Origin of the sequence: Flavobacterium sp. LC2016-01 (assembly GCF_009711135.1) — a bacterium.
In the GTDB taxonomy this organism is placed as follows: domain Bacteria; phylum Bacteroidota; class Bacteroidia; order Flavobacteriales; family Flavobacteriaceae; genus Flavobacterium.
This window is the reverse complement of record NZ_WMIC01000001.1, coordinates 807,402-865,072: the sequence shown is the minus strand read 5'-3', so window position 1 is coordinate 865,072 and position 57,671 is coordinate 807,402. Positions and strand designations below refer to the sequence as shown.

Below are 57,671 nucleotides of genomic sequence, written 5' to 3'. Positions count from 1 at the left end.
ATGCTTTTTTAAAAGTCAATGTATTTTCAAACAACAAAGTTTCTGATCTTCCTTTGTTTTGATCTGTATAGGATTGATCTATTGGCTGATTTAAAGACCAGTTTCCAATTTTTCTCATGAATTTATAAGAGTCGAAACTAGTTTCATATCCAAAATTGAAACGGTATTTCAACCAAGGCGCAAATTTTAATTCAGACCAAATATTTCCTCTAATTCTGAAATTCTCGTTCATTGTATTTGCAAAATCAGCTATCGCTAAAGGATTTGTTCCAAAAGTATCTGCCACACCTTGTTTTCCATAACCGTATCCACCTGGATTTGCAGCATCATACAACGGAATTGTTGGCGTCATTCTGTACACATCAATAATTGGGTTACCAGACATTTCATCTGTTTTAGAATTACTGATGGCCAAGTTTTCTCCAATACTGAAAATTCCTTTTGTGCCGCTTGAGTTTACACGGAAGGAAATCCTGTCGAAATCAGTTCCGATAACGGTACCTTCATTTCCAAAATAATTTGCTGACATAAAGAATGTTGAATTTTCATTTCCTCCAGAAAAACTTGCGTTATAATCCTGAATCATTCCGGTTTTGAAAACAGCATCCTGCCAGTCTGTATTAACAGCCATATTCAAGTTTTGTCTTGTAAATCCAGCATTGTCATACGCCATGTTGTTGTATTTTGCAAACTCTTCAGTTCCCATCAAATCATAGCGAGGCATAACCTGAAAGCTGGTTTTTGCAGAAACTTCAACCTGAAGCGGTCCTTTTTTACCTTTTTTTGTGGTAATGATGATTACACCATTTGCAGCGCGTGAACCATAAATCGCAGCAGCCGATGCATCTTTTAAAACCTGAATGCTTTCAATGTCATTCGGATTAAAATCTCTGTTTGCAGAGGTTACTAAACCGTCAATAACATAAAGCGGATTTGTATTTTGAAGATTCTTCAAACCACGAATCTCAACGCTGGCTTCCTGTCCAGGACGCCCGCCACCACGAACTTTTACTCCTGTAACTAAACCTTGAAGTCCGTCGGCAACTGTTGTAATTTGCCTTTTCTGAATTTCGTCTGGCTTAACCAGCGAAACTGCTCCAGTAAGATCTTTTTTCTGCTGTGAGCCATAACCCACAACAACTATCTCATCTAGTTTCATGGCATCTTCTTCCAGCTTTACATCGATAGAAGTTCTATTGTTGATCGCTACTTCTGTGGTTTTATAACCTTGGGAACTAAAAATTAATGTCTGATTTCCGCTCGCACTAATTTTATATGTTCCATCAAAATCGGTAACAGCACCATTTGTCGTGCCTTTAATTAAAACGTTTGCAAACGGAACTGGTTCTCCCGTAGCGGCCAAAACTTTACCACTAATTGTGATTTGCTGCTGCGCATACGTTTGCTGTAATAATAAACTAAAGAAAAACAAGAGGTAATATCTCTGCTTTAAAATTTGAGTGAACTTTGTTTTCATTGATTTTTCATTTTAGATAGTTTTCATTTTTTGGTTGGTTTTACAATAAATTAGTTAGTTTTCTAATCATCTCTGATTCGAGCAAAACAATTATTGATTTTGCTCATTGACAATAATGTGTTCATTTGGTTTCAAAATTGTGATTGATTCTGTTTTTCAAATATTTTTTTATTGATACTATATTTTTTCAGCCTAAAAATTATCAATATGGTTTATTTGAAAATTCAAAGTAGATGATTTTAATTCAAAATAAAATGCTTCATTTGTGTCAATATCTCTCTCAAATGATTCAAATTGTATAAAAATGATCTTTAAAACATAGGCTTGCAACATTTGGTAGAATATTGAGACGATTTGAAGAAATTTATTTTTTTATAAAAACACACAGCAATGCGTAAATTCTTTCTTTTTACATTTTTATTTCTTTTTTCTGGAAATTTTATTCAGGCTCAGGAATATTATTTCAAACATTTTCAGGTTGAAGAAGGACTTTCTAACAACACCGTTATCACTTCAACTCAAGATGAAGATGGCTTTATGTGGTTTGGAACAAAAGATGGACTGAATAGATTTGATGGTTATCGTTTTAAAACCTACAGAAGCCAGTCTGACCCAATTAACAGCCTCGGAAGCAACTATATACAGTCAATTCATGCTTTTAACGGAATTATTTGGGTAGGAACTGATAAAGGTTTGTACCAATACAATAAAAAAACAGATCAATTTACCGTATTGAACGAAGCCATAAACGACAGAATCAACGATATTAATCATGATAAAAAAGGCAATATTTGGTTTGTTTCTGGAAATATTCTTTACAAATATTCACCTTCAAAAAAAGAAACCAAAACTTTTAATCCAAATAAATATTTTGTTACAACCTCGATCTCACGAGATGAAAACGGCGAAATTTGGGCTTCTTCCTTAAATAAATTATATCATTATTCTGAGGAAAATCTTTCGTTTGAAAGTATGAATATCAATCCGCCGGCAAATAAAGTCAATTTTAGGATTACAGTTGTTTATGCATTAAATAAAAACAACATTCTCATTGGCACACAGGATCATGGCGTTTTGGTTTATAATATTAAGGACAAAACAACATCAGTTTTAGAGTTTTCAGGTAAAGAACCCGTTTTTGTGCGCCAATTTAAAAAGCGAGGAAACAACGAAATCTGGATTGCCAGCGAATCTGGCGTTTATGTTTACAATTTGAAAACAAAAACAAGCATCAATCTGAAAAAAAATTACAATGATCCGTATGCGATTTCAGACAACGCAGCCTACTCGATTACGATTGATAAAGAAAACGGAATCTGGATTGGAACTTATTTTGGTGGAATTAATTACCATCAAAAACAATACACACAGTTTAAAAAGTATTTCCCTCAGAAAAATCAGAATTCCATCAGCGGAAGCGCCGTCCGAGAAATTCATAAAGATGATCACGGCGATTTATGGATTGGAACTGAGGATGCTGGAGTTAATCGTTTCAATCCTAAAACACAGCAATTTACTTCTTATCCTGTTTCGTATTACAATATTCACGCTTTAATGCCCAGAAAAGACAAAATTTGGGTAGGAACTTTTGAGCATGGTTTAGATGTTTTGGATCGAAATTCTGGCAATGTTATAAAACATTACAGCGCCAATAATCCCGCTTCTGGACTGCACAGCAATTTTATTTTTTCTTTTTATGAAACCAAAAAAAACGAACTGATTGTCATTACCACAATGGGAATATATCGTTATGATGAACTTAAAGATACTTTTGATATTCTGAAAAATTTCCCTGAAACTACGCATTATACAACTTATAAAGAAGATCATGATGGAAATTGCTGGGCGGGAAGTTATCGTGATGGTCTTTTTTATTACAACCCGAAAACTCGAAAAAAGGAAGTTTTCACTTATGATTATAAAAATCCAAACGGAATCAGCAATAACTCCATAAACTATATTTTTGAAGACAGCTCAAAAAACCTATGGTTTGCAACTGAAAACGGCCTGAATCTATTTGATAAAAAGAGTCGAACTTTCAAGAAATTCACAACCAAAAACGGATTCCCGAGTAATGTTGTTTATTCTATTTTAGAAGATAAAAGCAGAAATTTATGGCTTACGACTTCAAAAGGTCTGGTAAAATTTGGTCCAGATCATAAAAGCATTAAAATTTACACCACAGCAAACGGATTACTGAGCGATCAGTTTAATTATGCGTCGGCTTTTATGGATACAAATGGCGATATGTATTTTGGAAATTTAAACGGAATGATCAGTTTCAACCCGAAAAACTTTACCAAAAACAAATACACGCCTTCTATCTTTATTACCAATCTGCAAATCAATAATAAAGATATCGATGCCAATGAAAATGATTCGCCAATAAAACAATCTATTTCGCATTTAGACGAATTGGAATTGAATAACGATCAATCGTCATTTAATTTGGAATTCGCGTCTTTAAATTACACCGCACCAGAACTTACCGAATATTGGTACAAGCTGGAAAACGTCAATAATGACTGGGTTTATTTGGAACGAAACAACAAAGTTTTCTTTACAGAATTGGCGCCTGGCGATTATATTTTTAAAGTGAAATCGCTCAACAGTTTTGGTGTTTGGAGCAAAGAAGTAGAATTAAAAATCAGGATTTTGCCTCCATTTTGGGCGAGTTCTTATGCGTATTTTTTCTATTTTCTACTAATTTGCGGTTCGTTTTACTACATCATTCGTTATTCTCAAAACTTGACGCAGATTAAGCATAACCGAAAAATAAAACATCTGAACGACGAAAAAGAAAAAGAAATCTATCAGGCTAAAATTGATTTTTTTACCAATGTTGCACATGAAATCAGAACGCCTTTAACGTTGATTAAAGGACCTTTAGAAAAACTGCTGATCATGGAACATCAATCGCCGGAAGTTCCTCAAAATCTTTCTATAATGAAGAAAAATACGTCGCGTTTATTAAAATTGGTAAACGAATTACTCGATTTTAGAAAATCTGAAATTGGCGGATTGAAACTCACTTTTGTAGAAGCAAATATTTCATCAATTATAAGAAATCTGCATTTAAGATTTACGCCATTGATTGAAGAACGCGGTATTGATTTTGAACTGGAGTTAGGCGAAAAAGACATTTTTGCATTTGTTGATAAGGAAGCTTTCAAGAAAATATTAAGCAATTTGATTAGTAATGCGATCAAATACTCAAAAGACAAGGTTTCGATTTCACTTTTCAGAGATGACAAAAAACTGATCTTAATTGTCAAAAATGATGGAAATTTGATTCCGTTTCAGCTGAAAGACAAGATTTTTGAGCCATTTTTCAGAGTGGATAATATGGATACTACATCGGGAACCGGAATTGGGCTTTCGCTTGCACATTCGCTTGCACAGCTTCATAACGGAAATCTGCAATTAATTTCTGATCCTAAATTAAACATTTTCGAACTTGCTGTTCCATTGCATCAGGAAGAAGAATTTATGCTTTATGCTGATTCTGAAAAAGAAACGAGCGAATCAGAATTAGAAAAAACAGAACTGGAAACAAAACTAGAGAAACCTCAAATTTTAATTGTTGAAGATAATCTGGACCTTTTAAATTTTATTACTTCAGAACTCGCTTCTACATACACAATTTTAAAAGCCGAAGATGGAGAAAAGGCGCTGAAAATAATTCATAATCAAAACATTCAGCTTGTGATAAGCGATGTTTCGATGCCAAATATGGACGGAATTACGATGTGCAAAGAGATTAAAACGAATCTGGAAACAAGTCATATTCCGGTTATTTTATTAACTGCAAAAAACTCTTTAAAATCGCAGATTGATGGTCTAGAAGTTGGTGCAGATGCTTATGTAGCAAAACCTTTTTCGATGGATTATTTAAAAGTTCAAGCCAATAATCTAATCGAAAACAGAAAACAGATTATGAATTATTATGCGAGTTCACCTCTTTCTCATATCAAGAGCATCGCACACAACAAAACAGACGAAAAATTCCTCAAAAAACTAGACGATGAAATCCTTAAAAACATTACAGATCCCGATTTAAGCGTAGAATCGCTGGCCGAAATCATGAACATGAGCCGTTCTACTTTGTATCGAAAAATCAAAGACTTATCTAATTTGAGTCCGAATGAATTGATTAATCTTGTTCGTCTAAAACGCGCCGCAGAATTGCTTTTAAATGAGAATTACAAAATGTATGAAATTGCTGAAATGGTGGGTTATAAATCACAGACAAGCTTTGGAAGAAACTTTCAAAAGCATTTTTCAATGTCGCCTTCGGATTATATTTCGATGAATAAATAGAATTTGATAATGTGGCAATTAGAGAATTAGATAATTTATGATTTTTATACTTTTCTAATTGACACATTTTCTGATTAACACATTTTCTGATTAACACATTTTCTGATTGATACATTTTCTAATTGACACATTTTCTAATTATCTAATTATCACATTTTCTCCTTATCTTTAATCTGGAAAACTGAAACAAAATCCAGATATGAACAATACCACAACGATTAGAAAAGTTGCCATTGTTGGCTATAACCGAATTCCGTTTGCACGTGCAAATACAGCGTATTCAAATGTTGGGAATCAAGAAATGATGACAGCTGCCTTAAACGGACTTATAGACAAATACAATTTAAAAGGAAAATTACTGGGCGAAGTAGGCGGCGGCGCGGTAATTAAACATTCTTATGATATGAATTTGATCAGAGAATGCGTTATGAAAACGTCTTTAGATCCTGCAACTCCTGCCTGCGACTTACAGCAAGCCTGCGACACCGGAATTGAAAGTGCTGTTTATATTGCCAATAAAATTGCCCTCGGCCAGATTGATTCTGGAATTGCTGGTGGTGTAGATTCCATCAGTGATATTCCGATGGCATTCAGCGAAAAACTTCGAAAAATTCTATTGGAAGCACGACAAGCAAAATCGTTTGGCGGAAAAATTAAATCTTTTTTGAAAATTCGTCCGAAAGATTTATCACCATTAGTTCCTCGAAACGAAGAATCACAAACTGGACTTTCGATGGGCGGACATACTGAAATTACTGCAAAATATTATAAAATACCCCGAGAAGATCAAGACCAATTAGCGCTTAAAAGTCATTTAAAGATGGCAAAAGCCTATGAAGAAGGTTTCTTTGATGATATGATTACACCTTTTAACGGACTTGAAAAAGACAATAATTTAAGAAAAGACAGTTCGATTGAAAAATTAGCCAAACTAAATCCCGCATTTGACAAAGCAAACGGAACGCTGACTGCAGGAAATTCAACACCGCTTACTGACGGTGCGTCCTGTATTCTTTTGGCAAGTGAGGAATGGGCAAAAGAACAAGGGTTGCCAATTTTGGCTTATATCACATTTGCCGAGATTGCTGCAATTGAATACGTCAAAAACCAGCACAATCTTTTATTGGCGCCTTTATTTGCTGCATCTCGAATGCTCGAAAAAGCCAATTTAAATTTACAAGATTTTGATTATTATGAAATTCATGAAGCTTTTGCTGCACAAGTTTTGGCTACTTTAAAAATTTGGGAAAGCCCAGAATTGAGCGCCGAAATAGGATTGAAAAAACCTCTTGGTGCGATCGACAGAGAAAAACTGAATGTAAAAGGAAGCAGTCTTGCTGCAGCGCATCCTTTTGCTGCAACGGGTGGCCGAATCATTGGCGTAATGGCGAAACTTTTAAATGAAAAAGGTTCGGGAAGAGGCTTTGTTTCAATTTGTGCCGCTGGTGGACAAGGCGTTACAATGATTATTGAGAAATAATATTTAAAATATTCTTGAGTTTCACTATAAAAATCTGCTAAATCTGCGGGACTAATTTTTTCACGCAGATTTGGCAGATTTTTTTTGATTTTCTTAAAAAGCAAATTCTTCTACAGAAGATAAGGCTTTAGGCAATGCATTTGCAGCAAAATCAGGAATTGCAGTTCCTTCAACGCGGAAAGTAGTGATATCAGTTATTCCTAAAAAACCAAATACGGTTCGCAAATACGATTCTGAAAAATCATAACTTTTATAAGGTCCTTCTGAAAATATCGCACCAGATGCAATTGATAAAAAGACTTTCTTATCTGTCAATAATCCTTTTGGACCACTCTCACTGTAACTAAAGGTCTTCCCTGCTCTAGCAATTTGGTCAATCCATCCTTTTAAAACTGCTGGAATTCCGAAATTGTATAAGGGCACACCAATCACAATCACATCCGATTCCATCAAAGTTTTTATCGCTTCATCAGAATATTTAAGTGCTTCAGCCTGCTCAGGCGTGTGGCTTTCTGCAGGTGCATAAACAGCACTTATATGCGAATTTGTCAAATATGGAAGCGGGGTTTTAGAAAGATCCAGTGTCTGTACTTCAGTTTCAGGATTTGATGCAGTTAATTTTTCAATAACAGCTTTAGATAATTGATTACTAAACGAAGTATCTCCGTTGGTACTAGTAATTATGCGTAGAATTTTTTGGCTCATAATTTATATTGTTTGTTTTACAATACAAACTTATCTACATTTACTATCTCTTTTATAGTACTATCCTCGAGGATAGCGCTATCATTGAGGATAGTAAAGCAATATGTATGAAAACAAAAAACGAAATTAAAAAAGAAATGGGCTGTGAACCAGAAGCCTGTCTGGCTGCATTGCTACCTGTGAGAGATGCTTTAGAAGTTTTAAGTGGCAGATGGAAGCTGCCAATTTTAATTGCATTATCAAACAGGCCAAAACGATTCAAAGAGATTTCTAAAGATATAAACGGAATTACAGACAAAATGCTTTCTAAAGAACTGAAAGATCTGGAAATGAACAAACTGGTTACCAGAACGGTTTATGATACTTTTCCTCCTACCGTTGAATATGCAAGAACTGAACATAGCCATACTTTGTATAATGTTATTGGAGCTCTAAACGAATGGGGAACTTTGCACCGAAAAGAAATTATTGGCAAATAAGTAATTGTTAGATAAGTAATTAAGAGGAAAAAGATTAAATTTGGTTACCCAAATTTATTAATCCTATTAAATACTTATGAAAAAAAACTTACAGGTCCAAATTAAAAAAAGGCGACAATTACTGCATTTATTTTGTGTTTTCATTTTATTGATAACCTCAAAATCCTACAGTCAGTACATTACACAAAATCTTGCTCCTACAGCAGTTATCAAAGAAGGACTTTCGCTGGAACAATCTTTTGACGGAAGAATTTTTATAGCAGAAAGAGGCGGTATTGTAAAAGTTTTTCAGAACAATGCTGTTGCTACCGTTTTTACTGTAAATACCGTTACAGACAATGAACAAGGTCTACTTGGTTTGACTTTGCATCCAGATTTCGCCACAAACGGTTATATTTATGTTTTCTATTCAATCAACGACGGAACGGTAATCAGACATCGTATTGAAAGAATTAAAATCGATAATGCCAATCAGGTAGTCAACAGACAGGAAATTTTACTTTTAGAACCTATTGGCGGTGGTTTTCATAACGGAGGTGATTTAAAATTCTTTAACGGTTTTCTTTATGTAACTGTTGGTGACAGCCAGCAAAATACCAATTCTCAGGATTTGGACACATACAAAGGAAAAATCCTCAGACTTACAGAAAATGGACTGCCTGCACCAGGAAATCCATTTTATGGAAGCGGTTCTTTACAAAGACAAAGCATCTGGGTATATGGTTTTAGAAATCCATGGAGACTGGTTCCGAACATAAAAGCCAATAAATTATTTGTTTTGGACGTGGGAACTTCTTGGGAAGAAATAAACGAAATCAGCAATCCGGCCATTCGTAATTATGCCTGGGGACATCCACAAGGAGGTGACGGAAAACAGACAGAAACCAATTTATTTACCAATCCGATATTTACCTACGGAACAGGAACTATTGGCAATGCGTTGACCAATGGTGTATTATATAATCCGGATACGCCACGCTATCCTAATCTTGAGGGCAAATTTATTATCAAGGATTTTGTTCGAAATGCCATACGCTCTTTTGACCCAAATATTGCTGATCCCGTTTCTACTGAATTTTATTCGGCTCCACAACAGCAGGCTCTCGGAATGATGCTGGGAAATGACGGCTATATTTATTATTGCGCATACGGAAACAATGGTGCGCTTATTAAACTTGATTACATTGCAACTGCTGCTCCTACTATTGTAAATCATCCACTTTCTCAATCCATAATGGAAACAAAACCTGTAACATTTACAGTTTCGGCCAGTGGTGTTGGACTTACTTATCAATGGCAGTATAACAATGCGAATATTAACGGTGCAACTGCCGCTAGTTATACAATTCCAAATGTGACCGCTGCAAATGCAGGAAATTATCGAGTTGTTGTGACAAATACAGCCGGAAATGTAACCAGCAATAATGCAGTTTTGACAGTAACACCTTTTACGAATGCACCAACAGTTTCTATAGTTTCTCCTTTGCCTTCTTTAAAATGGAATGCAGAAGATATTGTCTATTTTGAAGCAACGGCATCAGATATTGAAGACGGCACATTACCTGCAAGTGCTTTTTCATGGAGTATGGATCTTTTTCACGAAGATATTCCGGGAGCCGGACATTCGCACCCCGGCGCAAGTCCTCAAGGCGTAAAATCAGGAAATTTTACAGCATCAAATCAAGGCGAAAAAACACCAAATGTATGGTATCGTTTTACGGTAAAAGTAACAGATAGCAATGGTTTAACAGCTACTGCTTTTGTTGATATCAAACCTAATCTGGTTGATGTTACAGCAGCAGCTTCGCCTGTACCGCTTAATTTAGAATTTAATCAAAAAACAGTTACAGCGCCTTCAACAAAACAAGTTGTAGCAAACGCGGCTTTACAGACTTTAAATGCACCAACTCCGCAATATGTTGGAAATATCCGTTATGACTTTGATCACTGGAGCCAGGGCGGAACAGCCAATCAAACTTTTAAAGCTCCAGCAACAGGGACAATAACTTATACAGCTTCTTATACAGCAACTACGCTTCAAAATGCACCTTATCAGGGATTAGTGGCTCAGATTCCTGGAATTATTGAAGCCGAAAATTATGATGTCGGTCCAAGTGCTTTTCTGGATAAAAATGGCGGTGGAGATACTGCATACAGAGCTGGCGACGGCGTTGGAACAGAAGTTTGTAATGAAGGCGGATTTAATCTGTCTTACGTCGCAAAAGATGAATGGCTGAAATATACCGCAAAAGTAAACACTACCGGAACTTATACTATTAATTTAAGAATCTCAACACCTTACAATACCCGAAAATTACATTTGGAAGTTGATGGTACAAATGTAACGGGTGTTGTGAACATTCCAAATACGGGAGGTTTTCAGGCTTGGCAGACTGTCGCTATTCCAAATATTACGTTAACGCAGGGCAATCACGTTATTACTTTGTATTTTGATGAAAACGACATCAACTTCAATAAAATGGAATTTATTCTCACAGCAGGCACTGCAGCTCCTATTGCAGATTTTGAGTTTACGCCTCAAATGGGCTGTACAAATACTGCTGTCACTTTTACTTCTGTTTCTGTTGGTACTGTAGATACTTATACATGGAATTTTGGCGTAAATGCACAGCCTGCGACAGCAACAGGAGCTGGTCCGCATGCTGTTATTTACAGTACAGAAGGTGATAAAGAAGTTTCTTTGACTGTAACTAATTCTGGCGGAAGCAATACTAAAGATATTTCTTACATGGTTCATGATTGCCATCTTGGTGTAGAAAATCCGGATGAAGCATCCAATAAAATCATCGTTTTTCCAAATCCGTCTAAAGGAATTTTCCATTTATCTAAAGAAGTAGAATGGACGGTATTTTCTCCTTTGGGAACCAAAATCAAACAAGGCAAAGGAAATCTGATTTCGATCTATGAACATGCTGCAGGAGTTTATTTCATCAAAACAAATGAAACCGGCAAAGCGATACCAATCAGCAAGCAATAAATTTTAGAAAACAATTATAAACCCGCATAACCAAAAAAAAGAATGGTTTTGCGGGTTTCATTTTTTGTTCCAATCATAAAAAACACTTTATAAAATGAAGTTTAAATTTTGACAAATTATTCGTAATTAAATAATTTATAGTAAATTAGAGTGCCCTTACAATTTCGATTTCTTAAAATTTGTCTCAACTATTTTAAACAGCTGAAAAGAATGGAATCAAAAATACCCCAAGGACCGCTTGCCGAAAAATGGAACAATTATAAAGCCAAAGCCAAACTGGTAAATCCGGCGAACCGAAAAAAACTTACCGTTATTGTTGTAGGAACTGGACTTGCAGGCGCTTCATGTGCAGCTTCTTTGGCAGAACAAGGCTATAATATAAAATCTTTCTGTTTTCAGGATTCGGCTCGAAGAGCACATTCCGTTGCGGCACAAGGCGGTGTTAATGCTGCTAAAAACTACAAAAATGACGGCGACAGCACTTTCAGAATGTTTTATGATACCATAAAAGGCGGTGATTTTAGATCTCGAGAGGCAAATGTGTATCGCTTAGCCGAATGCTCCGCCGCTTTAATAGATCATGCAGTAGCACAAGGTGTTCCTTTTGCCAGAGAATATGCGGGATATTTAAACAACAGATCTTTTGGCGGTGTTCAGGTTTCGCGCACTTTCTACGCTCGCGGACAAACTGGACAACAGCTTTTGCTTGGCGCTTATCAAGGTTTGCTGCGACAAGTTTCATTAGGAAAAGTAGATTTACACACACGTCATGAAATGCTTGAATTAGTAGTGATTGACGGAAAAGCAAAAGGAATTATTGCCCGAAATCTTGAAACCGGAGCCTTAGAACGCCACAATGCAGATGCAGTTGTTTTAGCTTCTGGAGGGTATGGAAAAGTATATTATCTGTCCACATTGGCAATGGGCTGTAATAGTTCGGCTATTTGGAGGGCGCATAAAAAGGGTGCTTACATGGCTGGAGTAAGCTGGATTCAGTTTCACCCTACTTCCCTGCCACAACATGGTGAAAACCAGTCTAAATTGACCTTAATGTCAGAATCACTGCGAAATGATGGCCGAATCTGGGTTCCAAAAAAAGCCGCTGACAGCAGAAATCCAAATACAATTCCAGAAGAAGAACGTGATTATTATTTGGAACGAAAATATCCTTCTTTTGGAAATCTTGCCCCCAGAGACATTTCTTCAAGAGCTGCAAAAGAGCAAATCGATGCCGGACATGGCGTCGGACCAATGAAAAATGCCATTTATCTTGATTTTTCTGATGCAATAAAATCACAAGGAAAAGATAAAATTGAAACTAAATACAGTAACCTTTTTGCGATGTATGAAAAAATTACTGGCATCAATGCTTATAAAGAACCTATGCTGATTTCGCCTTCTGCGCATTTTACTATGGGAGGACTTTGGGTTGATTATGAATTAATGACTACAATTCCAGGTTTATTCGCGCTCGGAGAAGCTAATTTCTCTGACCATGGCGCCAATCGTCTTGGTGCTAATTCGCTTCTTCAGGCTTGTGTAGACGGCTATTTTATAGCACCCTATACAATTCCGAATTATTTGTCCGGCGAATTGAATTCAGCCAAAATTGACATCAATCATCCCGCTTTTGAAGAAGCCGAAAATGCCGTTAGAGCGCAATTAGATAAATTTTTAAGCAATAAAGGAACTTTAAGCGCCGATTATTTTCATAAAACAATTGGCCGTCTTCTTTATGAAAAATGTGGACTTTCGAGAAGCAAAAAAAGTTTGGAAGAAGCTATTGAAGGCATCAAAGATTTAAAGAAATCTTTTGAAAACGATCTATTAATTACAGGCGATGATACCTTAAACAGCGAGTTAGAAAAAGCCGGACGAATTGCTGATTATCTTGAATTAGCCGAATTAATGTGCCATGATGCCCTGCAGCGCGAAGAATCCTGCGGTGCTCATTTTAGAGAAGAATACCAGACTGCTGATGGTGAAGCCGTTCGGAATGATGCCGATTTTTGTTACGTATCTGCTTGGGAATGGCAAGGAAAAGAAAAACCTCAAAAATTACATAAAGAACCGCTTGTTTTTGAAGCAGTTGAACTTACAGTTAGAAGTTATAAATAATTGTTGATTGTTAATTGTAAATTATTAATTAACAATCCATCAGACTCAATTTTACAACTTGCAAGCAATTCATAATTAACAATTTATAATTAATAATTAGCTATGAAACTATTTCTAAAAATATGGCGTCAGTTTGATACCTCTTCTAAAGGAGAAATTAAAGATTATGAAATAGACGGCGTATCTGAACATATGTCTTTTCTTGAAATGCTCGATCTCTTAAACGAATCTTTGATTCAGAAAAAAGAACGCGTAATTGAGTTTGATCACGACTGTAGAGAAGGAATCTGTGGTCAATGCGGCGTCATGATAAACGGAAGAGCGCACGGTCCTTTGAAAAATACTACAACCTGCCAGCTTCATATGCGAAGCTTTAAAGACGGCGAAACCATTTATATTGAACCTTTTAGAGCCAAAGCGTTTCCGGTTCTTAGAGATTTGAAAATTGACCGCTCTGCTTTTGATTCGATTATTGAATCAGGCGGATTTATTGGCGCAGCAACCGGTCAAGCGCCTGAAGCCAACAGTATTCCCATTTCATATGAAACTGCCGAAGCCTCTTTTGACGCTGCCGCCTGTATTGGCTGCGGTGCCTGCGTGGCGACTTGTAAAAATGCCAGTGCAGCTTTGTTTGTGGGTGCCAAAATAACCCATTTAGCTTTGCTTCCACAAGGAAAAATAGAAGCTTCAAAAAGGGTTTTAACGATGGTACAGCAAATGGATGCGGAAGGTTTTGGAAATTGTTCGGACACAAGAGCCTGCGAAGTCGAATGTCCGCAGAGCATTTCGGTACTTTCTATCGCAAAAATGAACTATGAATACACGAAGGCGCTGCTTTTAAAGAAATAACAATTTTCTGTTTATTTACCATAAAAGAGTTTTCTCAAGCAGAATAGTTTCCATTTTTGCGAATTATATTTGTATACCACTATCCAAAATAATTACCGCGTAAATTATGAGAAAAAGTATAACCTTGCTTTTGTTATTCCTGTCCTTTTTTAATTGCAAAATAACCGCTCAAAATAAAAAACAAGATTCAAAACCCAATATCGTAATCATCAATATGGATGATATGGGATATGGAGATACCGAACCTTATGGAATGACCGGAATTCCAACGCCACATTTTAACCAGATTGCTCAGGAAGGAATGCGATTTACAAATTTTAATGCAGGTCAAGCCATTTGTACTGCATCAAGAGCGGCTTTATTGACAGGCTGTTATCCTAACCGAATTGGGATGTCTGGTGTATTGCTTCCCGGAATGAAACACGCTCTTAATCCGAAAGAAGAAACCATTGCTTCAATGCTTAAAAAAGTGGGCTACAAAACGGCTAATTACGGAAAATGGCATTTAGGAAATGAAATGCCATATTGGCCAACAAATTATGGTTTTGACGAGTTTTATGGAATTCCATATTCGCATGATGTCTGGCCAATTGATTATGACGGTTATTCATTGGTTACAGATCCGAAAGATATGCGTTCGAGCTTTCCTCCTCTTCCAATGATCAGTAATACTACTGTAATTGATACGATCAAAAATATTAAAGAAGCTTCAAAATTAACCACTTTATTTACAGAAAAAGCCGTTGGTTTTATCAAAAAGAATAAAAAGAATCCGTTCTTTTTATACCTGACGCATCCTTTGCCTCATGCGCCTTTAGCTGTTTCAGATAAGTTTAAAGGAAAAAGTGATTTAGGCCTTTTTGGCGATGTTATAATGGAAATTGATTGGTCCATTGGAGAAATTTTAAAAACATTAGAAAATGAAGATCTTTCTAAAAATACGGTTCTTATTGTAACCAGTGATAATGGTCCTTGGCTTGTTTTTGGCGACAATGCCGGTTCTTCGGGAGGTTTCAGAGAAGGAAAATCAACTACTTGGGAAGGCGGTACAAGAGTTCCATTTTTAATTCGCTGGCCTGGAAAAATTGAAGGCGGAATGGTAAATAGTTCGCTTTTTACAAATATGGATCTTTTGCCTACTATTGCTGCAATTACAGGAGCTTCATTGCCAGAAAACAAAATTGATGGTCTAAATTTTCTTCCGCTCTTAACTGGAAAAACGGATAAAGGCCCGAGAGATACTTTTTATTATTATTTTGGAATTGGAAGCAATAATCTGGAAGCCATTCGGTATAAACATTGGAAACTTGTTTTTCCGCATAAAGGAACCACTTATAATAAAAATCTACCCGGAAAAGACGGTTTAAGAGGCAAAGGTGCAACAGCTGAAGTTCCAATGGCACTATACGATTTAGCGCATGATCCAGGTGAAGCCCGCGATGTACAGGAATTATATCCGGAAATTGTCCAGCAAATTCAAAAAATAGCTGAGACGGCACGAGAAGATCTTGGTGATGATTTAACTAATAAAGTTGGAAAGAATATCAGAAAACCAGCGATTATTGATTGAGATTTTATTTGGAAAAGAAACGATTAAGCATATTGTTTGTCATTTCGACAAAATAAAATCCTTAGTTTTCTCTATTTCCTCTTTTTGAAGCCAAATTTTTACAGTTCTTACATAAAGATTTTAGTTTGCAAAAAATCTAACAAAATAGCTGTAAAAAAACGACTTCAGCGTGTACAACTAAACATATTTTGAGTAGTTTTATGACCTGATTCCCCAAATCAAAATCAGTAAATAATGGCCTACAATACAAATGAACTAATGCGTTTTTTAGACGCACAAAATAAGCTTTATCTGTCAGCGCTGTCTGAAATTAAAAAAGGTAAAAAAGAGTCTCCATGGATGTGGTTTGTTTTTCCACAGATAAAAGGATCAGGATCTTGTGATACTTCAAAATTCTATGAAATTAAGAATGCCGATGAAGCAATCGCATTTTTAGAACATCCAATTCTCGGAAAACATCTCATTGAAATCACTTCAGAATTAATCAAAAACGAAGAAAAAACGGCAGAAGAAATATTTGGGAATCCAGATGACGAAAAGCTGCAGTCGTGCCTGACTTTATTTGCGAGTATTCAGAACAGCGAACCTGTATTTCAGGAAGCACTTCATAAATATTTTGACGGGTCGTCCGACTTTCATACCCTGCAATTGTTGTATAGTAACTTATAGTTTTTTTAACCGCAAAGGACGCAAAGATTTTATTTTATGCAAGCTTAATATAAACGCAAAGTTCGCAAAGCTTTATTAAAACTTTGCGAACCTTGCGTAAACCTTTGCGGTTAAAAAAAAAACAAGTACCCAAAAGCCTGTTTCATTTGATGACTCAGGCTTTTTTTATATCCATATTTATAAAAATTTATTTACTAAATATCTTAGTTTTTTATAACGTCCCATATTCTAATTTTTGTAAATTTACTACTCTATTTCCCTCAAAAACAGATTTTTAAAAAGTTAGTACTCTTTTTTTATAAATATAATACCATTTAATATTATGAAAAATAACTTTTTGCTTACTGGACTAATTTTAGTCTTAGGTTTTGGTACAATAAATGCTCAAAATTGGCCTGACAGAACCGTTTTGCCTATTGAACCCTATCAAAAAGTGGGAAAAGTAGCTCCTACAATTAAAGGTTCTGATCCTATAGACTGGCCCAAAGAAATCAGTGCGCCAGAAGGTGCTCCCAATGTTTTACTGATTATGATTGATGATGTTGGTTTTGGTGCAAGTTCTACTTTTGGAGGCCCTATACCAACACCAAATTTTGATGCTCTTGCACAAAACGGACTGCGATACAACCGTTTTCACACCACGGCAGTTTGTTCTCCTTCAAGAGCCGCATTAATTACCGGAAGAAACCATCATACGGCTGCGACAGGAATTATTATGGAATTCTCAACACCTTATCCCGGTTATAACAGTTTAGTGCCACGAAGCGTTGCTACCATTGGTAAGATTTTAACTGATAATGGTTATGGAACTTCATGGTTTGGTAAAAATCATAACGTGCCAGACTGGCAATCTACCCCAGCAGGGCCATTTAATTTATGGCCAACAGGTTTAGGTTTTGAATATTTTTATGGCTTTTTAGGAGCCGATGCACATCAATTCAGACCCGCTTTATTTGAAGGAACAAAACCTGTAGATCCTTATTTTAAAGATGAAAAAGTTGATACTGATTATATCTTAGACCGAGATTTGGCAGATCATGCAATTCGTTGGATACAAACGCAAAAAAATGTTTCGCCAAACAAACCTTTCTTTGCTTATTATACTCCGGGAACTGCACACGCTCCGCATCAGGCACCTAAAGAATGGATCGCCAAATTCAAAGGAAAATTTGATCAGGGATTTGATAAACAGCGAATTGCAACATACGAAAATCAGAAAAAATTAGGTATCATTCCATCAGATGCACTACTAGCCGCGACACCGCCAGAATATCAAAAATGGGACGCATTAACTCCTGGAATGAAAAAAGTAGCTGCCAGAGAAATGGAAGTTTATGCTGCTATGCTTGCTTATTGCGATAATCAAATTGGAAGAATTCTTCAGTCAATTAAAGACTTGGGAGAATATAACAATACGATGGTCATTTTTATAATGGGAGACAATGGTGCAAGTGCCGAAGATCCAACTGGGCAAGGTTTGACCAGCGAAATTGGTATTATGGTAAATGGCGAAGTTGATACGGAAGAATTCATGCTGAAACATTTAGATGATTTTGGTGGTCCCTGGATGGCTGAACATTATTCTCAAAGCTGGGCGCATGCAATGAATACGCCATTTCAATGGGATAAAAAAATTGCTTCACATTTAGGAGGAAGCCGTACCGGAATGGTAATTTCATGGCCAGCAAGAATCAAGCAGATTGGGCAAATAAGAAGCCAATTTGCTCATATCACAGATATTGTCCCTACTATTCTTGAAGCTGCAAATATCCCACAGCCCAAAAAAGTCGATGGTTTCGATCAAACTCCTATAGCAGGAAAAAGTCTTGTTTATTCGTTTGATAATGCAAATGCACCTGAAACACATAAATCACAATATTTTGAAGTTATTGCCAACAGAGGCTACTACAAAGATGGATGGATGGCAAGTACAACTCCAAAAAATCTTCCGTGGCAAGGACATCCTATTCCATCTGAAGATCCTGTAAAAGATTATAAATGGGAATTATACGATTTGACAAAAGATTTTAGCCAAGCAAATGATATTGCGGCACAAAATCCAGACAAATTGAAAGAAATGCAAAAAGCTTTTATGGAAGAAGCCGAAAAATACAATGTTTTTCCGTTTGACGACCGTTATATAGACCGCGTAAATCCTGAAAACCGCCCTAATTTAAATAAAGGCCGAAATCAATTTACTTTCCACCAAGGAACATCACGTATAACAGAAGGAATGGCACCTAACATGAAAAATACATCTTTCAGTATAACAGCAGATGTTGATGTGAAAGCAGGTCAGGAAGGTATGATTATTACGCAAGGCGGTTATTTTGCCGGATTAGCTTTAATGCTTCAAAAAGGTAAGCCAACATTTGCCTATGCTTTTTCTCATTATCCAAATCATAAATGGAGCATTCAGTCTCCAACTGCTTTAACTGCAGGCAAACATACTATTGTTCTGAATTTTGATTATGCAGGTGGCGGTGTTGGAAAAGCAGCTAAAGCAACTTTGCTTGTTGATGGCAAAAAAGTAGCCAGTGGTGATATTCCTAAAACAGTACCAAGCCGTTTTTCTGCAGATGAAACCTTAGATGTTGGTGAAGATTTTGGAACACCAGTAAACAGAACTTACGATGCGCCTTTTACTTTTCAAGGCAAAATTGAAAAAGTTGTTGTCGATTTGAAACAATAAATAGTTTGATCAAGATAAAATCAAAAGCCCATTTCAAAAAGAAATGGGCTTTTTTATTAATACAATATAAATCAAATACCTAATAACAAAATTTGTATTTTCATCTTAGAAAAATTTTCTGAATAAACTTTAAATTTTATGAATCGATATTTATTTTTTGCGTTGCTGTTTTTCGTTTTTAATACTTCTAAAGCGCAAACAAATCTTCATTACGAGGAATTAATTGCTGAAGCTTCTCTACTTCATCTTCAAAAAGATTATAAAAATGCTATTCCAAAACTAGAAAAAGCCTTTTTGATAAAACAGCCAGATGCATTAAATGCTTATAAAGCTGCTGGAATGTATTCGTTAGCTCTAAATGAAGCAAAAGCTTTTAAATATTTAAATATAGCTCTAAATAAAGGATGGACTGAAGCAGAGCAACTTTCCATAGATCCTTATTTTGATTTTTTACGTGCTAAATATCCATATACGTGGAAAACGATTAAACAAAAAGCACAATTGAAAGAGCAGGAATATGAAAAAAAATTAAAACTTCCAGAATTGCGAAAACAAATCAATGCAATGGGAATTGCAGATCAGAAAATTAGATATTGGAAAATACAAACTTCAGATCCTGCTCTATTAAATGAATTACAGCAGAAAATTAACGACTTAGATTTTAAAAATCTTTCGACAGCAAAAGAGATTCTGAAAGCAAACGGATGGCCAAAAATATCCGAAATTGGAAAAGACGGCGCTCATAATTTCTGGCTTATTGTGCAACATGCAGATCAAGATATTCAATTTCAAAAAACAGCGCTTCATGAAATGGAAAAACTGAAAGGAACCAAAGAACTTGATATTGAAAATTATGCTTTTTTATATGATCGAGTACAATGCAACCTGAATTACAAACAACTTTATGGAACTCAGGTAAACTGGACACAAAACGGTGAAGCTTCGAGTTTTAGGGCCATCATAAAAGAAAATGAAGTAGATAAAAGAAGAGCGTCTTTAAAACTTCTTCCTTTAAAAATTTATGCTCTCAATTATGGCTTTAAATACACCATTCCAACATCAAAAGAAGCTTCGGAAAGAGATAAAAAAGATACAGAAAACGTCTTAACCCTTATTAATGAAGCTACAAATAATTATAAGGCAAAAGAATTTCAAAAAGTATATGACAACTACAACAATGCTTCAATGATTTTAGGAGGAATGACAAGCGCTCAAAATTTTGAAGCAGCCGAACTTTTTGCCAAAATCTATAATCAAACTAACGAAGAACAATATCGAAGTATTTCATTAGATTTTTTAAGCTTAAATGATCTCAGAGGTGACTTAAATAAGAAAGAATTATTGTCGAATAAAGAATTTCGAAACTTTTATACTGAAAAGAGATGGAAAGACATTACAGATACATTATAGCTCAGAAAAAAGTTTTTCCGTTTGTCTAAAGAAATACTCATTATTTACAATCTATAAAATTCTATAAAAATAATTAGAGGAAAAATAAAATTGAAAAATAAATATTCCGTTTACTATTTGTTTTTAATAAATCTATATCGTAATATTGCTATATTAAAATTTAAACAAAATGGGAGCTTCAAAAACAGAACATTTTACAGATAAACAAAATCAGATTGCTACAATTGCAAAAGCTTTAGGACATCCTGCCAGAATTGCCATTATTGAATATCTTTTGAAAGTAAACGAATGTATCTGTGGCGACATTGTAAATGAGCTTCCGCTTGCGCAGCCAACCGTTTCACAACATCTTAAAGAACTCAAAAATGCAGGGCTTATAAAAGGAAATATCGAAGGAAATGCGATTTGTTATTGCATCGACGAATCGACATTTGATATTTTAAATACCTATTTTTCAAATATTATTGCCGTTACAAAAAATCAGAAATGCTGCTAAAGCATTTTTTTAAATATCTATATCGCAATATTGCATTATAACTATAAATAAAAAATTATGAAACTTTCAGAAATTAAAAACATACTTCCCAATTTGGAAAATGTTGCCTTTCAATTAGAAAACGGCGTATTTGTTCCCGAACATTTTCATGTAACTGAAATTGGAATCACTTCAAAAAACTTTATTGATTGCGGAGGCGTAATACGAAACGAAAATGCGGTAAACTTTCAATTGTGGAACGCAAATGATTTTGAACACCGATTAAAACCAGGCAAACTTTTGCATATTATTCAACTTTCAGAAGAAAAATTAAACATTCAAGATTTTGAAATTGAAGTAGAATATCAAAATGAAACTATTGGCAGATATGATTTAGAATTTAATGGAACTCATTTTATTCTAAAAAACAAAACTACTGCATGTCTGGCGCAAGACGCGTGCAATGTTCCTCAAGCAAAACAGAAAATTGCTTTAACTGAACTGCACAAAAACGAAGCAAACAGCTGTTCACCAAATTCAGGTTGTTGTTAATCATGAAGCAGAAACTAATCAAATACAAGAAACCTATCATTATCACAACATCTGTAATTGTGCTGCAGCTCATTTTTGGTTTTGAACCAAAATTCTGCATTATCAATATCATTTGGTTATTCGTTTAAATTATGACAAAAAAAATTTTAGTGCTCTGCACAGGAAACAGTTGCCGAAGTCAAATCGCCGATGGTTATTTAAAACATTTTTTAGGCAATAAAGCCGAGGTTTACAGCGCTGGTGTAGAAACTCACGGCGTTAATCCGAGAGCAATTGCAACAATGAAAGAAGATGGAATTGATATTTCTAATCACACTTCAAACCATATTGATGAATATCAAAACATAGATTTTGATTTTGTAATTACGGTTTGTGACAATGCTAAAGAACGTTGCCCATTTTTCCCTTCAAAAGCAATCAAACTGCATTATAACTTTCATGATCCGGCCAAAGCAACTGGAAATGAAGAAGAAATTTTAGAGGAATTTAGAACCGTAAGACAAACTATAAAAGCGTTTTGCGAGCAATTTTCCAAAGAACATTTTTAATTAAAATGATAAAAAAATGCGGTGACTAAATAATTTAATCACCGCATTTTATTTTTTATTAAAACCTCATCTTCTGAATTCTGACTGCATTTAAAATTGCCAGTAAAGCCACACCAACATCCGCAAAAACAGCTTCCCACATTGTTGCTAGTCCGCCGGCACCTAGAATTAATACAAAAGCTTTTACGACAAAGGCCAACGTAATGTTCTGCCAGACAATTTTTTTAGTTTGTTTTCCAATGTTGATTGCCATTGCAATTTTACTTGGTTTATCATCTTGAATCACGACATCGGCAGTTTCTATTGCCGCATCGCTTCCTAAACCTCCCATCGCAATTCCTACTGTGCTTAAGGCGATTACAGGTGCATCATTTACACCGTCGCCCACAAAAGCTACGGTTTCATTTTTAGCTTTGATTTCGTTTACTTTATTGACCTTGTCTTCTGGAAGCAAATCACCAAAAGCTTTTGAAATACCGAGTTTATCAGCAACAAATTGAACGACATTGGTTTTATCACCGCTTAGCATTGTTAGTTTCACACCTAAAGATTTTAGTTTTGAAACTGTTTCCTGTGCATCTTCCTTAATTTCATCGGCAATCGTTAAATAACCGGCAAATTTTCCATCATAAGCAATTGCAATTGTAGTGTAAACAATTGAAGACGGATCAATATCATACGAAATAGCATATTTATCCAGAAGCTTGAAATTTCCAACAAGCAATTCTTTTTCGTTATAAGCCGCTTTTAATCCGTGTCCTGAAATTTCTTCAATCTCTTTTAAATCAATTGAAGAATCAATTTGTCCCACATAATTATGAATTGCCGTTGCAACGGGATGTGTACTTCGGCTTTCTAAAACATTTATCAGTTTAAGAATTTCTTCTTTATCAAAATCAGATTTTATAATGACTTCCTGCACTTTAAAAACGCCTTCGGTCATAGTTCCAGTTTTATCTACCACAACATTCTGAATTTTCGAAATGCTGTCTAGAAAATTACTTCCCTTAAAGAGAATTCCGTTTTTACTCGCTGCTCCGATTCCGCCAAAATAACCCAGCGGAATACTGATAACCAAAGCACAAGGACACGAAATTACCAGAAATACCAAAGCTCTGTAAAGCCAGTCGGCAAAAACATAATGATCTACAAAAAACATTGGCAGCAGACAGATTGCAATTGCCAGATAAACCACAATTGGTGTATAAATTTTAGCGAATTTTCGAATAAACAATTCCGCTGGTGCTTTTTTTGTCGTGGCATTTTGTACCAATTCCAAAATTTTAGACAATTTACTGTCGTTATAAGCGGTTGTTACTTTTACTTCGGCAATCGTGGTTCCATTTATCATTCCGGCCAAAACTGTATCGCCTTTCTTTTTTGTGTCTGGTTTGCTCTCTCCTGTCAAGGCAGCTGTATTAAACGAAGCCGAATCAGACAATAATTTACCATCTAAACCTAGTTTTTCTCCCGCTTTAAGCTGAATAATTGCTCCAATCTGAACGTCTTTGGCTTTTACTTTTATCGCAATATTGTTTTCTAAGATATTTACCTCATCAGGACGCTGATCTAGCAGACTTTTAATACTGGATTTTGCTCGCTTCACCGCCATTCCCTGAAAAGTTTCTCCAATCGTATAAAACAACATAACCGCAACACCTTCAGGATATTGACCAATGACAAATGCACCGACTGTAGCGATACTCATTAAGAAAAATTCAGAGAAAACATCGCCTTTAACGATGCTTTCATAAGCTTCTTTCAAAACAGGAAGTCCAACAGGAAGATACGCAATTGCGTACCAGGCAATTCTAACAACTCCGGTAAACCAATTTTGTTCAAAATAATGATCAAAACCAATTCCGATTAATAGTAAAACAAACGATATAATCGATGGCATGAATAATTTAAACAAACTCCCGTCTGTATTATGTTCATGATCGTGGCCTTCGTGATCATGTCCGTCACCTTCTCTGAGTACTGGTTCGTCATGCGAACAGCAGCACGAAGTTTTAGGTTTGTTTTTTATATTTTTTACTTCTTTATCTTGATGTATCATGGGAAAGTTTCAAGTTTTGTTTGTTTCAAGTTACAAGTTTTAACTTTGTCTAAATAATGTTCTAAATTTAATCATTTTGTGGCAATTACTCTTAAGTAAAATGTTTTAATAAGGTTTTTCAAGTTTCACATTAACCTACCGCAAGGCTCGCAATCCCGACGGTTATCGAGACGCAAAGTTAACACGTTGCATAACCTGAAACTTGAAACAAAGAAAACCTGAAACTCTTTAATGCTCATGCTCTCCTCCGCCCTTCATTGTCGAGAGAAGATAAAAAGCACCTTTAGTAACAATTTTGGCTCCCGATTCAGCTTTCTCCACAAACTTAATTTCTGTAAAACCTAAGTCGGTAGTTCCCGGAATTACTTCAATTGCTTTAAAATGAATTTCTTTTTCGTAAGCTTTTTCTTTTCCACCTGTTTTATTCTCATGTTTTTCTTCGGCATTTCCTTCTTGCTGTACAAAAACAAAATATTTGTCTGCATTTTTGACCACCGCATCTTTTGGCAAAGCCGGAACCGTGGTATTTGTAATATTGATATTAGCCGAAACATACATTCCCGGAATCAATCCTTTGGCATCGGCTGGGTCAATTTTGGCGTGAACTGCAACGGTTTTACTTTCGTTTGAAAAAGATTTATTAATTCCGAAAATCTTTCCTTTAATGGATTTATTGGACTGATTTGTCAAGACAAAATCAATCACCTGACCTACAGAAATAGAACCTAGATCTTTTTCATAAACATTCAAATCCAAATGCATTTGACTGTTGTCTACCACTTCAAACAAAGAAACGCCAGTGTTTGCAAAAGCACCTTTGGCAATATTTATTTTACCAACATAACCATTTATCGGTGCGACAATTGGAACTAAAGACGAACTTCCTTTTGCAGAAACATGCAAAGCTTCCAATTTATTGTTTGCTGCCTGCGCGCGGGCTCTTTCGGCCGCTAACTTCGCTTTGACTTCCTGAAATGTTTTCCTCGGATTTACATTTTCATCACTCAACGTTTTCTGACGGTTATATTCTAACTGCAAATATTCAACATTGGCTGTAGCCGACTGATATTCTTCCTGCATTTGGATCACTTCAAGATTCTGAATGGTTGCCAAAACTTTTCCTTTATTGACATAAGTTCCTTCTAGAACAAAAATATCTTTAACCGTCCCGCCAATTAAAGTCGAAACCTCAGCTGAGTTTTGCGGCGGTACTGTTGTATAACCATTTGCTTTGATGACTTTGTTAAGATTTCGGTCTTCTACAAAACCTGTTTCAATACCAACAGTTTGGTATTGTGATTCCGTTAATGCAACTTCTGTACTTGACTTTTCTTCTTCTTTTATCTCTTCGGCTTTCTTTTCGTTGCAACTTGTTAGGATAACCGCAAAGCACGCAAAGGCAAAGCGCAAGGCACGCAAGAAAATTAAACTTTGGGTCCTTTGCGTCCCGATAGCTATCGGGATTACGTTCTTTGCGGTGAAATAATTCAATATATTTTTCATGATTAATTGTTTTTGATGGTTGGAAATTGGAGTTCAATAGCACTTTGATTATAACTGTGAGTCGCTTCAGAATACTGCTTTTTAATATCAATGGCCTGATTTAAAAAACTGATATACGACCAATAACTCATATCGCCGTTTGCATAGCTTTTCTGTGCAGTTTCAATAATCTGATTGGCGTACTGCAGTCCTTCATTTTGATAATAATCCAGGTTTTTCTGTTGTTTCTGAAAGTTATTCTGCAATTCTTCTTTCTGAAGATTTAATATCATTTTATTTTTATCCAATGCCAATTGCGACTGCGAAATACTGATTTCTGCTGCTTTTGCTTTGGTTGTATTTACGCCTCCAAACAGCGGAATCTGCAAACCGGCGGTAAAACCCTGAAACAACGATTCGGTATTAATGGTTTGGGCGAAATATCCTAAGCCAACTTTTGGTGTTCGCAAAGCTTTAAAAGTTCCGACTTCTTTCTGATAAACCGAAATTTGCTGCTGATAAAAATCTGTCATTAAAATCGCTGCTTTCGAATCCTCATTTTCTATAAATGAATATTTTAAAGAAGTCTTTTCATCTGGAATTATATTTTCATCAGTTTGAACAAAAAACTGAAGCTGTTTCTGATAAATCGCCAAGTCATATTCTAATTGTACTTTTTGCGTTTCAATTTCTTTCACTTTGGCTTTTGCACTAATGACTTCAATATTACCGCTTTCTCCCGTTTTAAATCGGAGTTCTGCATTTTTTAAGAATTTGGTATAAATAGCATTCAATTCTGAGTTTAACTTCTGAATCGAAACTCCGTACAAATATTGATAATACGCCAAGGTCACTGCTTTTTCCAGTTCGTAAGATGATAATGCTTTTCGTTTTTCAGCCAGTTTTGCTAATTCTTCCTGTAATTGCCTGTTGGCTTTTGTAATGTTTCCAAGCGGAAAAAATTGCTGCACCGAAACGTTATGATCAAAATCGACACTGTTGAACTGCCCGCCCTGATATTGCACCTGAAGCGGATCAGGCTGAAAGGCGGCCTTTTTTAGAACGGTTTGCTTTTCGATTTCTTTATCAGCAATTTTTAAATCGATGTTGCTTGATTTGGCGAGCTCTATTGCTTTTTCAAGACTAATTGATTGTTGTGCAAATGTTGCTGTGCTTGCCAATAGGAATATGCTTAACCGCAAAGCTCGCAAGGTCTTTTTCGCAAAGTTCGCAAAGGTTTTGTGCTGTGTTTTATATATTGAATTCATTTTTCTCTCTTTTAAAATTTCTTAGCGTTCTTCGCGTAAATCTTTGCGCTCTTTGCGGTTAAATCTCTCTAGCATTAAATACAAAATCGGTAAAACGATTAAGGTTAACAAAGTTGCTGAGACTAATCCGCCGATAACTACGGTTGCTAAAGGTTTCTGTACTTCTGCCCCGCCGCTTGTCGATAATGCCATTGGCAAAAATCCTAAAGAAGCTACGGCCGCAGTCATTAAAACTGGACGTAATCTGGTTTTAGTTCCAATGAGAATTCGTTGAAGCGGATTTGAAACTCCCTCTGCTTTCAATTGGTTGAAATACGAAATCAATACAATTCCGTTTAAAACTGCGATTCCGAACAAAGCAATAAAACCAATTCCTGCCGAAATACTAAACGGCATTCCTCTAAGTGAAAGCGCAAAAACTCCCCCAATTGCAGATAATGGAATTGCAGTAAAAATTAAAAGCGCTTGTTTTACACTTTTAAAAGTAAAATAAAGCAGTACTAAAATAAGTCCCAATGCAATTGGCAGGGCAACTGAAAGTCTTTTTGAAGCTTCAATTAAATTTTCAAACTGACCGCCGTACGTTACATAATAACCTGCAGGAAGTTTAAAGTTTTTATCCAGCTTTTGCTGAATTTCTTCAACCACACTTTTAATATCTCTTCCGCGAACATTTAAACCGACAGTAATTCTTCTTTTTCCGTCTTCGCGGATGACCTGCACCGGGCCTTGTTCGTATTCAACCGAAGCAACCTGAGAAAGTGGTACCTGCTGACCGTTTGGAAGCGGAATAAACAAATTACTGACATCTGTAATATCGGCGCGGTTGTTTTCATCCATTCTAACCACAACATCAAATCTTTTGCTTTCGTCATAAATTTTCCCGGCACTTTCGCCCGCAAATGACGAACGGATGATTTGATTGATATCTGAAATATTGAGTCCATAAAGCGCAATCTTATCATAATCGTATTTAACCGTAATTTGTGGTAATCCGGTAACTTTATCGGCTTTTAAATCGCCAATTCCTTCAATTCCTTTTATTTTAGAAATTAGTTCGGTCGCTTTAGCATCGAGAATCTCTAAATCATCACCAAAAATCTTAATCGCAATATCACTTCGGCTTCCAGTCATTAACTCGTTAAAACGCATCTGAATGGGCTGTGAAATCTCGATATTGGCACCCGGAATAATTTGCATTTCCTTTTTCATGGCATTGGCCAAATCTTCCCAATTATCGTATTTGCCTTTCCATTCTTTTTTGTCTTTTAAAACAATAATTAAATCGGCACTTTCTATTGGCATTGGATCTGTTGGAATTTCACCACTTCCTATTTTGGCCACTATTGTTTTAATTTCAGGGAATTTGGCTTTCAGAATTTGTTCGTATTTTGTTGTCGTTTCTACCATCTGTGTAAGCGAACTTCCGGTCATAATGGTCGTATTGATGGCCAAATCGCCTTCTTCAATGGTCGGGATAAATTCCCCTCCCATATTATTAAAAACAATCAATCCTAAAGCAAATAATCCTAATGACACTCCTAAAACCACTTTTTTAAACTGCAATGCTTTATTCAGAAATGGTGTGTATAAATTCTCAAGCCAGCGCATCATACGGTCACTGAAATTCTCTTTGAGTTCTGTTTTTTTTGACAGAAATAAAGCGCTCATCATAGGTACGTAAGTCAGCGAAAGTATAAACGCTCCAATTACAGCAAAACCAACTGTCATGGCCATAGGTTTAAACATTTTGCCTTCGGTACCAATTAAAGCCAAAATTGGCAAGTAGACAATCAAAATAATGATTTCTCCAAAAGCGGCACTATTTCTGATTTTTGAAGCTGAATTGTATATTTCGACATCCATTTCTTCCTGAGAAAGTTCCTTTTTTTGTTTGAGTTTTTGAAGATGATGCATCGAAGCTTCAACAATAATTACGGCGCCATCAACTATGATTCCGAAATCTATTGCCCCGAGACTCATTAAATTTCCGCTTACGCCAAAGGCATTCATCAAAATAATGGCAAACAGCATCGCCAACGGAATTACCGAAGCCACAATCAGTCCGGCACGAAGATTCCCAAGAAATAAAATCAGGACAAAAATGACGATTAATGCACCTTCAAGTAAGTTCTTGGTTACGGTTCCAATGGCACTGTCAACCAATTTTCCTCTATCAATAAAAGCCTCGGCAACAACGCCTTCGGGCAGACTTTTATTAATTTGAGCCATTTTTTCATGAATTCGATCTACTACGGCACTTGAATTTTCTCCTTTTAGCATTAAAACCAAACCAGAGACAATTTCGCCTTTTCCATCTTTTGTTGATGCACCGTAACGCAATGCAACGCCTTCACGAACCTGAGCCACATTACGAACCAAAACTGGTGAACCGTTCCTGTTTTTTACTACTACATTTTCGAGATCTTTTACTCCTTTTGCCATTCCGACACCACGAATAAAATAAGTATATTGATCTTTTTCAATATAGGCACCGCCAGTATTTTGATTGTTTTTTTCTAAGGCATCAAAGATTTCAGTAATGGTTACACCCAAACTGTTCAGCATATTTGGGTTAACAGCAATCTCGTATTGCTTTAGTTTTCCGCCCCAAGTACTAATATCAGCAACGCCACGAATTCCTTGTAATTGCGGAATAATAATCCAATCTTGGATTGTTCTTAATTCAACAGCACTGTATTTGTTTTCATAACCTTTTTTGGCATAAACATCATATTGGTATATTTCGCCTAAACCCGTTGTAATAGGCGCTAATTCTGGAGAGTTTACGTAATCTGGAATGTTTTCTTCGGCCTGTTTTAAGCGCTGAAAAATTTGTTCACGTGCCCAGTAAATATCGACATTGTCTTCAAAAACAACAGTAACAACAGACAATCCAAAACGGGAAATACTGCGCAATTCTATAATATTTGGAACTGTTTTTACGGCTCTTTCCAGCGGATAAGTTATTAATTGCTCTACTTCCTGACTTGCCAAAGTTGGCGCAGTAGTAATAATCTGAACCTGATTATTGGTAACATCAGGCAACGCATCGAGCGGTAATTTTTTAAGCGAATAGCTTCCCCAAGCTATTAATACAAGGGTAAGTAATAGTATAACGAATTTGTTTCGTATACTAAATTGAATGATTTTATCTAGCATTTGAAATATATAATGACATGAGAAAATAGGCAAAAGTTTGCCTGTTACTTTTGTGGAAACACCACAATACTCTCACCCAATTTAATTGGGTATCATTATGCTATTTGAGGGGGCTGCCAAATGCTTCCGTAGAAATTAGAAGCAAAAACAGAATTATAGGTTGGTAATGCAGCAGTTATTTTAGTGCATGATTTCGAAAATTCAAAAATTACAGGAGGCTGATAACTTAAAACCTGAGCGCCACAGCAATTGCAGGCACAAAATGGAGAACATAAATCATTGTCTTTGTCATGAGAATGATTTGCTTCAGAAGAAAATTGAGCCGTTTTATGCATAGCACTGTTCACTTCCATATCTGCGCAAGGCATATTTGAAAGTGCCATCAAATAAATTGATAATAGTACTGTTATCCATTTCATGTAACAAAATTAATTATTTATTTTCTTGCAAAAACAAATTATTCTAAAAATTTTTGTTAGAAAAACATTAAAATATTACAGAATATACTGATTAATCATACTTCTTAAAAAAACATTACAACTGTTAATTTTTTTAATTAACTTTAACACTAATAAAATCTTTCAAAAAATACGCCGATACACTTTTTACCTCTAATCAATTAAAAAACAAAAGAATACGCATACTCCCCAATTTAAGAATACGATAATACATATTTATTTTACGCAGTTTCTATTAATTAATCCTAAAACCCTTAATTCATGAAATGTACTACAATAATATCAGCCTCGTTACTATTCTTTAGCATGCAAATTTTCGGTCAGGTCTATACCGATAAAATCGTAGGAAAAAAAAATGAAGAATTAAAAGACAGTCTTAAAGTCGAAAAATATCCGTACGCTCTTCCAATCTGGGGAGAAAAAGTAGCTCAAAAAGGATACAAACTTCCCTATTCTGCCGGAGTTTCTGTTAATTATTTTTGGCAGGAATCTGAAATTGTTATCAATGATTTAAATATTGGTTTTAATCATGGTCCCCAATACAATTTAGATGAAATTGTACGATTTGACAAATCAACGGTCGAAGCTAGTGCGCTTACAATTCGTCCTGACATTTGGTTGCTTCCCTTTTTAAATATTTATGGAATTTTTGGAAAAGCCAATACTTCAACTAAAATAAATGCTGGTATCTGGGTTCCAGACGCAGATAATAACTGGTCTGAAGTTGCTAATTTCAGTACCAAAGCAAATTTTGATGCCACTACTTTTGGTATAGGTATGACGCCTACAATTGGTATTGGCGGAGGCTGGCTGGCGCTTGATATGAATATGGCTTGGACAGATATCAGTTCCCTTGATAAACCTGCTTTTTCTTATGTTTTTGGACCAAGATTAGGGAAGACATTTAAATTCAATAAACCAGACCAAAATATAGCGATTTGGGTTGGAGGTTTTAGAGTTCATATTTCTGGAGATACGAACGGAGATTTGCCTTTATCTGATTTTATTGATCTAAGCAGTGCTCAGGCTAAAGTGGACAGCGGTCTTCAAAAAGTAACCGAAAACCAAACTAAAGTAGATAATTGGTGGGACAGCTTGAGCCCAGCGGAGCAAAAAAATCCTGTGAATGTAGCCAAACACAATACAGCAGACAGAGCTTTAGAAAGAGCAGGAACATTTCTGGCAACTCTGGACGGCGCATTGAGCACCGCCAGCGACTCATCGGTTCAGTATTCGCTTCAAAAAAGACCAAAAGATATGTGGAACTTTATCATTGGATCACAATATCAATTCAATAAACATTTTATGTTTCGCGCAGAATGTGGTTTCTTAGCAAGCCGTACTCAAGTTCTGGGAAGTTTGCAATATCGTTTTGGACTGTAATTCATCCATTTTATGAAAAAGATTATATTAATCGTTTTTACCTTCTTTTGCATCAGTTCAGCTCAATCTCAAGTTTTAATTTCCTTAATTTTTGGGGATAAACTTAACTCCGAGTTTTTGGAATTTGGTTTAGAAGGCGGCGTAAATTTTTCTACGATTTCAAATATGGATTCTTCAGGAACAAATCCGGGTTTTAATCTTGGTTTTTATTTCGATCTCAGATCAAGAAAAAATCCTGCTTGGATGATCAATACTGGTGTAATTGTAAAGTCTCCTATGGGTGCACAGGGAATTCCGGTTTATCCTACGGGCGATGCCAATTTAGACAATACTTTTGTCGGCGGAAGCGTAAACCGTGAAATACGTTACTTTAATGTTCCAATTTTAATTAAATATCAGTTCAAAAACAATATTTATGTAAAAGCCGGACCGCAGTTTGGTTTATTAGCCAAAGCTTTTGATGAATTCAAAGATGAATACGAGAAAGATGATATTATCTACAAAAGAAACATCCGAGATCAAATTCATGTTATTGATGCCGGACTTGCTGCAGGTTTAGGGTATCATTTAAACGTTGGGAATGGACTTAATTTTACTGTTCAATATTATTATGGCCTAGTAACTGTGATGAAAGGCGACGGGCCAAATAATCAATACAACAGATCTTGGTACATTACTGCCGGAATACCTATCGGCAAAGGAAAAGCAGCGCAAAGGAAAGCCGAAAAAGAAGCTGAACTGAATAAAATTATTCTTCCAGAAGATGAAAAACCACTGCCAAAAAATTAAGTTCTCCTTTATTTGCGTTTGAAAAAAAATTTAACACATAGAAACATAGGATTTCTTTGCGGTTAAAGGCGTTTCACTTTTTTAAAACAAACATAGTCTATGTGTGAGAAACCTAGTTTCTTTTCGTATCCTTTTTTACACATTTAAAACTATGTTTCTACGTGTTAAAAATAATTGTATCTATTGGTCTATTTTCATATTTACTGATGCAATAAAATGAAGTATTTCCTCCGTATTTAAAACAAAATCAGGATCTGTATATAAAATAGCATTATTAGGCATAAAAGGCATTTCTGCAGAAAGCGGATTTTGAACCGCAATTGTTCCTCCTGATGCTTTAATGGCTTTTAAACCTTCTGTCCCATCTGCATTTGAGCCTGAAAATAAAATTCCGATCAAAGACGACCCATAAATCTCTGCCGCTGATTCGAAAGAAACATCAATACTTGGACGGCTGTAGTTTATTTTTTCAGAGGTATCTAAAGCCAGAATTCCGTTTTTTTCAAACAACAAATGATAATTGGATGGCGCAATGTAAATAAACCCAGGCAAAAGCGGTGTTTTGTCTTCAACTGGCTTTACTTTTATATTTGATTTTAGTGTAATTAAATCCTCTAAAGTCTGCTCGTCTGTGCTTTTTCTGTGAAGGACAATGACAAGTGCAAAATCATTGAGTTTGATCAGCTCGGGTAAAATCTGCATTAAAGCATTCAGACTTCCAGCAGATCCTCCAATAATAACTACTTTACAATTTGATATTATTTTAATTTCCTCCATATTTTATCTTTATCCAATTGTTTGTATTTATTTGGAGCAATAGAATATTTTATGGTTTCTTTTGTCCCTAAAGCTAAAAAACCAAGAACAGCTAAACTTTCATCAAATAAATTGATTACACGTTTTTGCAGATCAGCATCAAAATAAATCAAAACATTGCGGCACAAAATCATATCAAATTCATTGAAGGAAGTATCTGAAACCAAATTGTGCTGTGAGAAAACCATTTTTTCAGCCAAATCACCATTAAACTTTGCGATACCATAATTTGCTGTGTAATAACTTGAAAAATCTTCCTGACCTCCTGCATCTCGATAGTTTTGTGAATATTCTTTCATCATTCGAAGCGGAAAAATTCCTTTTTTGGCTGTCTCTAAAACAGTCGCATTAATATCGGTTGCATAGATTATAGATTTATGAAGCAGACCGGCTTCTTTTAGCATTATGGCCATAGAATACACTTCTTCGCCAGTTGAGCATCCGGCGTGCCATAATCTGATAAAAGGTTTTGTTCCTAACAAGGGCAAAATTTCATTTCGTAAAACACCATAAAATGCCGGATCACGAAACATTTCAGTAACATTAACTGTAATTTCGTCAACCATTCTTTTGTAATATTCCGGATCAGAACGGACTTTAGAAAGAAATTCATGAAAATGAGTAAAGCCATCTAAATGAAAAATTCTGTTCACACGCCTTTTTAATGAAGCTCTGGAATAACTTCCAAAATCAAAACCATAATATTCATAAACTTCGTTGATAAGCGTCTCTAACTCAATATCCTCAATCATATTTCATTTAAGTTTTACTCAAATTCCACTTAAAATAAGCAGTAATTTATCAACATCTACTGGTTTCGAGATATAATCATCTGCTCCAGCTTCTAAACATTTTTCCTTATCGCCTGTCATCGCTTGGGCTGTTACTGCAACAACAAAAACAGCTGCTCTTGACGGAATCTCTTTTATTAACGGAATTGCCTCATAACCATCCATTTCGGGCATCATCATATCCAGTAAAACTGCATCAATCTTTTCGTCAGATTTCAATAGCTTTAAAGCTTCTTCGGCACTTGTACAAGACAAACAATCGTATGACTTGACGCGCAGCGTATGCGTCAATGCGAAAATATTTCTGGAATCGTCATCTACAATTAAAAGTCGTTTTTTACTCATAAACTCTTATATTTTTTTTGCCACAGATTGCACAGATTAAAGTTTTTTTTTAAAATTAAAAAATCATTTAGAATCTTTTAATTTGTGGCATAACTTATTTTATTAAACTTTATCATACAGCCAAACACGCAGCAACGACAACAGCTGATCAACATCAACCGGTTTTGTAATATAATCTGATGCTCCGGCTTTTATGCATTTTTCTCTGTCTCCTGTCATAGCTTTTGCTGTAACGGCAATCAATGGCAGATTCAAAAATTTAGGATTAGCTCTAATTTTTTCGGCTGTTTCATAACCGTCCATATTGGGCATCATCATATCTAATAAAATGACATCAGTATCTGGATTTTCATTCAGAATTTTGATGGCTTCATTTCCATCAAATGCCGTGATAATATTCATTTTGAATACTTCTAAAGCTTTTGTAAGCGAATAAATATTTCGAACATCATCGTCAACAATCAGCACTTTTTTGTCATGCAGAATATTATTCAATAAATTTAGCTTTTTATGACCTTCTTTTTTGTCTTTTCCTTCTTTTTTATCTTCAACTAAATGCAGAAAAAGAGAAACCTCATCGAGCATTCTTTGGTACGAATGCGCCGTTTTTACAATGATTGAATCGGCATACTTTTTAATCTTCACTTCTTCTTTAAGTGACAGACTTTTTCCCGTAAAAACAATTACAGGCAAATTCTCTAAGCCTGGATTTTTCTTTACGCCGTCTAGAATTTGGTATGCCTGTTTATCAGGAATTCCCATATCCAGAATTACGCAATCCACTTCAGTCTTATTTAAAGCCTGAAGTCCATCAGAAACTTCACTTTTAATTTCTGAGTTGATATTATACGTTTCTAAGAAATAAGCTAAAGCTTTGGCATGTTTCGGGTTATCTTCAATAATTAAAACCTTTTGCGCTTCTTTATTGATGATGTGTTCGATTCGCAGAAATACATCTGGAATTTTTTCGAAAGCTACCGGTTTATCTAAGAAATCAACAGCACCTTTCAACAGACTTTCCTGTTTCAATTTATGAGATGACATAATATGCACCGGAATATGCTTGGTTTCAAAATTATTTTTTAATTCTTCTAAAATTTCCCAGCCACTTTTTATTGGAAGTTCGATATCCAATAAAATACCAACTGGCTTATACAGCAATGTGAAATTCAATGCATAGTCACCGCGAACTGCCACTACTCCTTTGTATCCTTTTTGATGTGTAAAACTCAAAAGTGATTTGGCAAAATTAATATCATCTTCAACGATTAAAATTACCTTATCTCCTGTTTTAATTGAATTTCTATCATCGTCGATTTCATCAGGAATTATGTTACTTATGTATTTTTTTGTTTGAACTGGTTCTACTTCCGGTTCTACTTCTGTAAAATCAGTAGGAGGAATTTTTTCAACATTTACTTTATTGTACGCTGAACCAAAAACCGGCAGACATAAAGTAAACGAACTTCCCTCGTTCACTTTACTGTGCAGTATAATTTCACCTCTTAATAATTTTGCTAATTCCCTGCTGATCGATAATCCTAATCCTGTTCCGCCATATTTACGTTTTGTAGAGCCGTCGGCCTGTTGGAAAGCTTCAAAAACAAGCGGCTGTTTTTCTAACGGAATTCCAATTCCGGTATCTTTTACTATAAAACAGATTATTTTTTCATCGTCATCATTTATTTTAATTTCTACACTTACTTTTCCTTTTTCAGTGAATTTAATGGCATTTGAAATCAGGTTTTTCAGAATTTGTTCCAAACGCATTTTGTCTGTTTTGATGACAATTGGCGCTTCATTCGAAATAATTTCAAATTCGATTCCTTTTTCTTTGGCAACCAAATTAAATAAGTTCCAAAGTGAATCTGTGATTTCTTTAGTCGAAACATCTAAAAACTCCAATTCCATTTTTCCGGCTTCGATTTTAGATAAATCCAAAATTTCATCAATTAAGCCTAATAAACTGTTTCCTGAACTCTGAATTACTTTGGCGAACTCAATTTCTTCATTGTTCATGCTTTTATTATTATTTTCAGATAATAATCGGCTTAAAAGAAGAATTGAGTTTAAAGGCGTTCTTAATTCATGCGACATATTCGCCAGGAACTCCGATTTATAACGCGTTGTAAGTTCCAGCGCTTCTGATTTTTTCTGAATTTCATTGTTTTTTTCTTCCAATAAAACACTTCTTTCAGACAATTCTTCGTTGGTTTGTTCCAATTCTTCCTGCTGCACTCTAAGTTCTTCTTCAGAAGCCTGAAGTTTTTCAGTCTGTGCTTCTAGTTCAGCATTAATCGCTTCCAATTCACTGTGCTGTACCTGCAATTCTTCCGACTGAGATTTTGTTTCTTCGAGCAGTTCCATCACTCGTTTTCTGTTTTGAGTCGATCGCAGCGCAATTCCGATGTTGCCCGCAACGGTGTTCAAAAATTCTAAATGCAGTTCAGAAAATCCATATATACTTGCCAGTTCGACTGCGCCTTCAATTTTATTATCGACTAAAGGAAATGCCACAACATGGGTAGGTTTAATTTGTCCTAAAGCATAATTAATTTGAATATCGTCTGGCGACAATGTTTTTAATTCTAGCATTTTCCTAGAAGTAATTGCCTGACCAATAATACCTTCCCCTTTTTTAATTCTTTCTCTATTTTTGCTCGGTATATAACTATAACCTCCAGCAGCCAAGAGTTCATCTCCATCTGTCACATACAATACGCCTGCACTGCTGTTGGTATAATTACATAAAAATTCGATTACATCTTTTGATAATTTCTGCAATGTTTTTTCGCCTAACATGGTATTATTCAAATCGGCAATACCAGTTTGAAGCCATTCTTTCTGTGATAATAAATCAAATGAGTTTTTAAGATTAATGCCCATTGTATTCAACGATTCTCCTAGACTTCCAAGCGCATCGGCTTTTGTGTCATCAACACGAATGTCATAGTTTCCGTTTGAAATATTATTTGCAATGGTGCTGATTGCTTCAATTCTCTGCGCGGTTTCAAAATCTTTTTTCTCCAATTCAAGCTGCAAGGCAGAGCGTTCGTTGAAATCTTTCAAAATTCTGATCAAGAAAATAATCGAAATGATAAAGGCAATAAAAAAAGCGATGATAATTAATATTAAACTATAATTCCCGTATCGTTCTGAATTAGCATTACGTTCTGCTAAAAGTCCCTGCTCAGTAGCTTCAACTTTTTTTATTACCGCACGCAGATCATTCATCATCTGTCTGCCTACATTTAAATCAAAAACGACAGTATCTTTTCCTAGACGTTTTTTAACGATTTGATTGTTTAAATATTTGAAAAAACTAGCCCGCATTACACGAAGTTCTTTCAATTGTTTTTGCTGAGAAGGGTTGTCAACTGTAAGTTCATCCAACTTATCAAAATAAGTATTTGATTTTGCTTCAGCATCATTGTATCGCTCCACAAACTGTTCGTCGCCCGTAATTAAATAACCGCGCATGCTGGTTTGTGCCTCTGTAATAATGGCTGAACCTTCGTTTAAATTGTAAATAACTTCCTGAGTATGATTTACCCAAAAATTACTATGTAGCAAGCTTTTAATGCTGATAAACGAAGCAACAGAGCTGATTGTAAGTACTAATAACGAAACTAAAGAACTGATCAGCAGATTTCTTTTAAAATTATTCTTCATATTTATAATTTCTATTTTATTCGTATTTTAAAGGAAGCACAATAATAAAGCTTGCGCCTTTGCCTACCTCGCTTCTAGCAGTAATTAATCCGTTGTGTTTTTCTATGATTTTTTTAGCAATTGCTAAACCTATTCCGGTTCCTTCGTATGCCTGACGGTCGTTCAGACTTTGGAAAATGATAAATATTCTGTCCAAATAAATTTCGTCAAAACCAATTCCGTTGTCTTTTACCGTAATTCTGCAAAACTTTCCATCGGGCGAAGTTGGGCTGTCAAAAGATTTGAGGGCAATTAATTCTGAAGTAATTTCGATTAACGGAGGTTCATTTGCTCCAGAAAATTTAATGGCGTTTCCAATTAAATTTTGAAAAACCTGACGAAGCTGGCTTGGAATACTGTCAATTGTTGGAAGTTCTGAAGTTTTAATCGTTGCATTTTTTCGATCAATTAAATAATCAAAATCCGAGAGCACTTCCTGCAAAACCACATTAAGATCTGTAGTTTCTGGCTTTACCTGCGCCGATAATCTTGAATAGGCTAAAAGATCCGTAATCAAAGTCTGCATTCTTTCTGCCGATTTAATAGTACGATCCACATAATCGATTGCTTTTTCATCGGCACTTAAATAAAGATCTTTGATGATTTTTATGAAGATTTGGATCTTCCGGATTGGTTCATTTAAATCGTGCGAAACCACCCAGGCAAATTGTTGCAGTTCGTGGTTTTTTAACTCTAATTCTTCGTTTTTTAAAACCAGTTCTTTTGTCCTTTCTGCAATTTTAATTTCGAGATTGTCCTGAGCTTCTTTTCTGATTTTTATTTCTTTTGAAAGAAGGTCTTTTATGCCTTTGAGTTCATTTTGCTGTTCGTAGATTTTGATAAAGGTTTTTACCTTCAACATCAACAGATCAGTATCAACCGGTTTTGTGATATATTCCACAGCACCCGTTTCATAGCCTTTAAAAATGTATTTTTTTTCGATATTTAAAGCAGAAAGAAATATAACCGGAATGTCCTTTGTCCGTTTATTTCCAGAAAGGATTTTTACCACTTCAAAGCCGTCAAGTCCCGGCATTTGAACATCCATGATAATGAGGCAGTAATTTGTTTTTAAAATTTTCCTCAGTGCTTCCTCTCCAGATTCGGCAGCATCGACATCAATATTATGCAGCTCTAATGTTTTTTTTAAGGCAATAATATTTGCCTTTATATCGTCTACAATCAATACCATGCTGTGTGAGGGGTAAAAAGCGTTATGAATTTGTTTTGGTTTAAATATTTAGCGTTGGTAACTATCCAAAACATCTGATCCTATTTTGAACAACCATAGCTCAACCTTCAAATTTATAAAGAAAAGTTAAAATTACTTTTCATCAAAAATCTAATTCGTTATATAATTCCCATGTTTAACGGAATTGCCCTTTTTGAGGCAATCTTAATATTATTTCGGTTAATGTATTGGAGCAAAACTTTCTACATTAGAAATGAATTACTATAACTTAAACTATTATGAAAAAGGTTAAAACATTTCCTGAACAAAAACAGGAACTTCCCGGAAATGAATATTTAATGCATCCCGAACCCGAAATAATACGTGAAAATTATACCGGAAGCGGTAAACTTCTTGGAAAAGTGGCTTTTATAACTGGTGGTGACAGCGGTATTGGGCGCAGTGTTGCAGTTCATTTTGCCAGAGAAGGTGCCAATATTGCAATTGTATATTTGAAAGAAGATAAAGATGCGCTGCGAACAAAAGAATTAATTGAGAAAGAAGGTCAGCAATGCCTCTTGATAAACGGAAATTTAAAAGATGAAAAATTCTGCAAAAGCGCAGTCAAACAATGCATTAGTTTATTCAAAAAAATAAATGTTTTGGTTAATAATGCTGCGGTTCAGTATCCACAAAACGAATTAGAAAAAATTACTGCAGCACAGCTTCAGAAAACTTTTGAAACTAATATTTATCCGTATTTCTATATAACAAAAGCAGTACTGCCACTTTTGAATGAAAATGATACTATTATCAACACAAGCTCAGTAACAGCTTATAGAGGAAGTGAACATTTAGTAGATTATGCGAGTACAAAAGGTGCAATTGTCAGTTTTACCAAGTCGCTGTCTACAATGCTTGCGAAAAGAAAAATCAGAGTAAACGGCGTCGCACCAGGCCCTATCTGGACACCACTTATAGTAGCGAGTTTTGACAAAATTTCAGATTTTGGAAAAGATAACCCGATGGGAAGAGCCGGACAGCCATCAGAAGTTGCACCAGCATACGTGTTTTTGGCCTGCGAGGACAGCAGTTATATTACTGGGCAATTTATTCATATTAATGGAGGGGAATTGGTTAGCGGGTAATTTAATTTTTAGCCACTAAGACACAAAGTTTTTGTCATTGATAAAAAAACAACCTTAGTATCTCAGCATCTTAGAATCTTAGCATCTTTAAAAAAATGAACTACATCGACATCATAGGATTATTTGCAGGAGCGTGCATCACGGTATCAACAATTCCGCAGATTTTAAAAATTTGGAAAACCAAGAAAGTCAAGGATATTTCACTTAAAACTTTTGGAATCCTGACGTTTGGAATCGTTGTCTGGATTATTTATGGCGTTTTAAAAAAAGATCTGCCAATTATCATCACGAATAGTGTTTCGCTATGTCTGAATCTAGTGATGGTCTATTTTATAATTTACTACGAAAAAGAGTGACCTGAGATGCTGAGATTCTAAGATGCTGAGATTCTAAGCTAAAAAAAAAACTCAGAATCTTAGCGACTTAGTCCCTTAGCATCTTAAAAATAAAAATTCTGAGAAACCAAGTTTAAAAAAACTTAGCATCTCAGAATCTTAGCGTCTTAGTATCTCAAGACAAAATATATGTTGCTTTATCAGCTAGCTAATTTTTGGTTATAAAGTTTAAATGACCAATGATGTCTTGCTCTGAAAAGCTTTAATGAAGTTATTACTTCAGAAAAACTCATAGTCGAAATTCGTTTGATTTCAGCAATTTGACGAACAGCGATGTCCAAAATTGGATCAAATGTTGTTAAATAATTAAAAGCATGCTGCTCTACTTCCATCTCAACAATATGATTCAAAATACTCTTTTTAAGAAGCGTTCCTACAACACCTTTTTCCGGCATTGTTTTGTATTGCTGAATCTTTTTTGAAATTCTTGAATTCTCTTTTCCTATGTAGATATAGTTTCCAGAATCGTTTGTAAAATGCTGTTTTACCTGAGAAACTAATGGTGAGTTTTTGTTCTCCATTGTTGGCATACCTAACAAAGTAAACTGAATGCGTTTATGGCTTTCAAAATACAAAACACTATTAATTACAGATGAATTGTTCAAAACCGCAGATTGGTTTTTCCCTAAGATTTTCTTCTCTCCGTCTGCACCAAAACTATGGCACACTTTTCCGTTTTCACAATAAACAAAAAATACAGGAGCCGACTGAAATGCCTCAATACTTAAACTTACATCCTGATGAAAAACCAAGTCAAAGTGCATAAATAAAATTTTGTCATCAAAACGAGTTCCTTTTATTGATCCTTTAGTCCATTTTGATTGAATATCTAAATTATATTCATTGTTTTGGGCACTCAATGTGCCGTCAAAACTATCTTTAAGATTATTAAAAACAGTTTCAAATTCACCATTGTTTATGTATAGTTTTTTCATTTTGGTTTGGTTTTAAAAAAGCAGTCAGTACTTAATTCGTTTCATAAAATGAGTTTAATATTATTTCTCATTTTCTATAATCCAAATTTCGTATTAATTGTAAATCAAACCCTTACACAATTTCAGTCAGATATTTCATAATTTTTATTTCATTAGGTCCTAAGGTTCTAAGGTACTGAGATGCTAAGGTTGTTTTACCTTGATTTTAGAGAAAAAACTTAGAACCTCAGTACCTTAGAACCTCAGCACCTTCAAAAAAAAACAGCTGCCCCAGATAAATCTGGAACAACTGCTCCTCAGCAAAATAAAAATACCTATTTATTTTATCCTAAGTAAGTTCACTGATGTCGGCATTTTTTGAATAATTCTTTTTCGGAATATCTTTAAAAAATTCGGCTTCCTCTAAATCCGCTGTAGGGCCATATCCTAACAAATGTGTTCCTTTTACATGGTCTTTTGTTTCAATTATATACAATATTGACATATCATCTGGATCGCTCATTCCTTCGTATCTGTGATGTGCAACAATATAAATTTCGTCTGGTTGATAAGCATATTTTGTATCCGTATCGATCAGAGAGGCATTATGAAATAAAAAATTTGAAGTATAGCCTTCATCCTGATATTTCTGTATATAATCGGTTTCGTGTTTTTGTTCTTTTTTCATGACTTAAAATTTGAATAACATCTTGGTTAATCTTTGTTTTATCAAATTTCATCATAGTCTGCAAATAATATTAACTCAATAGATTTAAAAAGTATCTCATTCAAAAAAGACCAATTTTAATCCTGAATATTTTTATTAATTTTAATTTCTCAATCATATACGATACAAAAAGTGCTATATTTATTACATAAAATTTATTTTTCAATAAAGCGCAAAAACAAATTTTAATGAACAATACAAATTACAATTTTCTTTCAAATGGAGGCGAAATGGGTGCTCTTACCCGTGCCAAAGATTGGAGCAAAACTCCAGTTGGAGCTGTTGAAACTTGGCCTCAAAGTCTTCGAACCACTTTAGGTATTCTTTTGCATTCAAGGTTTCCCATGTTTTTATTTTGGGGGCCAGAACATATTTGTTTTTATAACGATGCCTATCGTCCAAGCCTTGGAAACGAAGGAAAACATCCTGATATTTTAGGTCAAAAAGGTGCCGAATACTGGCCGGAAATCTGGGATTTCATTGGGCCGTTGATTGATCAGGTTTTAACCAATGGAGAACCTACCTGGCATGAAGATCAATTAGTTCCAATTTACAGAAACGGAAAATTAGAAGATGTTTACTGGACTTTCAGTTACAGTCCGGTTACTGATGATAACGAAAAAATCTTTGGAGTTCTAGTGGTATGTACCGAAACGACAGACAAAGTAAACATTAGAAAAAGACTCGAAGAAAGCAACGAACGCTACCGCAATAACATACTGCAGACACCAAATGCCATGTGCATTTTAAGAGGAAAAGATTTTGTTGTTGAAATCGCGAACCAATTAATGCTTGAAATTTGGGAACGCAAAGAGCATGAAGTTCTTAACAAACCCATTTTTGAATCATTGCCTGAAGCTGCAGGACAAGGCCTAGAAGATCTTCTTATGAACGTTTACTTGACCGGTGAGCGCTTTACAGCAAATGAGCTTCCGGTAAAATTAACGAGAAACGGCAAAATCGTAAATACTTATATCAATGTTGTTTACGAAGCTTTGTATGAGCCAGATGGAAAAATTTCAGGAATTGTTGCCATTGCAAATGATGTCACGATTCAGGTTATGGCGCGCCAGGCAATCGAAGAAAGTGAAAAACGCTTCAAAAATATTGTACAGCAGGTTCCGCTGGGAATTGCCATTCTTAAAGGCCCTGATCATATTGTTGAACTGGCAAATGATACGTATTACCAAATTGTAGATAAAACGGAAGAAGAAACCATAAACAAACCTGTTTTTGAATCGGTTCCTGAAACTAAAAGTGCGGTCTATCCACTGATTTCAAAAGTTTATGAAGAAGGAATTCCTTTTTTTACTGATGAATTGCTTGTTACTTTAAATAGATATGACCGACAAGAAGAATGCTATTTTAATATCGTTTTTCATCCTTTAAGAGAAGAAAATAACGAAGTCTCTGGTGTTATTGTTGTGGGTTATGAAGTAACCGAATCTGTGCGGACAAAATATCATTTGGCCGAACAGGAAAAAGCTTTTAGAAATCTGGTTATGCAATCGCCAATCGCGATGACGATTTTTAAAGGCAAAGATTATATTATTGAATTGGCCAATACAACGATGCTTAATGATATTTGGCAGAAAAAAGAAAGCGAAACTATTGGTAAACCAGCTTTAGAAGTTTTTCCGGAATTACTAAATCAAAAATATCCAAAGCTTTTAGATGATGTACTGAATAATGGAAAAACAATTCGCGAAAATGAATCTGTTGCTTATATCGAAATTAAAGGCAAACTCGAAAAATTTTATCTGGATTATCAATATACACCGCTTTTTGAACCAAATGGAGATATTTCGGGCGTAATGATTAATGTCAATAATGTGACGGACAAGGTCGAAACCCGAAAAAAAGTAGAAGATGCAGAAGAAAGAGTGCGTCTGGCTTCAGAAATTGCCGAAATCGTAACCTGGGATTTAAATGTTCCTACGCAGGAATTGATTTATTCAAATAATTTGCTGACGCTTTTTGGCCTTGAAAAAAACAAAAAAGTTACCCGTGCACAAATTTTAAGCCGAATTGTTAAGGAAGATCTTCCCGTAATTGAAAAAGCATTTACAAAAGCACTAAAAACGAATATTTACAAATACGAAGCCCGAATCCTGAAACCAGATGATTCTCTGGCTTGGATTAGAGTTCATGGAAAACTGTTTTTTGACGACTCAAAAAATCCTGTAAAAATGCTCGGGATTGTGATGGATGTTACTGATGAGAAAAACAGCCAGGAAGTTTTAATGAAAAGTCAGGAAAAATTCAGGCTCCTAGCCGACTCTATTCAGCAGTTTGTATGGACCAGCGACGCGATGGGAAATATGAATTATTTTAATCAGTCGCTTTATAACTTTTCTGGTCTTTCAAAAATTAATATTAATCAAAATGGCTGGCTTCAGATCATTCATCCTGACGACCGCGAGGAAAATATTAACCGCTGGATGGAATCCATAAAAACGGGTACTGATTTTTTATTTGAACACCGATTTCTGCGTCACGACGGAAAATACAGATGGTATGCAAGTCACGCGATCCCGCAAAAAGATGCCGATGGAAAAATTCAGATGTGGGTTGGAACAAGTACTGACATTCAGGAGCAAAAAGATTCTACCACTTTGCTGGAAAAACAAGTTTTGCAGCGTACAGAAGAACTGGAAAGCAAAAACAAAGATTTGATAAACATGAATATTGAGCTGCAGTCTTTTGCTTATATTTCAAGTCATGATTTGCAGGAACCTTTACGAAAAATTCAAACTTTTGCCAGCCGTTTAACTGATCTTGATGAACAGAATATTTCGGCGAAAGCCAAAACGTATTTAGAACGTATTGAGTTTTCGGCCAAAAGAATGCAGGCACTCATACAAGACCTTCTTACCTATTCCCGAACGAATTCGGCCGACAGAACTTTTGTAAAAACCAATTTAGATGAAATTGCAGAAGAAGTCCTAATGGATTTTTCTGATCGTATTGAAGAAAAAAATGCCGTTATCGAACTTCATCCTCTTGGTGAAGGAACAGTAATGCCCTTTCAATTTAGACAGTTGCTTCATAATTTAATTGGAAATGCATTGAAATTTTCCCGCAAGGATGTTCCGCCTCATATTCAGATAAAAGCCCGAAGGATAATTGGCAGTAAATTAAAATTTAAGGTTGATTATCCCGACAAAATTTACTTTTGCTTAAGAATTTCAGACAACGGAATTGGCTTTGATGATGCTTATAAAGAACGCATTTTTGAGGTATTTCAGCGTCTTAATACTGACAGTGAGTTTATAGGAACTGGAATTGGACTGGCAATCGTAAAAAAAATCGTCGAAAACCATAAAGGAATTATTAGCGCGAGCAGTGAAACAGGTCAGGGAGCTACTTTTAAAATCTTTCTGCCGGAGTTATAAAAAAATACCAGATTCATTTTAGTAAATAAATCTGGTATTTCTTTTGTTTTGTAAGGTGCTGAGATTATAATTTGTAGACAAAAGTTTTATGATCTGGGACAAATTCCTTCCAATTTATGGTTAGGGAATGTTCAATAGATTTTATAATATCTTTCATCAAAACTGGCTTGGTAATAAAATAATTCGCTCCTAAAGCGAGGCTTTTTTCAATGATACTTGGTTCATTTGAAGTTGAAAAAATAATAATTGGAATATCATTATTTTCATTGGATCCTTTGAGTTCTGTCAAAACATCAAAACCATTTTTTCCAGGCATATTCAAGTCTAAAAAAATAACATCTGGCTTTGGAGGCGAGTGGGCTATTGCATTTAATAGCTTTTCTCCACCTGAATAAGTTTGCAGCACTATATCTTTTGATAATGAATCGACGGCATCAGCAAATATGCTTAAATCGTCTTCGTCATCATCTGTATAGAAAATTAACAAATCGTTCATGTAGAATGGGTTAAACTGTTTTTGTAAAGATAAAAAAAATAATTTTACACACAATAATATGCTAAAAAATTCTGACAAAAACGGCAGCTTGAAATCTGATAATTTAAAAAGATAATTCTATAAATCTTTCCGTTCTAAAAATCCCAACTTTGTTTAGAATATTTTTCAAACAAAACAAATTCAAAGATTTATACAATTAATTATTTATTTAAATTAAAAGTCATGGGAGATCATAAAAACCTTACCGAAGAATTAGCGGTAAACAAAATAAAAGAATTGGCCGAGAATATAAAAACCTGTATGTTTTGTACGTATAGCAACGACCGCTTGCAGTCAAGACCAATGTCTGTTCAAAAAATTGATGATTTAGGCAATCTTTGGTTCTTATCTGACCGAAACAGCAGTCAAAATGCCGAAATTACACTGAATCCTACTGTTGAAATATTTTTTGCTGAACCGCATGATAAATTCCTCACACTGCATGGGCAAGCAAGTATTTCATACAAAAGAGAAATTATTAAAGATTTATACGACCCTATTGTAAAAGTCTGGATGCCTGGCGGTATTGATGATCCAAATTTAAGTGTCATAAAAGTGGTACCTGAAGACGGTTATTACTGGAACAATAAACACGGTAAAATGGTCGCAATTGCTAAAATGACTGCAGCACTTGTAACCGGCAAAACCATGGATGACGGAATTGAAGGGAATTTGCAATTGCAATAATGCTAGTTTAACCGCAAGGTTCGCAAAGATTTACGCAAGGTTCGCAAAGGATAATTTTCTTTGCGAACCTTGCGCTTTTTCTCCTTGCGAACTTTGCGGTTAAATTAACTTCTTCATCTCTAAAGCATTCAAAATCCCCGCTTCGCTTGCTGTATTATTAAAATAAACAAATCCAGATTTAGAAGCAATTTTAGTTTTTAGTTCCAATAATTCTTCAGAAGAATAACTGGAATAAAACAGTTTTGGAACACCGTGCAAACGAACATAAATAAGCGGAAAATCGGTAAAAATGGTTTGAGGCAACTTTGGATAACTGACACTGCAAAACGTAATATTGTTTTGTAAAAAGACATTCCACACTTCTTGATTCCACCAGCTTTCGTGACGAAATTCAATTACATTTTTGAAGCTTAAATCCAAGTTTTGAACAATCTGCAATAATCTTTCAGAAGTAAAAGAATAACTTGGCGGAAACTGAAACAGAACACATCCCAATTTTTCTTGTAACCCTTCTTTACAGCAGTTATAAAAATCATTTAATACAACTTCGCAGTCCATAAACTTTTTGATATGCGTAATTTCTTTTGGCGCTTTTACTGAAAATATAAAGTCCTCTGGTGTTTTATTATACCAATTTCCAAAGATTCTTAAAGTCGGGAATTTATAAAAGCTTCCGTTAAATTCGTAAGTATTAAAATGCTGGCAATAAAAATCAAACCACTTTGAAGAAGGCAGGTTTTCGGGATAAAAAATGCCTTTCCAAAATCGGTTATTATAACTCGAACATCCTATTAAAATATCATTTTTCATATGTGAAGCTGTTGACAATTGGTACAGAAAAAACTGCGGCGGTTCTTTTTTCCTGTATGTTTTCTGATGATGGGCAAATTACAGCGAAAGCAAAAGCTTTTTGTGTAAGCCAGCCAATGTTTCTTTAATTCAAACTTTTTTTTCCAATACAAAAATTCAAAACTGTAAACAGAACATTCAGAGATAATCTCGGTGATTTTTTCAGGCGGAATTTTTCCAACCAATGATTCCGGATGAATAAAACATCGGTACAAAACTTCATTTTTAATGATGTTCCCTACTCCCGAAAATATATTTTGATCTAAAATCGCATCGCAGATCATTTCGTCAGGAATTTTATCCAAGCTTTGTTTTGCTTTCTTCGGATTCCAGTTTTCGTTCAAAACATCTTCACTCCAGTCATAATATTGATTTACATCGCCTTCCAATATTTTAATCGAGCAGGTATAAAAATTGATCTCGCCGTCAGCAAACTGCAAATGCAGCCGCGGTTTGGTTTCCTTTCGTTCGTTAACTCGATAAGTACCAAACATCAGCATGTGAATTTTCACCGTAAAATCGTCAAAGCAAATCAAAAAATGCTTGCCCCAAGTCTTGAATGATAAGATTTTTTTGCCCTTTAAACGCTGAATTTCAACACTGCTGTTTCCGGAAACTTCCATTATTATTTGACCGGAAAACTGCTGTACTTCTTCTTTTAAAATCAATATGGATGGACCTTCGGGCATAATTTCTCTTTTAAAATTCATTAAAAAAAAGTGCAGTTTTGAAACTGCACTTTTATACTTTAATTTCTAATCTTACTCTGCTTCGGCAGCTTCAAGATTCACCGCATTTACAGCAACTTCTGTCAATAATTTATCGGCACCTTTTTCTTCGTCAAGCGTCAATTCTAATAGCGAGGCTGCTTCTTCCAAACCTAAGGTTTCTGCAAATTGTCTTAAAGTTCCGTAAGTAGCAATTTCGTAATGCTCGATTTTTTGGCTTGCCGCAATAATTCCAGCATCTCTTACTACTCCAATTTCAGTTTCTTCAAGAATTCCTTTGCCTTCTTCAATCAAACCTTCCATTGCATCGCATTTTTTAGCCGTCGCTTTTTTGCCAATCAAGTCAAAAATTTTCTCTAAACGTGTTACATGTTCTTCCGTTTCAACCAAATGGTTATTGATCGCCGAGATTAATTCTTCAGATGTTGCGTTTCTAGACATTACTGGAAGTGCTTTTGTCAAAGCTTTCTCTGCCCAGTATATATCTTTCAAGCCATCTTCAAATAATTCGTTTAAACCTGCAGCAGCATTTGATTTTGGTTTTGTAACACCTCTTTTTACTTCTTGCTTGGCAGTACTTTCGTTTTTGTTATTCACAGTTTTCATGGTAATTTCTTTTTATGATTAATAGAGTATAAAATTACCATTCAATATTTCAGTACAGTTATAGCATTTTTTAATTAAATTCCATTCTACACATCTGATAATTATGCAATTACGCAAAACAATTCTATAAAGAATTCTCTTGCATTTAGAAGTAGATTTGTTTTATAGAAATTATAAAAACTGATATCATGAATACTATAAATAAAAACAACAGCATTCTTAACAGAAACCCAAATACCGCCAATAGAAATGCGGTAATGAACGAAGAACTATACGATTTAAACGATCAAAAAAATACCGATAAGAGTATTGAAGAAACTGCAAATCGCGGCTATACCGTACGAAACGGGCATAATCCTGATAAGCCAAATCCCGATGAAAACGCTATTGATTACAACGACGATGATTTAGATGATCTAGATGATGATTTTCATAGCGAGCATGACTTAGAACACAATAATGATGATGTTTATGAAGTTGAGCTCGAAAATGATGATGATTATATAGACGAAGATCTTGACGAAGAAGAAGAAAATGATGAATTTGATAATCCCGCCGACACTTTTGAAAATGACTTCAATGAAACCGAAGATGATTTAGACGAATTAGATGAAGATGACGACGATTTTAATGACGAAGACGATGGTAACGATGATGATAATACTTATGTTGAGGACGATGTACAAGAAGATGATGACGCGTACTCAGACGATGATTTAAGAAGATAAAATTTAAAATTATTAAAAAATTAAAACCGTTAAGATCAAAAATTCTTAACGGTTTTTTTATGTTTTCTTATCTGGTGAATTAGAATTTCTATAATATTTAAAATATTTAATCCAATATTTCGTAGAGGCGCACAGCAGTGCGTCTACAATTTTTAATCGCCAATTTTTTCAAGTGTCGGAATATCATCCATTTTTTGCAGACGCTCTGTTAAACCAGCTCTGGCTTCGGTCAATTCTTGTTCAGCTTTGCCTAATTCTTTATACCATTCTTCTTTTCCTGTTGGCGAGTTTTCAATTTTACGCATGATTTCATAAATTTCACCCTCGGCTTCCATCACTTGCAAACGTTTATAATACGTCAGGCTTTCGGTCATATGTGCAAGCGCAATCATCGCCGTTAAAAACGGATGATTATTGGTCACGTTTACATCTTTAATTTTTCCGTGTTCAAGCTCCACTTTTAATGCAAAGGCAAATTCCTCCATATTAAAATCTTCATACTTGCTTTTCGGATTTAAATAGGCCTTAATTGCTTCAACATTGTTCATTGTCGAAAGATCAACTTCGGTATGCTTGTTGTCCAACAAGTCTTTGTAAACTACATTTGCAATCGCTCGCGCTTCGGCAGTTGTAGGGTCGTTTTTAGGATTTTCAAAATCACGAACCGACCAGTCCCAGTTTTGAGGATGTACAGGTTTGATATACTTTTCGCAAAAATCTGTTACATCATTTTTCAAGCTTACCATTTCGTCTTCTCTTTTTACGTAGACATCCTGATAAGCACCGCTTTTTGTTCCCATAATTGCTATTTTTTAAAAGATAAACGACACAAAATACCAAGATATAATTGTGTCGTTTTTATTCGTTTTTATGTACTGAGATTCTTGGTTTATACACTTCTTCGGCCACTAATAAGCGAAATGATGAATAATACCAGGAATATAAAAAATAAAACTTTTGCTATACTAGCTGCTCCAGCGGCAATGCCACCAAAACCAAATATTCCGGCAACTATTGCCAAAATAATAAATATGACTGTCCAACGTAACATAATAATTGATTTTTAGTTAATAACGATTTTGTTTGTTACTCAAATTTCATGCTTTTAAAGGAGATGCATTAACTCTAAACATTTTATTTATAGCTCTATAACTGGCGATTTACTTTAAATTGACTTGATAATTTTCAATCAATTCTGCAAAGGCCGTTTCAGAGCGTGAAAAGTATTTTTTTGTGCTTCGGCTCTTTTTTACTTTGTCGAAATAAGGCTGAATCGATCCATCTTCATAAGTGGAAACCAACAGCGGATGAACGTAATAATTTTTGCAAACATTTCTTGTATTTCCAAGCGCTTCAGCCGTGGCGTCGTATGCGGTCAGAATATTCTTTTTGATTTCTTTTTCGTCAGAAGTAATTCCGATTTCCATTAAATTTTCAAAGAATATGATCGAAGCGGCCCAAGTTCTGAAATCTTTGGCACTGAAATATTCTCCCGAAATTTCATGTAAATATTCGTTGACCATATGACTGTCTAAAACTTTGCGTTCGCCGTTTTTATCGTAATATTTAAAAACTTCCCAACCCGGAATTTCCTCGCATCGGCTAACCAGTTTTATCAATTGTTTGTTTCTGGTGGTAATCGTATGCTGTTTTCCTTTTTTTCCGATGAATTCAAATCGGAGGGAATTTTTATTGATGTTGATGTGCCTTTTTCGCAAAGTCGAAAGTCCGTATGATTTGTTGTCTTTGGCATATTTCTCATTTCCAATTCGGATGTGCGTCTCTTCCATTAATCGAATCACAAGCGCAATAACTTTATCTTTTGACCATTCTTTTTGTTCCAAATCATGATCGACTTGTTTGCGAATAGCGGGAAGTTTTTGGCCAAATTCGGCTATTTTATAAAACTTCGTCTGGTTTCTAATTTGGTTCCATTTTGGATGATAACGGTACTGTTTTCTGTTTTTATCATCTAAGCCAACCGCCTGTAAATGTCCGTTTGACAAATCAGAAATATGAACGTTTACCCACGCCGGCGGTAAAACCAAACTGCTAAAGCGTTTTAATTCGCTTTTTTGTTTAATACATCGTCCGTTCTTTTTATAAATAAAACCATCTTCGCCTTCGCATCTTTCAATTGGAAGCTTTTGATTGCTTACATAAACCAAATCCAATTTTTCAAGTACCAAATGCGGTGACTTGATTAATTGATTCATAAGCTTTTGCTGAGCGATTTTTGCAGGCATGGTTTATATTTTTAATTGTTTCGCAAGGAATTTATCAAACCCCTTTTGTTCATATACGAACGTCCTTTTATTCCTACTCTGATTGCTTGTTTCAGCAATTCTTCTTTTGTCCATTCTTCATAAGGTCTTGCTTTTCCGCCTTTTACTCCGGCATCTGGCGTATTAGCGATTCGCGCCGATTTCTCTTTACTGTATCCTTTCTCAACAAGAGCCTGATACTGCTTTTCGTTTTTAATTCTTGGATTAGGCATGACTTTTAATTTTAGGTTAATGATTTAATATGTATGGTATGTCAAAGTTCCCAAAAAAGTAAGGCGATTCTGTTATACAATTTTGGTTATAACTTTCATAATTTGAGTTATTTGTAAATCGAAAGTTTAAAGTCTTAAAGTCGAAAGTCATAAATTTCAGAGCAAAAAAAATCCCAATTCTTTAGGAATTGGGATTTTAGTAACTACATAGTAAAGTCCTTAATTTTTCTTTTTAAAAACAACTATTTTTTCTTTATTTATCTGAGTTTCATAAGAAATATCAAACCCTATTTTATCTGCATTTAATGTCAAGAAGGAAATAGCATCTTTCTTAATTTTCTTTCCTTTAATAATTACATCGGTGGCAAAATAGCCTTTTAACACAATTTCAAGATTTGTCTTGCTGATTTTATATTCTGCATTTGTAATTGTAAAATCTGCCTTATTTTTGACAGATGCAGGATTTACTACTTTAATCAGTTTTTGATCAAAAGCCAAGGAAATTCCCTGCATATCAAAATCTATTCTGCCCTTTCCTCCTGATTCATCTTCATCTATAAACTCCTCAAAAGTCACTGGAAATGATGCATGTTTCTCTCTCAAATTCACATTGAATCTTAAGAATACTCCCGAATTTAAAAAATTATACTCTCTTACAGAAGTTGGCACGACTTTAAAACTGTAAAATCCATTCGATCTACTTGTAGCTGTTTGTACATCTCCTACATAAAGGGTTTTACTAACAACTTTTAATTCTTCTCTGAAATAATTAAGTTCTGGGCTAAAAAGAGATTCATCAGGATCATTTAAAAATAAACTATTAAAGCTAGGAAAATATGCTTGTGCAGAAACAGTAAGATTTAAAAATAATAATACCACAAAAACTATTTTTTTCATTTTTAAATTAATGTATTTAAGCTTTAATTAAAACGTGCTAATCCAAATGATATAGACAATATTCCGCTAATCAAAATAATAAAATATATAAACTTCTTAATATCCTCAAATTCTCTGCCTTCTTTTAAAATTAATTTCCTAAAGCTCTTCGAAATTACGGTTAACACAGAAGTAAGAAAAACTAATCCAAGAGCAATATTAACGCCAATTCCAAAAGAAAAACCTTTAGAATTTGGATTTAAAAAAATCGGAATTAATGCAGATATAAAAAGTAAATTCCAAGCAATAACAAAAAATACAACTACAGATTTTTTGATTGGAAATCCGCCCTGATTTTGTCTTTTTATAATTTCCAAATCGGAATCACTTAGACTACTATTTGTATTATTTAAAAAACCAGTTTTTTCGATCTCATTAAGTACAAATTTGGGATCTTTAAAGGTCCAAAATATAACCTCTTGATTGTATTTTTCAATTCGATGAATAACTTTTATTCCATTGCCAATTATTGGTATCGATCTATAAGCCTTTAATTCGATGATATCTTTTGCTTGAAAAACTAAATTCCCTACAATTGAGGCGTTTATTTTTAAAACATCTTTATCGACATATAGATCAGCAAAAGGATAACTTGCGTTTGCCATTCCAATTCTTGCACCGCCTGTTAAGGTAAATTTTTCAGTCATAAATCTTTATTCTTGTGTTAATATACATTGCCGCTAGTGCAAAATATTTTGAAGTTAGAATTCTTCTTCTTTAACTCCAGCTCATATTTATCAAAACTCTATTTCCTTCGATTTCAACTTTTCCTCCGTAAGCATCGCCATCTTTTGGATGAATTTGATATGTTTTTATTTCGTTTTTTATTTCAGGTTTGACATTTCTAAAACCTCTGCTTTTTAAAATCCAATTTTTAATGGCAGATTCAGAACTTGTAAATTCAATAATAAATTGTCTGGTAAACATACTTCCTCTTTTTTCTAAATGAATAATATCCGCATCATGTGGAAGTTCCTTTAATTGTCCCCAACTTAATGCTGCTTTAATTGCATCATCTCTTTGCCAAGGCATTACAAATGATGAAAAAAAGTTTAAGTAAAGAAAAAATATTCCTAAAAATAATAATACCGAAAGTATTTTAATTATTCTCATATTAAAATTCCTTTTATAATTATTTAATAAACCGTTAGCAATTCAATTTAAAAAGCAAATAAACTTTTTTCTTGTCGAAAAGTAATGCATCCCATTATTCGAAACAAATATTGCACTTAAAAACAAATTTATTTTACGGGAAACCTCATTTTTAAATTAGCGGTCATCCAAATCATATAACAATCTCCAAAAATCCTGTAATACATTCCTCCTGCTTCCTGAATAATTTTACATCGTAACATTCAAACTATTAAAATCATGAAAAAGATACTATTAGCCGGTAAAGTAATTTTAGGAGCGGGACTTATTATTATATTCCTTCAGTCTTGTAAAAATGAAACAAAACAGGAAGATCCAAAAGAAGTTGCAGAAGATGCTAACGAAGCAAAATTTGACTCCATTGACAGCAAAGAAGATGATTCTGAATTTTTAGTTGATCAGGCTGAAATTAATTTGGCTGAAATTGAAATCGGGAAACTGGCACAACAAAAAAGTACCAATCCTGAAGTGAAAAAATTTGGTAAAATGCTTGTTGAGGAGCACACTAAATCGGCTTCAGAAGTAAGCGCTTTGGCGAAAGCTAAAAACTTTACATTACCAACTTCTCTTACTGAAGAAGGTCAGGAAGAATACAACAAACTAAACGAAAAATCAGGTCTTGATTTTGACAAAAAATTCGCCGATATGATGATCGACGGTCACGAAAAAGCGATTGATAAATTGCAAAAAGCAACTAAAGATGCTGTAGACGAAGACATTAAACTTTGGGCTTCAAATAATATTGCAGGTTTAACAGCACATTTGGAACACGCTAAATTGTTGAAACAAAATCTAGACAAAAAGTAAAATAAATTTAATTGGTTATTATTTATTTTTAGACGCTAAGATTTTAAGGTTCTAAGATGCTAAGTTTTTTTCTTACAGACTTTGAAACTTATTTTTAGACGCTAATATTCGAAGTAATTGAGTATCTGAGAACCTCAAATCTTTGCTAAAAACCCCTCAAGAGTTGAATTGCTTGAGGGGTTTCTTTTTTGAGGGACTAAGGGGCTAAGGTTCTGAGGTGCTAAGCTTTTTTTCTTAGTATCTTAGTGCCTCAGAACCTTAGCACCTTATTTCCCCGCTATCTTCTGCAGATGCACTGGATATCTTGCACCTTCAATTGTTATTTTTGATGCTGCTTCATTAATTTCTGAAAGATCAGCAGCAGAAAGTTTTAAATCTAATGCGCCTAGATTTTCTTCTAAACGATGCAATTTAGTTGTTCCCGGAATTGGTACAATCCAAGGTTTTTGAGCTACATTCCATGCCAATGCAATTTGTGCATTTGTTACGCCTCTGTCAGCGGCCATTTTTGATAATAATTCCACAAAAGCCTGATTTGTTTTTCTGGCTTCAGGAGCAAAACGAGGTAATGAATTTCTGAAATCTGAACTATCAAATTGTGTGTTTTCATCAATTTTTGCAGTAAGAAAACCTCTTCCTAACGGACTAAAAGGCACAAATCCGATTCCTAGTTCTTCTAATGTCGGGAAAATTTCTTCTTCTGGAGTTCTCCACCAAAGTGAATATTCGCTTTGCAATGCTGTAACTGGCTGAACGGCATGTGCACGACGAATGCTTTCTGCTCCCGCTTCTGAAAGTCCAAAATGTTTCACTTTCCCTTCCTGAATCAAATCTTTTATCGTGCCAGCAACGTCTTCAATAGGAACATTTGGATCCACACGATGCTGATAATACAAATCGATAACATCTGTATTCAATCTTTTTAATGAACCTTCTATGCTTTTTCTGATCCATTCAGGTCGGCTGTCTAATCCTTTTTTAGAATCTCCTTCTAAAAACCCGAATTTCGTTGCAATTACAACTTTATCACGAAAAGGCGCTAAAGCCTCGCCCAAAAGTTCTTCGTTTAAAAATGGTCCGTAACATTCTGCTGTATCAAAAAGAGTAATTCCTTTTTCATAAGCTGAGCGCAAAAGACTTATCATTTCATTTTTGTCATGAGCAGGACCATATCCAAAACTCATTCCCATGCAGCCAAGTCCCAATGCTGAGACTTCAAGACCGCTATTTCCTAGTTTACGTGTAAGCATATTTTTCTTTATTAGTTACAAAGTTTCAGAGTGACAGAGAAGCAAAGGTTTTCCTTTGACACTTTTTAACTTTGCCTCTGTGAACTTTGTTTATTTCTTTTTTAGTTACAAAGTTTCAGAGTGACAAAGACACAAAGTTTTTAACCTATGTCACTTTGTTACTTTGCCACTTTGTTACTTTATTACTTATTTCAAAGAAGCCATATCAATTACAAAACGATATTTAATATCTCCTTTTAATAATCTTTCGTAGGCATCGTTTACTTCGTTTACGCCAATTAATTCGATATCTGCAGTGATATTATGTTCGGCACAGAAATCAAGCATTTCCTGAGTTTCTGCAATTCCTCCAATGGCAGAACCGGCGAAGCTTCTTCTTCCTAATAAAAGACTGAAAGAAGTTACAGGAAGCGGTTCCATTGGCGCACCAACAAGTGTCAAAGTTCCATCAACTTTTAATAAATTTAGGTACGAATCGATGTTGTGTTCAGCCGAAACGCAGTCTAAAATAAAGTTCAGACTTTTTGCATGTTTTGCCAT

The 57,671-nt window shown here is 34.9% G+C and carries 46 protein-coding genes and 1 pseudogene (2 of these 47 cut by a window edge); 21 read left to right on the top strand and 26 right to left on the bottom strand.

The window, feature by feature from the left end; translation table 11 throughout:
* Positions 1 to 1,477, bottom strand: the 5' portion of a protein-coding gene (locus GKZ88_RS03850) for a TonB-dependent receptor (protein WP_155101071.1). It extends 1,532 nt beyond the left edge of the window; the window shows 1,477 of its 3,009 coding nt (coding positions 1–1,477); its start codon is at positions 1,475 to 1,477; the stop codon falls past the left edge of the window.
* 390 nt (positions 1,478 to 1,867) lie between these two features.
* On the opposite strand from GKZ88_RS03850, the gene GKZ88_RS03845 reads away from it, so the two are divergent.
* Together GKZ88_RS03845 and GKZ88_RS03840 are read left to right on the top strand one after the other, a co-directional pair.
* Entirely contained in the window at positions 1,868 to 5,797 is a 3,930-nt protein-coding gene (locus GKZ88_RS03845; protein ID WP_155101070.1) for a hybrid sensor histidine kinase/response regulator transcription factor, read from the top strand.
* Between the two features lie 199 nt (positions 5,798 to 5,996).
* The gene (locus tag GKZ88_RS03840; RefSeq protein ID WP_155101069.1) at positions 5,997 to 7,277 is read left to right on the top strand and encodes an acetyl-CoA C-acetyltransferase; all 1,281 of its coding nucleotides are present in this window, start codon (positions 5,997 to 5,999) and stop codon (positions 7,275 to 7,277) included.
* A 93-nt stretch (positions 7,278 to 7,370) separates the two neighbouring features.
* Here the strand turns inward: GKZ88_RS03840 and GKZ88_RS03835 are convergent, their stop codons facing one another.
* Positions 7,371 to 7,982 carry an FMN-dependent NADH-azoreductase gene (locus GKZ88_RS03835; protein WP_155101068.1) on the bottom strand — a complete coding sequence of 204 codons (612 nt, stop codon included), beginning with the start codon at positions 7,980 to 7,982 and terminating at the stop codon, positions 7,371 to 7,373.
* Between the two features lie 107 nt (positions 7,983 to 8,089).
* On the opposite strand from GKZ88_RS03835, the gene GKZ88_RS03830 reads away from it, so the two are divergent.
* The 11 genes from GKZ88_RS03830 to GKZ88_RS03780 all read left to right on the top strand — a co-directional run bounded on the left by GKZ88_RS03830 (position 8,090) and on the right by GKZ88_RS03780 (position 22,342).
* Complete coding sequence (locus tag GKZ88_RS03830; protein ID WP_155101067.1) at positions 8,090 to 8,461, top strand: helix-turn-helix domain-containing protein; 372 nt, start codon at positions 8,090 to 8,092, stop codon at positions 8,459 to 8,461.
* A gap of 76 nt (positions 8,462 to 8,537) precedes the next feature.
* Positions 8,538 to 11,459 (top strand): PQQ-dependent sugar dehydrogenase, encoded by a 2,922-nt coding sequence (locus GKZ88_RS03825; RefSeq protein ID WP_155101066.1) that lies wholly within the window; start codon positions 8,538 to 8,540, stop codon positions 11,457 to 11,459.
* Positions 11,460 to 11,669: 210 nt separating this feature from the next.
* Positions 11,670 to 13,577 (top strand): fumarate reductase/succinate dehydrogenase flavoprotein subunit, encoded by a 1,908-nt coding sequence (locus tag GKZ88_RS03820; protein WP_155101065.1) that lies wholly within the window; start codon positions 11,670 to 11,672, stop codon positions 13,575 to 13,577.
* 102 nt (positions 13,578 to 13,679) lie between these two features.
* Complete coding sequence (locus GKZ88_RS03815) at positions 13,680 to 14,426, top strand: succinate dehydrogenase/fumarate reductase iron-sulfur subunit (protein ID WP_155101064.1); 747 nt, start codon at positions 13,680 to 13,682, stop codon at positions 14,424 to 14,426.
* 106 nt (positions 14,427 to 14,532) lie between these two features.
* A complete protein-coding gene (locus GKZ88_RS03810) occupies positions 14,533 to 15,996 on the top strand; it encodes a sulfatase (RefSeq protein WP_155101063.1) in 1,464 nt (487 codons plus the stop codon).
* A 234-nt stretch (positions 15,997 to 16,230) separates the two neighbouring features.
* Positions 16,231 to 16,665, top strand: coding sequence for a DUF1810 domain-containing protein (locus tag GKZ88_RS03805; protein WP_155101062.1), 435 nt, complete (start codon positions 16,231 to 16,233; stop codon positions 16,663 to 16,665).
* Positions 16,666 to 16,987: 322 nt separating this feature from the next.
* Complete coding sequence (locus GKZ88_RS03800) at positions 16,988 to 19,357, top strand: arylsulfatase (RefSeq protein ID WP_155101061.1); 2,370 nt, start codon at positions 16,988 to 16,990, stop codon at positions 19,355 to 19,357.
* Between the two features lie 138 nt (positions 19,358 to 19,495).
* Entirely contained in the window at positions 19,496 to 20,767 is a 1,272-nt protein-coding gene (locus GKZ88_RS03795) for a DUF6624 domain-containing protein (RefSeq protein ID WP_155101060.1), read from the top strand.
* Between the two features lie 169 nt (positions 20,768 to 20,936).
* Positions 20,937 to 21,263, top strand: a complete 327-nt coding sequence (locus GKZ88_RS03790) for a metalloregulator ArsR/SmtB family transcription factor (protein WP_155101059.1) — start codon at positions 20,937 to 20,939, stop codon at positions 21,261 to 21,263.
* Positions 21,264 to 21,320: 57 nt separating this feature from the next.
* Entirely contained in the window at positions 21,321 to 21,794 is a 474-nt protein-coding gene (locus GKZ88_RS03785; protein WP_155101058.1) for a DUF6428 family protein, read from the top strand.
* A 131-nt stretch (positions 21,795 to 21,925) separates the two neighbouring features.
* Positions 21,926 to 22,342 carry an arsenate reductase ArsC gene (locus tag GKZ88_RS03780; RefSeq protein ID WP_155101057.1) on the top strand — a complete coding sequence of 139 codons (417 nt, stop codon included), beginning with the start codon at positions 21,926 to 21,928 and terminating at the stop codon, positions 22,340 to 22,342.
* Positions 22,343 to 22,400: 58 nt separating this feature from the next.
* Here the strand turns inward: GKZ88_RS03780 and GKZ88_RS03775 are convergent, their stop codons facing one another.
* From GKZ88_RS03775 to GKZ88_RS03755, 4 genes and pseudogenes are all read right to left on the bottom strand, one after another.
* A complete protein-coding gene (locus tag GKZ88_RS03775) occupies positions 22,401 to 24,401 on the bottom strand; it encodes a heavy metal translocating P-type ATPase (protein ID WP_155101056.1) in 2,001 nt (666 codons plus the stop codon).
* Positions 24,402 to 24,629: 228 nt separating this feature from the next.
* Entirely contained in the window at positions 24,630 to 25,904 is a 1,275-nt protein-coding gene (locus GKZ88_RS03770; RefSeq protein WP_155101055.1) for an efflux RND transporter periplasmic adaptor subunit, read from the bottom strand.
* A gap of 2 nt (positions 25,905 to 25,906) precedes the next feature.
* A pseudogene (locus GKZ88_RS03760) lies at positions 25,907 to 30,313 on the bottom strand (CusA/CzcA family heavy metal efflux RND transporter).
* Positions 30,314 to 30,408: 95 nt separating this feature from the next.
* Complete coding sequence (locus tag GKZ88_RS03755; protein ID WP_230392454.1) at positions 30,409 to 30,732, bottom strand: DUF6660 family protein; 324 nt, start codon at positions 30,730 to 30,732, stop codon at positions 30,409 to 30,411.
* Positions 30,733 to 31,032: 300 nt separating this feature from the next.
* Here GKZ88_RS03755 and GKZ88_RS03750 point away from each other — a divergent pair, with 300 nt between their 5' ends.
* On the top strand, positions 31,033 to 32,154 hold the full coding sequence (locus tag GKZ88_RS03750) for a hypothetical protein (RefSeq protein WP_155101052.1): 1,122 nt from the start codon (positions 31,033 to 31,035) through the stop codon (positions 32,152 to 32,154).
* A gap of 12 nt (positions 32,155 to 32,166) precedes the next feature.
* Complete coding sequence (locus tag GKZ88_RS03745; RefSeq protein ID WP_155101051.1) at positions 32,167 to 32,943, top strand: porin family protein; 777 nt, start codon at positions 32,167 to 32,169, stop codon at positions 32,941 to 32,943.
* A 180-nt stretch (positions 32,944 to 33,123) separates the two neighbouring features.
* On the opposite strand, the gene GKZ88_RS03740 is transcribed toward GKZ88_RS03745, so the two are convergent.
* The 5 genes from GKZ88_RS03740 to GKZ88_RS03720 form a co-directional block, all read right to left on the bottom strand.
* Complete coding sequence (locus tag GKZ88_RS03740) at positions 33,124 to 33,720, bottom strand: chemotaxis protein CheB (RefSeq protein ID WP_155101050.1); 597 nt, start codon at positions 33,718 to 33,720, stop codon at positions 33,124 to 33,126.
* Positions 33,702 to 34,511 carry a protein-glutamate O-methyltransferase CheR gene (locus GKZ88_RS03735; RefSeq protein ID WP_155101049.1) on the bottom strand — a complete coding sequence of 270 codons (810 nt, stop codon included), beginning with the start codon at positions 34,509 to 34,511 and terminating at the stop codon, positions 33,702 to 33,704. Before GKZ88_RS03735 ends, GKZ88_RS03740 begins: the two co-directional genes overlap by 19 nt.
* A gap of 18 nt (positions 34,512 to 34,529) precedes the next feature.
* Positions 34,530 to 34,895: a response regulator gene (locus GKZ88_RS03730; protein ID WP_155101048.1), complete on the bottom strand. Its 366-nt coding sequence runs from the start codon at positions 34,893 to 34,895 to the stop codon at positions 34,530 to 34,532.
* Between the two features lie 102 nt (positions 34,896 to 34,997).
* Positions 34,998 to 38,567: a response regulator gene (locus tag GKZ88_RS03725; RefSeq protein ID WP_155101047.1), complete on the bottom strand. Its 3,570-nt coding sequence runs from the start codon at positions 38,565 to 38,567 to the stop codon at positions 34,998 to 35,000.
* 16 nt (positions 38,568 to 38,583) lie between these two features.
* Complete coding sequence (locus tag GKZ88_RS03720) at positions 38,584 to 39,798, bottom strand: response regulator (RefSeq protein ID WP_155101046.1); 1,215 nt, start codon at positions 39,796 to 39,798, stop codon at positions 38,584 to 38,586.
* A gap of 278 nt (positions 39,799 to 40,076) precedes the next feature.
* Between GKZ88_RS03720 and GKZ88_RS03715 the strand changes: the two genes are divergently transcribed.
* Both GKZ88_RS03715 and GKZ88_RS03710 read left to right on the top strand, forming a co-directional pair.
* Positions 40,077 to 40,925 (top strand): SDR family oxidoreductase, encoded by an 849-nt coding sequence (locus GKZ88_RS03715; protein ID WP_155101045.1) that lies wholly within the window; start codon positions 40,077 to 40,079, stop codon positions 40,923 to 40,925.
* A gap of 95 nt (positions 40,926 to 41,020) precedes the next feature.
* A complete protein-coding gene (locus GKZ88_RS03710; protein WP_155101044.1) occupies positions 41,021 to 41,281 on the top strand; it encodes a SemiSWEET transporter in 261 nt (86 codons plus the stop codon).
* A 179-nt stretch (positions 41,282 to 41,460) separates the two neighbouring features.
* Here GKZ88_RS03710 and GKZ88_RS03705 read toward each other — a convergent pair whose 3' ends face one another.
* Both GKZ88_RS03705 and GKZ88_RS03700 read right to left on the bottom strand, forming a co-directional pair.
* Complete coding sequence (locus GKZ88_RS03705) at positions 41,461 to 42,255, bottom strand: hypothetical protein (RefSeq protein WP_155101043.1); 795 nt, start codon at positions 42,253 to 42,255, stop codon at positions 41,461 to 41,463.
* A 328-nt stretch (positions 42,256 to 42,583) separates the two neighbouring features.
* On the bottom strand, positions 42,584 to 42,922 hold the full coding sequence (locus GKZ88_RS03700) for a hypothetical protein (protein WP_155101042.1): 339 nt from the start codon (positions 42,920 to 42,922) through the stop codon (positions 42,584 to 42,586).
* A 227-nt stretch (positions 42,923 to 43,149) separates the two neighbouring features.
* Between GKZ88_RS03700 and GKZ88_RS03695 the strand changes: the two genes are divergently transcribed.
* Entirely contained in the window at positions 43,150 to 46,356 is a 3,207-nt protein-coding gene (locus GKZ88_RS03695; protein ID WP_155101041.1) for a PAS domain-containing protein, read from the top strand.
* 64 nt (positions 46,357 to 46,420) lie between these two features.
* On the opposite strand, the gene GKZ88_RS03690 is transcribed toward GKZ88_RS03695, so the two are convergent.
* The gene (locus GKZ88_RS03690; protein WP_155101040.1) at positions 46,421 to 46,852 is read right to left on the bottom strand and encodes a response regulator; all 432 of its coding nucleotides are present in this window, start codon (positions 46,850 to 46,852) and stop codon (positions 46,421 to 46,423) included.
* Between the two features lie 222 nt (positions 46,853 to 47,074).
* Here GKZ88_RS03690 and GKZ88_RS03685 point away from each other — a divergent pair, with 222 nt between their 5' ends.
* Positions 47,075 to 47,578, top strand: a complete 504-nt coding sequence (locus GKZ88_RS03685; protein WP_155101039.1) for a pyridoxamine 5'-phosphate oxidase family protein — start codon at positions 47,075 to 47,077, stop codon at positions 47,576 to 47,578.
* 99 nt (positions 47,579 to 47,677) lie between these two features.
* Here GKZ88_RS03685 and GKZ88_RS03680 read toward each other — a convergent pair whose 3' ends face one another.
* The 3 genes from GKZ88_RS03680 to GKZ88_RS03670 are packed head-to-tail and all read right to left on the bottom strand — an operon-like array spanning position 47,678 to position 49,761.
* The gene (locus GKZ88_RS03680; protein WP_155101038.1) at positions 47,678 to 48,388 is read right to left on the bottom strand and encodes a DUF72 domain-containing protein; all 711 of its coding nucleotides are present in this window, start codon (positions 48,386 to 48,388) and stop codon (positions 47,678 to 47,680) included.
* The gene (locus GKZ88_RS03675; protein WP_230392453.1) at positions 48,385 to 49,137 is read right to left on the bottom strand and encodes a DNA-formamidopyrimidine glycosylase family protein; all 753 of its coding nucleotides are present in this window, start codon (positions 49,135 to 49,137) and stop codon (positions 48,385 to 48,387) included. The genes GKZ88_RS03680 and GKZ88_RS03675 overlap by 4 nt, the downstream gene beginning before the upstream one ends.
* Before the next feature lie 51 nt (positions 49,138 to 49,188).
* A complete protein-coding gene (locus tag GKZ88_RS03670) occupies positions 49,189 to 49,761 on the bottom strand; it encodes a ferritin-like domain-containing protein (RefSeq protein WP_155101037.1) in 573 nt (190 codons plus the stop codon).
* Positions 49,762 to 49,949: 188 nt separating this feature from the next.
* Between GKZ88_RS03670 and GKZ88_RS03665 the strand changes: the two genes are divergently transcribed.
* A complete protein-coding gene (locus tag GKZ88_RS03665) occupies positions 49,950 to 50,489 on the top strand; it encodes a hypothetical protein (protein ID WP_155101036.1) in 540 nt (179 codons plus the stop codon).
* A gap of 152 nt (positions 50,490 to 50,641) precedes the next feature.
* On the opposite strand, the gene GKZ88_RS03660 is transcribed toward GKZ88_RS03665, so the two are convergent.
* From GKZ88_RS03660 to GKZ88_RS03630, 7 genes are all read right to left on the bottom strand, one after another.
* Complete coding sequence (locus GKZ88_RS03660; protein WP_155101035.1) at positions 50,642 to 51,289, bottom strand: DUF5661 family protein; 648 nt, start codon at positions 51,287 to 51,289, stop codon at positions 50,642 to 50,644.
* 89 nt (positions 51,290 to 51,378) lie between these two features.
* A complete protein-coding gene (locus GKZ88_RS03655; RefSeq protein ID WP_084157389.1) occupies positions 51,379 to 51,540 on the bottom strand; it encodes a DUF1328 domain-containing protein in 162 nt (53 codons plus the stop codon).
* A 109-nt stretch (positions 51,541 to 51,649) separates the two neighbouring features.
* Positions 51,650 to 52,735 (bottom strand): DNA topoisomerase IB, encoded by a 1,086-nt coding sequence (locus GKZ88_RS03650; protein ID WP_155101034.1) that lies wholly within the window; start codon positions 52,733 to 52,735, stop codon positions 51,650 to 51,652.
* An 11-nt stretch (positions 52,736 to 52,746) separates the two neighbouring features.
* Positions 52,747 to 52,986 carry a Rho termination factor gene (locus GKZ88_RS03645; RefSeq protein WP_155101033.1) on the bottom strand — a complete coding sequence of 80 codons (240 nt, stop codon included), beginning with the start codon at positions 52,984 to 52,986 and terminating at the stop codon, positions 52,747 to 52,749.
* A gap of 219 nt (positions 52,987 to 53,205) precedes the next feature.
* The gene (locus GKZ88_RS03640; protein WP_155101032.1) at positions 53,206 to 53,883 is read right to left on the bottom strand and encodes a hypothetical protein; all 678 of its coding nucleotides are present in this window, start codon (positions 53,881 to 53,883) and stop codon (positions 53,206 to 53,208) included.
* 23 nt (positions 53,884 to 53,906) lie between these two features.
* Positions 53,907 to 54,569 (bottom strand): hypothetical protein, encoded by a 663-nt coding sequence (locus GKZ88_RS03635; RefSeq protein ID WP_155101031.1) that lies wholly within the window; start codon positions 54,567 to 54,569, stop codon positions 53,907 to 53,909.
* Positions 54,570 to 54,639: 70 nt separating this feature from the next.
* Entirely contained in the window at positions 54,640 to 55,035 is a 396-nt protein-coding gene (locus GKZ88_RS03630) for a hypothetical protein (RefSeq protein WP_155101030.1), read from the bottom strand.
* 258 nt (positions 55,036 to 55,293) lie between these two features.
* Here GKZ88_RS03630 and GKZ88_RS03625 point away from each other — a divergent pair, with 258 nt between their 5' ends.
* The gene (locus tag GKZ88_RS03625; protein ID WP_155101029.1) at positions 55,294 to 55,881 is read left to right on the top strand and encodes a DUF4142 domain-containing protein; all 588 of its coding nucleotides are present in this window, start codon (positions 55,294 to 55,296) and stop codon (positions 55,879 to 55,881) included.
* 266 nt (positions 55,882 to 56,147) lie between these two features.
* On the opposite strand, the gene GKZ88_RS03620 is transcribed toward GKZ88_RS03625, so the two are convergent.
* Complete coding sequence (locus GKZ88_RS03620; RefSeq protein WP_155101028.1) at positions 56,148 to 57,131, bottom strand: aldo/keto reductase; 984 nt, start codon at positions 57,129 to 57,131, stop codon at positions 56,148 to 56,150.
* A 186-nt stretch (positions 57,132 to 57,317) separates the two neighbouring features.
* Positions 57,318 to 57,671 carry the end of an NAD(P)-dependent alcohol dehydrogenase gene (locus GKZ88_RS03615; RefSeq protein WP_155101027.1) on the bottom strand. Its footprint extends 699 nt past the window's final position, so only the last 354 of its 1,053 coding nucleotides appear in the window; the start codon falls outside the window, past its right edge; it ends in the stop codon at positions 57,318 to 57,320.

Coding starts and splice junctions, on each gene's coding strand:
- GKZ88_RS03785 (WP_155101058.1), top strand. CDS start 21,321: ATGAAACTTTCAGAAATTAAAAACATACTTCCCAATTTGGAAAATGTT.
- GKZ88_RS03745 (WP_155101051.1), top strand. CDS start 32,167: ATGAAAAAGATTATATTAATCGTTTTTACCTTCTTTTGCATCAGTTCA.
- GKZ88_RS03725 (WP_155101047.1), bottom strand. CDS start 38,567: ATGAAGAATAATTTTAAAAGAAATCTGCTGATCAGTTCTTTAGTTTCG.
- GKZ88_RS03840 (WP_155101069.1), top strand. CDS start 5,997: ATGAACAATACCACAACGATTAGAAAAGTTGCCATTGTTGGCTATAAC.
- GKZ88_RS03680 (WP_155101038.1), bottom strand. CDS start 48,388: ATGAAAAATGATATTTTAATAGGATGTTCGAGTTATAATAACCGATTT.
- GKZ88_RS03660 (WP_155101035.1), bottom strand. CDS start 51,289: ATGGGAACAAAAAGCGGTGCTTATCAGGATGTCTACGTAAAAAGAGAA.
- GKZ88_RS03790 (WP_155101059.1), top strand. CDS start 20,937: ATGGGAGCTTCAAAAACAGAACATTTTACAGATAAACAAAATCAGATT.
- GKZ88_RS03650 (WP_155101034.1), bottom strand. CDS start 52,735: ATGCCTGCAAAAATCGCTCAGCAAAAGCTTATGAATCAATTAATCAAG.
- GKZ88_RS03620 (WP_155101028.1), bottom strand. CDS start 57,131: ATGCTTACACGTAAACTAGGAAATAGCGGTCTTGAAGTCTCAGCATTG.
- GKZ88_RS03740 (WP_155101050.1), bottom strand. CDS start 33,720: ATGGAGGAAATTAAAATAATATCAAATTGTAAAGTAGTTATTATTGGA.
- GKZ88_RS03835 (WP_155101068.1), bottom strand. CDS start 7,982: ATGAGCCAAAAAATTCTACGCATAATTACTAGTACCAACGGAGATACT.
- GKZ88_RS03665 (WP_155101036.1), top strand. CDS start 49,950: ATGAATACTATAAATAAAAACAACAGCATTCTTAACAGAAACCCAAAT.
- GKZ88_RS03825 (WP_155101066.1), top strand. CDS start 8,538: ATGAAAAAAAACTTACAGGTCCAAATTAAAAAAAGGCGACAATTACTG.
- GKZ88_RS03815 (WP_155101064.1), top strand. CDS start 13,680: ATGAAACTATTTCTAAAAATATGGCGTCAGTTTGATACCTCTTCTAAA.
- GKZ88_RS03695 (WP_155101041.1), top strand. CDS start 43,150: ATGAACAATACAAATTACAATTTTCTTTCAAATGGAGGCGAAATGGGT.
- GKZ88_RS03625 (WP_155101029.1), top strand. CDS start 55,294: ATGAAAAAGATACTATTAGCCGGTAAAGTAATTTTAGGAGCGGGACTT.
- GKZ88_RS03795 (WP_155101060.1), top strand. CDS start 19,496: ATGAATCGATATTTATTTTTTGCGTTGCTGTTTTTCGTTTTTAATACT.
- GKZ88_RS03750 (WP_155101052.1), top strand. CDS start 31,033: ATGAAATGTACTACAATAATATCAGCCTCGTTACTATTCTTTAGCATG.
- GKZ88_RS03770 (WP_155101055.1), bottom strand. CDS start 25,904: ATGAAAAATATATTGAATTATTTCACCGCAAAGAACGTAATCCCGATA.
- GKZ88_RS03775 (WP_155101056.1), bottom strand. CDS start 24,401: ATGATACATCAAGATAAAGAAGTAAAAAATATAAAAAACAAACCTAAA.
- GKZ88_RS03780 (WP_155101057.1), top strand. CDS start 21,926: ATGACAAAAAAAATTTTAGTGCTCTGCACAGGAAACAGTTGCCGAAGT.
- GKZ88_RS03820 (WP_155101065.1), top strand. CDS start 11,670: ATGGAATCAAAAATACCCCAAGGACCGCTTGCCGAAAAATGGAACAAT.
- GKZ88_RS03655 (WP_084157389.1), bottom strand. CDS start 51,540: ATGTTACGTTGGACAGTCATATTTATTATTTTGGCAATAGTTGCCGGA.
- GKZ88_RS03645 (WP_155101033.1), bottom strand. CDS start 52,986: ATGCCTAATCCAAGAATTAAAAACGAAAAGCAGTATCAGGCTCTTGTT.
- GKZ88_RS03800 (WP_155101061.1), top strand. CDS start 16,988: ATGAAAAATAACTTTTTGCTTACTGGACTAATTTTAGTCTTAGGTTTT.
- GKZ88_RS03720 (WP_155101046.1), bottom strand. CDS start 39,798: ATGGTATTGATTGTAGACGATATAAAGGCAAATATTATTGCCTTAAAA.
- GKZ88_RS03700 (WP_155101042.1), bottom strand. CDS start 42,922: ATGAAAAAAGAACAAAAACACGAAACCGATTATATACAGAAATATCAG.
- GKZ88_RS03755 (WP_230392454.1), bottom strand. CDS start 30,732: ATGAAATGGATAACAGTACTATTATCAATTTATTTGATGGCACTTTCA.
- GKZ88_RS03685 (WP_155101039.1), top strand. CDS start 47,075: ATGGGAGATCATAAAAACCTTACCGAAGAATTAGCGGTAAACAAAATA.
- GKZ88_RS03730 (WP_155101048.1), bottom strand. CDS start 34,895: ATGAGTAAAAAACGACTTTTAATTGTAGATGACGATTCCAGAAATATT.
- GKZ88_RS03845 (WP_155101070.1), top strand. CDS start 1,868: ATGCGTAAATTCTTTCTTTTTACATTTTTATTTCTTTTTTCTGGAAAT.
- GKZ88_RS03805 (WP_155101062.1), top strand. CDS start 16,231: ATGGCCTACAATACAAATGAACTAATGCGTTTTTTAGACGCACAAAAT.
- GKZ88_RS03715 (WP_155101045.1), top strand. CDS start 40,077: ATGAAAAAGGTTAAAACATTTCCTGAACAAAAACAGGAACTTCCCGGA.
- GKZ88_RS03630 (WP_155101030.1), bottom strand. CDS start 55,035: ATGAGAATAATTAAAATACTTTCGGTATTATTATTTTTAGGAATATTT.
- GKZ88_RS03635 (WP_155101031.1), bottom strand. CDS start 54,569: ATGACTGAAAAATTTACCTTAACAGGCGGTGCAAGAATTGGAATGGCA.
- GKZ88_RS03710 (WP_155101044.1), top strand. CDS start 41,021: ATGAACTACATCGACATCATAGGATTATTTGCAGGAGCGTGCATCACG.
- GKZ88_RS03670 (WP_155101037.1), bottom strand. CDS start 49,761: ATGAAAACTGTGAATAACAAAAACGAAAGTACTGCCAAGCAAGAAGTA.
- GKZ88_RS03675 (WP_230392453.1), bottom strand. CDS start 49,137: ATGAATTTTAAAAGAGAAATTATGCCCGAAGGTCCATCCATATTGATT.
- GKZ88_RS03690 (WP_155101040.1), bottom strand. CDS start 46,852: ATGAACGATTTGTTAATTTTCTATACAGATGATGACGAAGACGATTTA.
- GKZ88_RS03830 (WP_155101067.1), top strand. CDS start 8,090: ATGAAAACAAAAAACGAAATTAAAAAAGAAATGGGCTGTGAACCAGAA.
- GKZ88_RS03735 (WP_155101049.1), bottom strand. CDS start 34,511: ATGATTGAGGATATTGAGTTAGAGACGCTTATCAACGAAGTTTATGAA.
- GKZ88_RS03705 (WP_155101043.1), bottom strand. CDS start 42,255: ATGAAAAAACTATACATAAACAATGGTGAATTTGAAACTGTTTTTAAT.
- GKZ88_RS03640 (WP_155101032.1), bottom strand. CDS start 53,883: ATGAAAAAAATAGTTTTTGTGGTATTATTATTTTTAAATCTTACTGTT.
- GKZ88_RS03810 (WP_155101063.1), top strand. CDS start 14,533: ATGAGAAAAAGTATAACCTTGCTTTTGTTATTCCTGTCCTTTTTTAAT.